Raw genomic sequence first — 57,671 nt, 5'->3', positions numbered from 1 at the left:
ATGAAAAAAGCGCTCAAACTGGAGATAAAGGAAAAATAGGAAAAATATTAAAAGTATTCCCTAAAACTGGAAAAATTATTGTTGAAGGTGTAAATATTCAAAAAAGACATGTTAAACCTAATGCAACGAACCCACAAGGTGAAGTTGTCGAAAGAGAAATGCCAATATTCGCTTCTAAAGTTATGATTTGGGATGAAAGTGCTAAAAAACCAACTAGAACTAGAAAAGAATTTAGAGATGGAAAAAAAGTGAGAATATCAGTAGTATCTGGTAATGAAATATAATATTTGAGAGAGGAGGATGAATAAATGTCTGAAAAATACATGCCAAGATTACAAAAATTATATAAAGAAGAAATTATCTCTTCTTTGATGAAAGAATTAAATTTAAAAAACATCATGCAAGTGCCAAAAATTGACAAAATTATCGTAAATATGGGGATTGGTGAAGCAGTAAACAACCCTAAATTAATTGATACAGCATTAAATGAATTAAAACTGATTACAGGACAACAGCCTGTTGCAAGAACTGCTAAAAAATCAGAAGCTGGATTTAAATTGAGAGAAGGACAAAAAATCGGTGTAAAAGTAACATTGAGAAAAGAAAAAATGTACGAATTTTTAGATAGATTAATTAGTGTTACTTTACCAAGAGTTAGAGATTTCGAAGGTGTTTCACCTAAAGGATTTGATGGAAGAGGAAATTATACATTGGGATTAAGAGAACAAATCGTATTCCCTGAAATCGAAATTGATAAAGTAGATAAAATCTTTGGATTAGGAATCACAATTGTATCTACAGCAGAAAATGATGAGCAAGGAAGAGCTTTGTTAAAAGCATTCGGAATGCCGTTTGCAAAATAGTATTATTTTGAAGGAGGTGTAATTTAATCAATGGCTAAAAAAGCAATGGTTGAAAGAAACTTAAAAAGAGAAAGAACAGTTGATAAATATGCAGCTAAAAGAGCTGAATTAAAAGCAAGAGCTAAAAAAGGTGATAGAGAAGCAGTTTTAGAGTTATCAAAATTACCTAGAAATGCTTCACCTACAAGAGTTAGAAACAGATGTCAAATTAATGGTAGACCAAGAGGATATATGAGAGAATTTGGAATATCAAGAGTTATGTTTAGACAATTAGCAGGAGAAGGAGTTATTCCTGGAGTTAAAAAATCAAGTTGGTAATCTTAAGTTAAGCAATTTGTTATAAAATTGCTAAAAATATTTAAAATTAAAATTTTTCAAAAGATTGAGAGGAGGAAAATTAATGTATTTAACAGATCCTATTGCTGATATGCTTACTAGAGTTAGAAATGGTCAAATGGCTAAACATTCAAAAGTAGCAGTTCCATTTTCTAAAATTAAAGAGAGTATGGCTAGTATATTAAAAAATGAAGGATATATAGCAGGATATGAAATAAAAGAAGAAGGAGCTATAAAAAATATAGTTGTATCTTTAAAATATGTAGATGGGGAAGCTGTAATCAAAGGTTTAAAAAGAATATCTAAACCAGGAAGAAGAGTATACACATCTGTTGAAAATTTACCTAAAGTATTAGGTGGGTTAGGAATTGCCATTGTCTCAACGCCAAAAGGTGTTATTATAGACAAAGAATGCAGAAAGCATAATGTTGGTGGAGAAGTACTTTGCTACGTGTGGTAATTTACGCATTTTATAAATATAGGAGGATAAACAATGTCAAGAATAGGTAATAAACCTATAACTATACCAGCTGGTGTAGAAATTAAACAAGATGGTAATAAATTCACTGTAAAAGGACCTAAAGGACAACTTGAAAGAGAACTTAGCAGTGAAATAAAAGTAAATATAGATGGTAATGAGATTACATTTGAAAGATCAAGTAATTTACCAAATATTAGAGCACTTCATGGAACTACAAGAGCAAACTTAAATAATATGATTGTAGGAGTAAGTGAAGGATTTTCTAAAGGATTGGAATTAGTAGGGGTTGGATACAGAGTACAAGCTAATGGAAAAGGATTAACTTTATCGTTGGGATATTCTCATCCAGTTGAAATCGAAGCTGTGGAAGGAATTACTTTCAAAGTGGAAGGAAATACTAAAATTTCAGTAGAAGGAATCGATAAACAACTTGTTGGACAAGTTGCTGCAAATATCAGAGCAAAAAGAGCACCTGAACCTTACAAAGGAAAAGGAGTTAAATACGCTGACGAAGTAATTAGAAGAAAAGAAGGTAAAAAAGGATAGAAAGATAGGAGGTAGATTTTAGTGATTAAAAAACTTGATAGAAATAAATTAAGACAAAAAAAACATAAAAGTATTAGAAAAAAAATCGCAGGAACTGCACAAAGACCTAGACTTTCTGTGTATAGAAGTTCAAAAAATATTTTTGTTCAAATAATTGACGATGTGACTGGAAATACTTTAGTTTCTGCATCAACAATTGAAAAAGATGCAAAACTTGAAAATGGTTCTAATATTGAAGCAGCAAAAAAAGTCGGAGAATCAATTGCTAAAAAAGCGTTGGATAAAGGAATAACAACTGTTGTATTTGATAGATCGGGATACATTTACACAGGAAGAGTTAAAGCATTAGCAGATGCTGCAAGAGAAGCAGGATTACAATTCTAAGAGAAAAGGAGGAAAATAACTTTGGCAAGAGAGAGAGAAAGTAGAGATTCAAGAGATAATAAAGACAATGAATTTAGAGAAAAATTGTTAAGAATAAGCAGAGTATCAAAAACTGTTAAAGGTGGAAGAAGAATATCGTTTTCAGTATTAGCAGCAGTTGGTGATGAAAAAGGTAGAGTAGGTATCGGACTTGGAAAAGCAAACGGTGTACCTGATGCAATTAAAAAAGCAATTGCAAGTGCTAAGAAAAATTTAGTAACTGTATCATTAAAAGGTGGAACTTTACCACACGAACAAATTGGTAAATTTAATGCGACATCTGTATTATTAAAACCAGCTTCTAAAGGGACTGGAGTTATCGCAGGTTCTGCAGCGAGAGAATTATTAGAATTAGCAGGAGTAACAGATATACTTACAAAAATTAGAGGTTCAAAAAACAAAGATAATGTTGCAAGAGCTACATTAGAAGGTTTAAAACAATTAAGATCAATTGAAGAAGTAGCTAGACTTAGAGGAAAATCAGTTGAAGAAATTTTAGGATAATATAGGTTAGGAGGTAAAATTAATGTCTAAAATAAAAGTAACACTTGTTAAAGGAATTAATGGAAGAAAACCTAATCATGTTGCGACTGTTAAATCACTTGGATTAAGAAAAATCAGTCAAAGCGCAGTTCATAACAAAACTGCTGATATAGAAGGAAAAATTAAATTAGTTTCTTATTTACTTAAAGTAGAGGAGGTTTAAAAATAAATGAATCTTAATGAATTAAGACCTGCCGAAGGTTCTAAAAGAGAAAGAAGAAGAATCGGAAGAGGACATGGTACTGGTTGGGGGAAAACAGCTGGTAAAGGACATAACGGACAAAAACAAAGATCAGGTTCATATGTATCACCAATATTTGAAGGTGGACAAATGCCAATAGTTAGAAGAATCCCTAAAAGAGGATTTTCTAATCACCCATTTAAAAAAGATTTTATCGTAATTACATTAAACGATGTTGTTAAAAAATTCAACGACGGAGATGTAGTTAGTTTAGAAACATTAGTTGAAAATGGAGTAGTTAAAAACCCAAGATTTATAACTAAATATTCAGATGAAACATTGAGAAATATTAAAGGAAAAAGAGCTGTAAAAGCTTATTTAAAAGAAAATATTGACTCTTATGTAAAAGAAAGAGAATATACAAGTTTATTAAAAGTTATTGGGAATACAGAAGTTGATAAAAAATTAACAGTAAAAGCTCACAGAATTTCAAAAACAGCTAAAGAATTAATTGAAAAAGCTGGTGGAAGTGTAGAGTTATTAGAAATTAGATCATATTCAGCTAAAGCAGGAAATAACAAAAAAGAAGAAGAAGTTAAGTAAGATTTTAATATCTTGCTTTTTCTTCATATATTAAAGGAGTGATGAAATTGACTCTAGCTGAAGCAGTAACTAGTAGATTAAAAGCTATATTTAACATTCCTGAACTAGAAAAAAGAGTTACATTTACGCTGCTTATGATACTTGTTGCAAGAGTTGGAATTCATATTGCAGTACCAGGAATAAATCAGGAAGCTTTTAAAAATTTTCAAAGTAACAATGCAATTGCTCAATTTTTAAATTTATTTTCTGGTGGAGCAGTAGAAAGAGCATCTATTTTCGCATTGGGAATAGTTCCGTACATTAACGCTTCGATTGTATTTCAATTGTTGGGAGTAATTTTTCCTAAAATTGATGAAATGCAAAAAGAAGGTGGAAAAGAAAGAGATAAGATAACGCAGTGGACTAGATACATAACTATTGTATTGACTTTAATTCAATCATTTGGTATAGCTATAATGTTGCAAAATCAAGGATTGGTTTTAGAGCCAGGAGCTAAATTTATAATTAGTGCGGTAGTTTTAATTACAGGAGGAACTTCATTTTTAATGTGGATTTCTGAGAGAATATCTATAAGAGGAATTGGAAATGGAACTTCTGTGTTGATTTTCTTGAATATTGTCGCAGGTTTGCCAAATGTTGTAAATCAGATGATGATTTCATTAAAATCAGGAATGGGAACAGTTTTACAGACATTGTCATTTGTAGCTTTTGTTGTATTTATTGCTCTTATGGTGTATATTCAGTTAGCTGAAAGAAGAATTCCTATTCAATATGCAGGAAAAGGAAGTCTTGGTTTTGGTGGAGGAACAAGTTCAGTTGGAAAAAGAACTTATTTGCCGTTAAAAATAAATATGTCTGGAGTAATGCCAATCATTTTTGCTTCAGTATTAATGGCAGCACCACCATTTTTAGTGGGAATGATGAAAAGTGGAAGAATAAAAAATATATTGACCGCTCAGTTTGAGCCAAAAGGACCATTATATTTATTATTGTTCGCAGTATTAATTACAGTTTTTTCATTTTTTTATACACTTACAATAGCTTTTGATCCAGAAAAAGTTGCCGAAGATTTGAAACAAAGTGGAGGAACAATTCCAAGTATAAGAGCTGGAGCTGAAACAGCAGATTATTTAGAAAAAGTTGCGACAAGAGTAACATTTGGAAGTGCCTTATTTTTATCGGTATTGGGAATTATGCCAAATATATGGTTTGGATATGTTCTAAATCTTCCTGTTATGCTTGGGGGAACAAGTTTATTAATCTTAGTCGGAACAGCGGTAGAATTACTACTTCAAATTGATTCTTATCTAGCGGTTAAAAAAATGAAGGGTTTTATATCAAAAAAACATAGATAAAAAATAAAGTGCTTTTGAATGTTTAACATTTTTAGCACTTTTTTTATTTTTTTTATTTATTTTTTTAAATAATTTTTTTTCAAAAAATAAGAAATAAATTCTAATATGATTGCAACTGAAAAAATTAAATAGACAAAAACTCCAATTTCTTGAATGTCAAAGTACATCGTTCCCGCCATAAACATATCATAACCAATTCCACCAGCTCCAGCAGCAGCTCCAACTAAAACAGCATTTGTAAAATTTATTTCAAAACGGATAAAAGTCCAAGATAAAATAGAAGTAATCGTACTTGGGAAAATTGCGCAAAATATAATTTGCCAAAAAGAAGCTCCAGTCGACTTTAATGCTTCAATTATTCCATCGTCAAGTTCTTCAAAACTTTCCGAATATGCTTTTACAAGATAAGCCACGCTATGAAAAGTCATTCCAATTACAGCGGCTTCCACTCCGATATTTGCCACAACCGAAAAAACCATAACCCACAAAATAGTTGGAATTGCACGAATAAATGACATAATTACTTTTATAATTTTTGAACTTTTTTCGCTTGCCAAATTTTTTGCAGAAAAAAATGCTAAAAAAAGTGCAATTATTGAACCAATTATTGTTGAAAGTACAGCCAATGCAATTGTAATTACTAGATTATTTAAAACTTCTAAAAAAGTATATCTTTCAGATAATTTTGGTGCAAAAAACATAAGTTTTAAGTCTTTAAGCAAACTTTTTGTCGCAATTTTTATATTTACTCCGCCAAAGTCCATCGTTGCAAATGTATAAATTGTCAAAAGAAATAAAATTGTAAAAGTTACATATAAATATATCTTTTGTTTTGTAATTTTTCTTATTTTTATATTTTTATAATTGTCATTCAAATTAAAATCACTTCCTTTTTTTCTTTCTTATCATAAACAAAGAAACTCTCTTTCTCTCTTTCTCTCTTTCTTTCTTCACTTTTCTTTTTCTCTTTTTTTATTTTATTTATTTATTTTTTTTTACATCATTTCACTTCGCAGTTTGTTAGAAAGCAATTCAATACTTATTACAATTATTGTAACAATTAAAATTACCAATCCTGCAGCGTCGTATCTAAAACTTCTGTAATATAAGTTAAATGTAAATCCGATTCCTGTTCCTGTCAAAATTCCGATTAATGTCGCTTCTCTTATACTGTTTTCGATAAAATATAGAAGCCATGAAAGAAATTGCGGAAAAACAGTTGGAAAAACTCCGCAAAAAATAATTTGCAGATAGGAAGCTCCAGTTGATTTTAACGCTTCTATGTTATCGGTTGCAACTTCGTCTATTGTTTCTGAAAAAGCTCTTGTCAAATAGCCGAAAGTTATAAAAAATAGGGATAAAAATCCAGTAAACTCACTTTGTTTAAAAGAAAAAAGCAGAATTAAAGACCAAGCGACAACTGGCATATTTCTAAAAAATGAAGCTATAATTTTGGATATAATTTTTGTTACAATATTGATTCCTGTGGTATTTGAGCCAATAATTGACAAAAATAGTGCAAATATTGCTGAAACCATTGTAGAACTTATGGAAAGCAAAATAGTTTTTATGGCAGAATCCAAGATTACTGGAAAATATTGAACAGAATTTTTGGTTGGAATAAACTTTTGAAATAGCCAAATTATTCCAGATGGAATCGAGAAAAAAGCAGTTCCATTTTTAAAACCAGCCAAAACAGCCGAAATTATGTAAAGTCCTACAAGCATTACAAAAAATGTGATTTTTGAGTAAAGCCGTTTTTTGAAAATATCTTTTTGATTTAACTCCATATAATCCTCCTATTCATTCTCTTCGTTTTTATAAACATCTTCAATCATTTTATCTGTCAAATTTTCAACTTTGCCATCAAAAACTTTTTTCCCCTTGTTAAGTGCAACAATTCGAGTTGAATATTTTTTTGCAATGTCGACTTGATGAAGATTTATTATACAAGTAATTTTCATTTCTGTGACAATTTTTTTCAAATAGTCCATTACATTTTCTGAAGATTTTGGATCAAGAGAAGCGATTGGCTCGTCGCATAAAAGCAGTTTTGGATTTTGCATAATTGCTCTGGCAATTCCAATTCTCTGTTTCTGTCCACCAGATAATTCACTACATTTTTGATAAGCATATTTAGTCATATTAACTTTTTCTAATAAATTAAAGGCTTCTTTTTTTTCTTCTTTTGAATAAAGTCCAAAAATCGAAGAAAAAGTGGATTTATAGCCAAGCTGACCATGAAGCACATTTTCAATAGCCGTAAGCCGTTCCACTAAATTATAATTTTGAAAAATCATTCCCATTTCTCTGCGGATATTTTTAATTTCTTTTTTTTCATATTTGTAATATCGTGATTTTCAAAATAAATAGATCCAGAAGTGACATCAATCATTTTGTTGATACTTCTAAGCAATGTCGATTTTCCTGAACCAGATGGTCCAATTATTGAAATAAACTCTCCTTTTTCTACATCTAAAGAGACATCACTCAAAGCGTCTATCCCATTTTTATATCTTTTTGAAATATTTTTTATACTAAGTAACATAAATTTCCTTTCCCAAAATATAATTAATAACTTTTTAAATATATTTTTAAAAGAGTTAAGTTAATATCAGTATATCATTTTTTCTAATAATAGTAAATATTTGTTATAAATTTTAATTTTTTATTAAAAAAAATCAAAGTAAATTTTTGATAAATAAAATATTAAAGTTAAAAAAATCAATAAAAATTTTTATTTAAATTTTTCTTTTTTTGTTACAAATCTAAAAAATTGTGATATAATTTTAAATTAAAAGAACAAAAAATTATTAAAAATTTGGAGGAAAATTGAAAAATATAAAAGAATATTTTTTATTAATTTTATTTTTAATTTTTAGTTTTAGTTGCAGCAAATTTGAAAAAAAAGATTTAAAAAATGGAAATAACGAAAAAATTAAAGATAAAAAAGAAATTTCAATTATTGGTGTCGGAGACATCATGCTGGGAAGTAATTATCCAAACGAAGATTTACTGCCAAATACGAATATTTTACAAAATGTTGAAAGTATTTTACAAAATGCCGATATAACAGCTGGAAATTTGGAAGGAACATTGTTTGACAAGGGAGGAGATCCAAAAAAATGTGAGAATCCATCAGTTTGTTATGTCTTTAGAATGCCTTCAAAATATGGCAAATATTTAAAAAACGCTGGTTTTGACTATTTGAGCTTGGCAAATAATCACAGCAACGATTTTGGCGAAGTTGGAATTTTGCAGACAATGGAAAATCTTAATTCATTGGGAATTAAATATTCAGGAATCAAAGAAAAAGCAGAATATTCAATATTAGAAAAAGATGGTATAAAATATGGATTTGTATCATTTGCACCAAATTCTAAAACTGTTGATATAAATGATTATGAATATGCTTCAAATCTTATAAAATCTGTAAAAGAGAAGTCTGATATTGTAGTTGTATTTTTTCACGGCGGAGCTGAAGGAAAGGAACATGAGCATATAACTCGAAATAATGAGATTTTTCACGGCGAAAATCGGGGAAATGTGTTTAAATTTGCTAGAAATGCTGTAGATTCAGGTGCTGATATCGTTTTTGGACAAGGTCCGCATATAACTCGTGCGATAGAACTTTATAAAAATAAATTTATTTCATATAGCGCTGGAAATTTTGCTACTTTTGGAAATATAAGTTTATCTGGAATAAGCGGAATTGCTCCAATTTTTAAAATAAATATTGATAAAAACGGAAATTTTATCAATGGAAAAATTATATCTATAAAACAGGAAAGCGGAGTTTCTAAAGTGATGTTGGACACAAGAAATTCAGCTGCTAAAAAAATTATTAATTTAAGTAAAACTGATTTTCCTGAAGGAAATAATCTTGAAATTTTGGAAGCTGGAGAGATTAACAAGAAATAAAATATTTTTAAATATTTTTTGAAAAATAGTTAAAATTTAAGAGTTTAAATTTTATCGCCATTTTTTTTTATTTTCTAATCTTTTATTTTCTAATTTTTTATTTTTTAATTTAGTAGAAAGAATAGAAATTTACTGATATAATGAAAATAAACATAAAGAATAAAAAAAAGTAAAAATAAAGAATGTGAAATCAAGAATCAAGAATAAAAAATAAAGAATAAAGAGTAAAGAAGAAAAACCAAAAATAAAAAAAAGAAAGAGGAAAAAATGGTACAAAAATTTAAAAGAATGGCAAAATTATCAGAAGTTCTCTTTAAATATGGATTTGAAGAGCTTTTTGACCGCAGCGGAATTGAAAAATTTATTCCGAATAGAATTAAACAAAAAAGTAAGAAAATTGAGAATATAAAGGCAACTTCATTTCCTGAAAGAATCAGAATGGCGATGGAAGAATTAGGACCGACTTATGTCAAATTAGGACAGATGTGCAGCAATAGAACGGATATTTTTTCAGAAGAATTAATTGTGGAGTTCCAAAAACTTCAGGATAAAGTCGAGCCAGAAAAAATAGATATTTATGAAAAAATAAAAAAAGAATTAAATATTGATCCGCTTCAGCGTTTTGAAGAAATTGAAGAAAATCCAATGGCTTCTGCTTCGATGGCACAAGTTTTTAAAGGAAAATTAAAAGATGGAAGCAAAATTGTTCTAAAAGTTAGAAGGGAAAATATAAAAGAAATTGTGGCAGCAGATTTGATTGTGATGAAAGATTTAGCGGCGTATCTTGAAAAAACAAATGAAGAAATAAAAAAGATAAATTTATCATACATAATAAATACTTTTGCAAATTCTATCACAAAAGAGCTCTCGTTCAGAAATGAATTAAACAATATGGAGCGCTTTGCAAATAATTTTAAAAATGATGAAAGAATTCATGTGCCAATAACTTTTAGAGAACTTTCAAATGATAACATTCTCTGTATGGAATTTATTGACGGATTTAAAATTACAGACAAGGAAAAAATTGAAAAATATGGATTTTTGCCTCAAGAAATAGCAAGAACAGGATTAGATTTGTATATTAAACAAGTTTTAAAATATGGATTTTTTCACGCTGACCCGCATCCTGGAAATATTTTGATGATGGAAGATGGAAAGATTGTATTTATTGACTTTGGAGCGATGGGAAGCCTTTATCCGCAAGATAAGGAACTTTTGGAAAGTTTTTTGCTATATTTTATACAAAAAAATATAAAAAAGGCGATAGAAAAAATTAGAGAACTTTCGGTTATTTACAATGTTCCCGATGAAAAAAGTCTTGAGCGGGAATTGACAGAGATTGTGTATATGGTCGATGGAAATTCATTAAATGAAATTAGCTTGGAAGATATTTTTGAAAAAATAAGAATTATTTTAGGAAAAAATCAAATAACACTTCCTGAAGACATTTATCTTTTGGCAAAAGGGATTGGACAAATTGAAGGAATAGGAAGATATCTGGATCCATCTCTTAATATAACAAAAGTTATGAAACCTTATGCCGATGAAATTTCTAAAAAAAGATTGAATCCAATTTATGTTTTTGAAAAAGGCAGCCAAAGATTTTCTCAAATATCTGAAAGTTGGCTCTCACTTCCTGAAGATTTAAAAAGTATATCTCAAAAACTTTTAAACGGCGAATTAAAGCATAAACACGAAGTCATCGGATTTAAAGAACTGCAAAAGACACTGGATAGGCTTGTGACAGCAATAATTATTGCGGCATTACTTATCGCTTCATCAATATTGGTATTGTCAAATGTTCCACCAAAAATAAATGGAATTCCAGCGCTTGGTTTTTTAGGTTATGTAATTTCAGCAATTTTGGGAATCAATGAGATAATAAAAAAAAGAAAATAAAAATTTTTATAAAAAAAAAAATAGGAAATAAAAGAAATTTCCTATTTTTATTTATATAATTTAATTTTGAATTTGTGAATTTAAATTATTTTTTTTGTCTGTTTGATTATTTTCGTTTGTTTGGTTATTAATATTTTCTGAATTTGGTAAACTATTATTTTTATTTTGCTCATTATTTTGTGGTTCCAATGTTACAATTTTATCAAGTGACAGCAAATCTTTTTTTAGTGCATCAAGTTTACTAATTTTAACATTCACATTTTCAATAAGACTTTCAATCGTTTTTGTCTGTTCCGCATATTTTGTCATCAATTGGTTATAGTCATTAGTTTTTAAACTTTCCATTTTTTGCATTAAAAGTTGTTTTTCTTCATCTGTTAAAACCGTGTTATTCAAGTTTTTAAAGCTATTGTTTTCTGATACAACTTCAGAAACCAATTTTATCGCTTTCCCAGGAATTAAATTATTTTTCAAATATTCAATTATAAGATCTATTTTTTTATCCGAATACAATGTTTTTATCAGCAAATCATTTTCATGAGAAGAAATTTGATAATCTCCATCTTTTTTACTTATCAATGCTTTTAAATTATTTTGAGAAATATATCCATTTAAATTTTGTGGATTTTTTAAATCGTTTATCACAACTTCTCCATTATTTATATTGATATTGCTAATAGAAAGTTTTAATTTTTCAATTTCTTTTAATAAATTTACAATTTTAAAAGATCTACTTAATGTATCGCTAATTGCTTTTCCTTTGTCCATAAAAATATATAAATTCATATTTTGAATGTTATTATTATTCATTTTATTGACATCATTTAAAGAAATTTCTTTTTCCAGTTTTTCAAGTTCATTTGAAACATTTTCTAGCATAAGATTTCTTTCATCTTCAATTTTTGAAACAGTCTTTTCTGCATCTTCCTTCTGTTCATTAATTGATTTTACAAGCGGATCAAGTTCACTGTTCAAATCCAAAATCTTTTGAGCTTTAGTTTTTAAATCTTGGGAAGTATTGTAATCATTTTTTAGAACATTTGTTTTTATTATATTTTCTCTTATTTTATTATAAATAAAATCGTCAATGTTATTTGCTAAAACTTGGGTATTAAGTGTTGTTTGGCTTACAAACTCGTCTGTTGACTTAGTTTCTTTGTTAGAATCTGTTGGCACTTCCAATTTTTCAATAAAATTGTCAATTTTTCCATCTTTTTCGCCATATATTTTTTCTAAATTCACTTCTTCCAATTTAAGATTTGCCAATTTTATGGAAGGAATTATTTTAAATAATCCACTTCGAGTTGGAATAACAGTAGCTCTACCTTTTCCTAAATCTTTTCCGTTTATTACAAAATTATCAAAAGTCATCTCTTTGTTTTTAAAAGAAAATTTCACATTTTGAAATTCCGAATTTTTGGTTTTAGTCATGTACGAAATAATATTATTTGAAAAAATTACTCCGCCAAGTAAAAAAAGTAAAACTAATAAAACTAAAACGAGCATAGATTTTAAAAATTTCATAAATTTCTCCTTATTAAACAAGCTGTCAAAAATAGAAAATCTTTCTATTTCAAACAGCTCCTATTTTTTTATTATTTTATTTAATATTAATTATTTAACATCTTTTATTTTATCAGCGATATTAGTTAATTTAAATTCATCAGCAACTGATTTCATAAAGTTTTGTTGTTCCATTTGTCTTTTTTGTGTTCTAATTTGTGTTTTTATATCTTCTTTAACTGTTTCAAAAGGAATTTGTCCTTTAGGATTTTTTTGTAGCACTTTTACAATATATAATTCATTTGCTCCAACAGGAATTACGCTATTTACAACTTGACCGTTTGAAACAGATTGTACAGCTTTGCTAATTGGTTCAAAGCTTTTTGCTAATTGTGACATTGGTATTTCTTGAGTTTCCCCAGTTCCAGTTCCTGAATTTCCGTTATATTTTTGAACAAAAGAAGTAAAGTTTGCTGGATTTGCCATAACTTCTTTCAAAGCAGCCTCAGCTTTTGCCTTGTCACTTGCTCTAAATACGATAAGCTGTAATTTTACAGTATCTTCAGCTCTTTGGAATTTTGCAGCATTCGCATCGTAAGCTGCTTTTGCATCAGAATCAGATACTTTTACTTTTTCATTCAAGTCATTTACTATCGCAAGAGAAGCTAATGACTGTTCTTTTAAAATATCTTCACTTTCTGTATATTTTTTATCTTGATCCAATTTTTGTTCTTTTGCTTTTAAAACTAATGCTCTATTTAAAGCTATATTCTGAATAATATTTTTTTTCATTTGAGCTATTTGATCTGGTGTCAAATCCTTTTGTGAAACTCCACTAGAAAATAAGGATTTTTCTAACTCAAGGTTTACTTCGTTTTCATAAACTTTTATTTTTTTATCATCTGATTCAAATAAAACTTTTCCTCCTTTTCCGCTATTTCCACATGACATAGCAAAAGCACAAAGTGCAGCTGCAACTATAACTAATTTCATTTTGTTTTTCATTAAACTATCCTCCATTTTGAATTACAATTAAGTAAATCTTTTTTCTTATTTTTATATGCTTTTATTCTATTATAGAATTATACTTTTGTCAAGATATTTCTAAACTTATCATTCTTTATACCGCAACTATTCTATGGAACAAACAAAAATACGAAAATAAAAAATTTCTTGAAAAAATTTGTTAAATATTGTAAGAACATTCGTAGCTTCAGTCGTGAGATGAATTGCATATCTTTTTCTTAAAAAAACTTGAAATAATCAGATAAATATGGTAAAATAAAAATGATTTTGGACCAAACCAATAGGACATTAATGCTCTCATTGGAGAACTTGTCCATTAAAGTCTTAAGAAAGTTAGTTAGTGCTTGAGTGATGGATATTCAAGAGAAGCTGAAAAATACTTAAAAGTCTTGCAACTTTAGTTGTGAGAGGTTCAGAATAAGTGTTATTATAACTTGTAATTTTATTCGGGAATAGTCTAATGGTAGGACGCCCGGCTCTGACCCGGTAGGTAGTGGTTCGAATCCATTTTCCCGAGCCAATATGAATAAAAGTTTGTTAATTTAATAAATTTTAAAATAAAATTTTAAATTTTCAAGAAAATTTACTAGATATTTTTAAAAGAGAAATGATTAATTTCTCTTTTTTTTATTGTTATATGTAATGCACTAAAAATACACTAAAACAGCAATTAAATAAATTCAAAAAAATAAAAAAATACCCTTTATTATTATTTTTAATTTTAAATTAACAGAAAAATATAGTTTTATCTTTTTAAATAGCGATTTTTAAAACTGCAAAAGCACCTAAAAAATTAAATTTATAATTGTTATCATAAAAAAATAATTTTTAATAATTATAAATTTTTATTTTATGGGGTTTAAGCTATGAAATTGGATTTAGAAGAAAAAGACTTTTTACAAGAAATAATAAATTTTAAAATTATAAATCGAAAGGACATTGAAGAAAGATATGGATTTAATCATCTAAAATATATGATTTTAAAATTCAACAAGATTTTTAGAATCTTTGATGAAGAAGGTATTCACGATAATAGTAATTATATTTATTATTTTGGAAATTATACAACGAAAATTTTCAAATTAGAAAGTCAAGACAAAAAATTAAAAATGACATATAGAAGAGAACTAATCGAGCTATTTTTACTTTTCAGTGAGAAAAAATTAAGTATTTACAGAATTCTAAAAAAAATGCATTTAAATGAAGATGAAAAAAACAAAATAAAAAGAGATGTTTATAAAGTATTATTCAAATATAAAATAAAATACTCAGAATATAAAGATTTTGAAGATATAAAAGAATTATTTCAAACTAAAGGATATAAAATAAATAAAGTTAGAGAACAATTTTTAGTAGAGATTTTGTCAAAAAGATTGGAGAGAGAGAAAAATGACATTTATTCAGAAAATTTTTATCTTGAAAATTTAGAATTGACATTGAACACAAAAAATATTACATATATAAAGAAAATATTATTTTCATATTTAGATGAAAAAACTGTTATAAATTCAATAAAAGAAAAATATCAAATATTGACTAAATTTTTGATGAATTTAAAGAATCAAAAATCTAAAATAAAAAAAGAAAATTTTGTTAAAAATCAAATACAAAAAGAATATTTCAAAATGGTTGAAAAAATTTTGAAAAAAGAAGAGATAGAATTTTATCCTAAAATAATAAAAGATATTTACAAAAAAGTGGAGAAAAACTTAAAAGAAGAAAAAGAAAAGGATGAAGTTGAAAGTATAAATAATAAAATCAACGAACATTTGACACAAGAAAATTCAATAGAAGATAAAATAGAACTTTATAAAATTGAAGAAAAAAGAAGAAAACACAATAATCAAGAGTTTATAGATAAAAGAATAAAAAAAATATATGTTTTCCCTAGTGAAATAAAAAGAACAAAAACTTTAATTTTAATGGATGTGGAAGAAAATAATATCTCTAGAATTTTTTCCGAAATACAAAAAATGGCAGGATTTTTAGAAATAGTAAAAGTTTCTAAATTAAGTGAATTTAAAAAAAGTATAAACAAAACTGAAAAAAGATATGAACAAATAGTAATAGTTTCAACTTCAAACAGAATAAATGACATGAAAAATTTTTCAAAGATACCAGTCTATTTATTGAGTGTAGGAAATTTAAAATCATCTATGACATCAGTAAAAAGAAAAGACTATTTAATTGGAAAAATTCTTATACTAGAAGATTTAATTAAAGAATATCAGGCTTTAATTTCTGAAAGAGAAGCAAGTATAAGACTTATAAAAAGAAATAAAAGAAGAAAAGAAAAAGAATTACAAAAGAAAAAGAAATTATTAGAAATTAAAAGCAAGATTGAAAGAATGAGAAAACAAAAAAAGTAAAAAAAACAAAAAAATTTCAAAAAAAGTGTTGACAACAAAATTTTTTTTTGATATAATATATTTCGTCGATAAGAAAAGATTCGACACCAAGGACAATGAAAAAAGAAGAAGAAAAAGTAGTGTGATAGATAAAAAGCAAGTCAAGATTTAGCAATAAATCTCGTCAATGAATAAAAGGTGAAAAAAAGATATAGAAATATATTATTGAATGAAGAGTTTGATCCTGGCTCAGGATGAACGCTGACAGAATGCTTAACACATGCAAGTCGATGGGGAAGCGGTGCTTGCACCGTGAAACCATGGCGGACGGGTGAGTAACGCGTAAAGAACTTGCCGAATGGACTGGGATAACAGCTGGAAACGGCTGATAAGACCGGATATTATGAACTTGCTGCATAGTGAGTTTATGAAAAGAGATGCCATTTGAGAGCTTTGCGTCCTATTAGCTAGTTGGTAAGGTAACGGCTTACCAAGGCGATGATAGGTAGCCGGCCTGAGAGGGTGGACGGCCACAAGGGGACTGAGATACGGCCCTTACTCCTACGGGAGGCAGCAGTGGGGAATATTGGACAATGGGGGCAACCCTGATCCAGCAATTCTGTGTGCACGAAGAAGGTTTTCGGATCGTAAAGTGCTTTCAGCAGGGAGGAAGAAAGTGACTGTACCTGCAGAAGAAGCGACGGCTAAATACGTGCCAGCAGCCGCGGTAATACGTATGTCGCAAGCGTTATCCGGAATTATTGGGCATAAAGGGCATCTAGGCGGCCAGATAAGTCCGAGGTGAAAACTGCCGGCTCAACCAGCAGCTTGCCTTGGAAACTACCTGGCTAGAGTATTGGAGAGGTGGACGGAACTACACGAGTAGAGGTGAAATTCGTAGATATGTGTAGGAATGCCGATGATGAAGATAGTTCACTGGACGATAACTGACGCTGAAGTGCGAAAGCTAGGGGAGCGAACAGGATTAGATACCCTGGTAGTCCTAGCTGTAAACGATGATTACTGGGTGTGGGCATGAAGAGTGTCCGTGCCGAAGTTAATGCGATAAGTAATCCGCCTGGGGAGTACGGCCGCAAGGCTGAAACTCAAAGGAATTGACGGGGACCCGCACAAGCGGTGGAGCATGTGGTTTAATTCGACGCAACGCGAGGAACCTTACCAGATCTTGACATCCTCGGAAGGTGATGGAAACATCACCGTGCCCTCGGGAACCGAGTGACAGGTGGTGCATGGCTGTCGACAGCTCGTGTCGTGAGATGTTGGGTTAAGTCCCGCAACGAGCGCAACCCCTATCGCTAGTTGCCATCATTAAGTTGGGGACTCTAGCGAGACTGCCTGCGAAGAGCAGGAGGAAGGTGGGGATGACGTCAAGTCATCATGCCCCTTATGATCTGGGCTACACATGTGCTACAATGGCTGGTACAGAGAGCCGCAATGCAGCAATGCTTAGCTAACCTCTAAAGCCAGTCCAAGTTCGGATTGAAGTCTGCAACTCGACTTCATGAAGTTGGAATCGCTAGTAATCGCGGATCAGCAATGCCGCGGTGAATACGTTCTCGGGTCTTGTACACACCGCCCGTCACACCACGAGAGTTGTTTGCACCTGAAGCTGCCGGTCTAACCTTTCGGAAGAAGGTATCTAAGGTGTGAATAGTGATTGGGGTGAAGTCGTAACAAGGTATCCGTACCGGAAGGTGCGGATGGATCACCTCCTTTCTAAGGAGAGTTTTTCTTACACTTCTTCTTCTTTGTAGTTTTTCCTTTTAAGGACAATGGGAAATGAATAGTAGGTAAAAGATTACAACAAAATAGATTATTCTGTTAATAAAAAAAAGCTAATTAAGGGCACACGGAGGATGCCTAGGTAATAACAGCCGATGAAGGACGTGATAAGCTGCGATAAGTCAGGTCGAGATGCACATAATCAATGACACCTGAATCTCCGAATGGGGCAACCCGCATACTTGAAGAGTATGCACGAAAGTGGTAAGCCTGCGAACTGAAACATCTAAGTAACAGGAGGAAAAGAAAGTAAAAACGATTCCCTAAGTAGCGGCGAGCGAACTGGGATAAGCCTAAACCGTACCGGTGCCAAGCTGGCAGCGTTGCCGGTACGGGGTTGTGGGATTTCATACGACTGATGCCATAATGTCTAAGTAGTCTAGCAGTAAGTAGAATCAGATGGAAAGCTGAACCATAGAAGGTGATAGTCCTGTATCATGTATATGCTATGCTATGACTTGAAACTCCCGAGTAGCGTCAAGCACGAGGAATTTGGCGTGAATCCGCGTGGACCATATCACGCAAGGCTAAATACTGTTATTGACCGATAGTGAAGAGTACCGTGAGGGAAAGGTGAAAAGAACCCTGTGCAAGGGAGTGAAATAGAATTTGAAACCGTGTGCTTACAAACGGTAGGAGCCCTTCGGGGTGACTGCGTGGATTTTGGTTAATCATCCTGCGAGTTATGATTAGTGGCAAGGTTAATTAATGAAGCCGAAGGGAAACCAAGTCTTAATAGGGCGTCTCAGTCGCTAGTCATAGACGCGAAACCTAGTGATCTAGGCCTGTCCAGGCTGAAGCTGAGGTAAGACTCAGTGGAGGGCCGAACTCACCGCCGTTGAAAAGTTGGGAGATGAGATAGGTCTAGGGGTGAAAAGCCAATCGAACTAGGAAATAGCCCGTTCTCTCCGAAATGCATTTAGGTGCAGCCTGAATTTTAGATATCTGGGGGTAGAGCACTGTATGATCTAGGGGGCATATTGCTTACCGAAATCAAGCAAACTACGAATACCATTTATTACTGATTCGGAGTGAGTCCGTGGATGATAAGGTCCGCGGACAAAAGGGAAACAGCCCAGACCACCAGCTAAGGTCCCTAATTATGTCTAAGTGGGAAAGGAGGTGGATATTCACAGACAACCAGGAGGTTGGCTTAGAAGCAGCCATTCCTTAAAAGAGTGCGTAATAGCTCACTGGTCGAGAGTATCTGCGCCGAAGATGTAACGGGGCTAAAGACATAAACCGAAGCTGTGGAAGCGGTTTTGCCGCTTGGTAGGAGAGCGTTCTGTAGGTCTATGAAGGCCGGCTGTAAGGCCGGCTGGAGACATCAGAAGCGAGAATGCAGGAATGAGTAGCGAGAAGGAGGGCGAGAATCCCTCCGGCCGGAAGTCCAAGGTTTCCGGGGGAAGGTTCGTCCGCCCCGGGGAAGTCGGGACCTAAGCGTAAGCAGAGATGTGATTGCGAATGGTAAATAGGTTAATATTCCTATACCACTATCAGTCGTTTGAGTGATGGAGTGACGCAGTAAGGTATGTGAGAAGGCTGTCGGATTAGCCTTTCTAAGGGCGTAGCTTGGACACGCAGGTAAATCCGCGTGTCTATAGGTGAGACCTGATGGGTAAGTGCTTTTGCATAAGTCACAGATCCTACACTGCCAAGAAAAACTTCTAACAAGACTCGTTAGTGCCCGTACCCTAAACCGACACAGGTGGACAGAGTGAGAAACTTAAGGCCGACAGGATAACTCTAGCTAAGGAACTCTGCAAAATAGCCCCGTAACTTCGGGAGAAGGGGTGCCTGATATACCTAAAGAGAGAAACACTCCCAGGGGAAACAGGCCGCAGTGAAGAGTCTCAAGCAACTGTTTACCAAAAACACAGGTCTATGCTAAGCTGAAAGGCGACGTATATGGGCTGACACCTGCCCAGTGCCGGAAGGTTAAGAGGAGGAGTGAGAGCTCCAATTTGAAGCCCCGGTGAACGGCGGCCGTAACTATAACGGTCCTAAGGTAGCGAAATTCCTTGTCGGGTAAGTTCCGACCTGCACGAATGGTGAAATGATTTGAGAGCTGTCTTGGCTGGAGACCTGGTGAAGTTGTAATGCCGGTGAAGATACCGGCTACCTGCAGTAGGACGGAAAGACCCCGTGGAGCTTTACTGTAGCTTGGCATTGGGTTTTGGCAATGTGTGTATAGGATAGTTGGGAGACTTCGAAGTTAAGGCGTCAGTCTTTTCTGAGTCGCTGTTGGAATACCAACCATATGTTGTCGAAATTCTAATCCGCTTGCGGAGACAGTGCTAGGTGGGCAGTTTGACTGGGGCGGTCGCCTCCAAAAGAGTAACGGAGGCGTTCAAAGGTTCCCTCAGGTTGGATGGAAATCAACCTTCGAGTGCAAACGCATAAGGGAGCTTGACTGCAAGACCGACGGGTCGAGCAGGTACGAAAGTAGGAGTTAGTGATCCGGCGGTCCCTCATGGAAGGGCCGTCGCTCAACGGATAAAAGCTACCCCGGGGATAACAGGCTGATACTTCCCAAGAGTCCATATCGACGGAAGTGTTTGGCACCTCGATGTCGGCTCGTCTCATCCTGGGGCTGGAGAAGGTCCCAAGGGTTGGGCTGTTCGCCCATTAAAGAGGCACGCGAGCTGGGTTCAGAACGTCGTGAGACAGTTCGGTCCCTATCCACTGCAGGCGCTTGAATACTGAAAAGTTCTGTCCTTAGTACGAGAGGACCGGGATGGACAAACCTCTGATGTATCAGTTGTCACGCCAGTGGCACGGCTGAGTAGTCACGTTTGGTCAGGATAATCGCTGAAAGCATCTAAGCGAGAAACCCCCTTTAAGATGAGTATTCACAGTATCCATAGAGACTATGTGGTCGATAGGCTGGAGATGTAAGTGCAGCAATGCATTCAGTTGACCAGTACTAATATTACTTAAGCTTTTTTAATCTTTTACTTGCCTACTATTTATTTCTCATTGTCTTTTGACATTTAATTACTTGTTTGGTGACCATTGCAGCAGGGATACACCCGGTTACATCTCGAACCCGGAAGTTAAGTCTGCTTACGCCTACGATACTTAGTCCGTACTAGGGAAAATAGGTAGTCGCCAAACTTTTTCTTTTGCGTCTCCGTAGCTCAGCTGGTTAGAGCATCTGACTGTTAATCAGAGGGTCGTTGGTTCGAGTCCAACCGGGGACGCCATTTTTTTTTATTTTATTTTTTGGAGTGTTTTTATGGGAGTCAAAAGTGAGTTATTTGATAAGATTGTAATTTTTTGGAATGAAAATTTTAAATTTAGATTGGGACTATTTTTATTAGTAACTATTTTTTTTGCTTTTAAATTTCTTGAAAATTTTGAAATGTCGATAGATGTGATGATTATTTTTGTTGTTTACATGTTTTCAATGACTTTTCATGAAATTGCACATGGATATGTTGCATATTGTTTTGGAGATAATACGGCAAAAAATATGGGAAGAATAACTTTGAATCCCCTAAAGCATATTGATTTATTTGGAATGGTTGTTCCTTTTATAATATTTTTATGTGGATTTAAATTTTTAATTGGATGGGCAAAACCTGTACCTGTAAATTTTTATAAGCTGATTCCTCGAAAAAAAGGCATTTTTTGTGTCTGTATAGCTGGAGTTGTGGTAAATTTTATTTTAGCGGCAGTTTCATTAATTGTACTTCGAATTATTGGAAATAGACTTGGAATTGATAGTAATGTTGTAAAAATATTTATTTATATTTATTTAATAAATTTGTTGTTAGGAATTTTTAATTTAATACCGATAACTCCTTTAGATGGCGGAAGAATTGTCTATTTTTTTTCTTCTGGAAAAATAAAAAAAATTTATGATTTTATTGAAAAATATGGAGTTGTGATAATAGTAATGATAGCATATTTTGTAAACGAATATTTTTCTGATAAAATTTTATTAATGTTTGATTTTTTTCTTAAATTGGCAGGAATAAATTTAGGTCTTTAAGAATTGTATTTTATGAAATAGTGCAAGAACACTCGCAACTTTAGCTGTGAGATGAATTGCACGAAAATTTAGTAAGCATATGGAAAAATTTTATTAGGTAAAATGTAGAATATATAATATAACATCTTTGATTGAAGACTGTAATGGAGTATTAAATATTCTAAAGAAAAGTAAAGTTGTGGACTTAAAAGTTGTCCTATACAATGGGGGCGAGTTGAACACGCCTAAAAGAATAAAGAATAAGGATAGTTGTTGTGCTATCAAACTTCTTAGAAAATTTTTAAATATTTTTAAAGATTTTAGAACTCTGCGACTTTAGTTGTGGGAGGTTCAGAAAAGTAGTTCAAGATAAAAAAGTAAAAATTTGAAAGGCTGTCTCATAAAAAAAGTACGAAACAGCCTTATAAAAGTTAAAATTTAAAATTATCTTTGAATTTTAATCAAAATTTCCCTCATTTTTCCAAATTCACCCCAATTTTTTTCATTCACAAATTTCTTCCAACTCTCAAAATCATTTTTTCTCATATGTTCTCTCAAAGTGGAAGCATTTATTTTTATGTCATCTCTAGAAATTACAATAAAATTTACAGATTTTTTTATTTTCTCACTAAACCAGCTCTTGCATTTAGATTCTTCTCCATAAACAATACAATCAACTTTTCCCAAAATTTTTTCCGCTTCACAAAATAAATAATCCCCCCATTTTGTAACATTTCCAGCACCCAAGTCAGCGAGTGGAGAAATTATCAATTTATTTTCCACGATTTCATTCCCATAAATTTTTTTTATCAATTTTTCTCTTAGTTCATAGGAAAAAGGATTTTCAATTGTTCCAGATTTATCACTAGAACCGATAAATACCAAAACTTTGTCACATATCTCAAGAGCTTTATTTATAATGTATTCATGTCCTTTATGAAATGTCTGGAATCTTCCCAGAACTAAGCCTGTTTTATATTTTTTCATTAAAGTTTCTCCGTTTTTTTTATAAATTAAATATAAAATTTCAAAATTTTTTATATATTTTTACAAGGAGTCAAGATTTCTTGCTGCTATAACTGCTTATTTAAAGATTTAAACTTTTTTAATATTCTTTTTCCCGCTCTAGCCTAAATTTTACTGACGCCTTCAAATATTTTAAATATTTTTCATCATCACACATAACTTTTCCTTCCACATCACTTAATTTGGCAACTGGTCTACCATTTACATACTGAAGTTTTATTACGATATTCAGCGGTTTTTCTTTCGTGTCATTAGTTATAAATGTCCCTATTCCAAAAGAAAGTTTAATCTTATCTCTAAATGTCTTGTAAATTTTTTCTGCTTCGTCAAAATTTAGCGAATCGCTGAATAAAAGCATCTTTGTTTTTGAATCTATTCCATATTTTTCGTAGTGATTCAATATTTTTTCAGCCCAGATATATGGATCACCTGAATCATGCCGCACTCCTGTGTAGTTATTTACCATGCTTCTGTCAAAATCCCTTAAAAATAAGTCTGTCGTTATTGTGTCGGTAAGTGCTGTCCCGTTATCTCCCTTGTATTCGTCATACCAGTCTTTTAATGCGTAATGATTTGTGTAAGATAGCGGTATTGAGTCGATTCCTTGGTACATTTGGACATACTCGTGTGCATAAGTTCCGATTGGCACTAAATTGTATTTCATTGCCAAAAATACATTGGAAGTTCCTACCATATTTTGAGTTTCGCTGGATAATTTTTTCACTACTTCTTCCTGCCATTCTCTTGAAAGCCGTCTTCTGCAGCCGAATTCAGCAAATTTAAAGTTATATTTTTTATTTTTAAAATCCAAAATCTTTTTTTCTAATTTTTCTTTTGCAGAAACAAGCAATTCATCATAATTAAACTTCATTCTAAAATACACTTCGTTAATAATTTCAAGCAAGTAAATCTCAAACTGCATTGCACTAAAAAGCGGTCCAGAGACAATAACTCTAAGTTCTTCATTTTCAAGAACCGTAGTCACATAATCCTTAATCGGATGCCAAAGCCTTAAAAACTCGACATAGTCTGGCTTTATGAATCTTATCGAACGCAAGTAGTTTAATTCTTCATTTTTAAACCGTAAACTGCACAAATGGTCAATTTGCTCGTTTATTTCCGCAACCATTTCTTTTGTAAAGAAAATATTTGGAGTACGGCATTTAAAGTGATATTCTCCAACTAAATCAGTATGTTTGTGAAAAATTACCTGGTTCATATTAAATTTGTAAAGATCTGTATCAAGCAGTGATGTTATAATTGGCTTTAGTTTCATTTTATTTTTCTCCTTTTTTATACGATGGCATAGGTAAAATTTTGTGTAAATTTATTTTGTGTAAATAGTCTATTTTTTCTTTTATTCTCAAATCTGAAATATTTCCTGTTCTAATATATTCATCCAAAACTTCGTAGCTAAATCCCAATTTTTCCTCATCAGATTTCCCGCTCATTCCATCTTCAGGCACTTTTTTCAAAAACATTTCAGGAAGTCCAAGTTCAGCTCCAAGTTTTCGCACTTCGGTTTTTGTAAAATCAGAAATTGGAGAAAAATCCCCCGCAGCATCTCCAAATTTTGTTGAATAACCCACAAAATCTTCCGACAAATTACAAGTATTAGCCACTCTCCCACCAACAATGGCAGAAATTCCATAAAGCACAGCCATCCGTATTCTGGCAGGCTGATTAGTCTTGTAGGCATCAAATTCATCAGGATTTACTCCCGTTTGCTGCGAAATTAATTCTTTTAAGTCATTCACAGGCTTCTCCACATTTATTTCATAATGTTTTATTTTCAAAAACTCAACTAATTTTTTGGAATAATCAATATCATGCTGCATACCTTTTGGCATAAGAACTCCTATTACATTTTCTCGTCCCAGAGCTGCCACACAAAGTGCTGCCGCAACCGAAGAATCCGTTCCACCAGAAATTCCTACAACTGCTTTACAGTTTTTTCCATTTTCTTCAAAATATTTTTTTATCCATTCGATAACTTTTTCTTTTTCATTTTTCATAAAATCACCTCTTTACCTTATTATACCTGGAAATTTTGTGAATGGCAAGTTTTATGAAAAAAATTACAAAGTAATATCCATATTAGACTTTTCTAATGATAAATACAGTATGTTATATTTTAAGAAATGTATAATTTAAGAAAATTCATAATTAAGAAGATTTAGAATAATAAGATTTAAAAAAAGAAGGAATAAAGAAGAAAAATGAATAAAGTAAATAAAGTGAATAAAGTGAATAAAAATATAATGGCATTGATAGAAAATTTGATTTCGATAAATAAAAATATATTCGCAGATTTGTTAATTGATAATTTTAACAGTAATAAATTTGAAGAAGTTTTTTTTAGCAATGTTAAGTCAAATAAAAGTTTTTTTGAGAAAAAAATTGAAATTATTGCAGAAATAAAAAAAGGAAATAAAAACATTTTAAAAAAATTGATAAATTTTAACAATGAATATGTTAAAAAGAATTATTTAAATTTGTCGGAAAAAAGTATTTGGAAGAATTTAGAAAAATCAAAATACGAAAAATTTTTGGTCGTGGAATAAATCCTGAACAAATGATACTTTATATTTTGACTACAGGTGAAATGAGTGAGCGTTTAGAATTTTTCAAAAAAGAATATTTAAATTTGTGTAAAAATTTAAACAAAAAAAATATTAAAATTTTTGAAAAAGCTCCATTTTTAAAAGAAATTTTTAAATCTAAAAATTTTCAAGAAGAATTTGAGAATTATTTAGATATAAAATTTAAAAATATAAAAAAAAGAAATTTAGAAAAAATATCAGAAAAATATGGTTTAGAGTTTAATAAAGAATTAAAATATTTTTCTGTTCCAATAGAATATGTAATTTTTTTTGACGAAAAAATAAGAGAATGTTTTGAGATGTTAGAAAAACTCAAAATAAGTTTTGAAATTCTGGATGCAAATTTTAGCAAAATGAGTGACCAGGAAAAAGAAGTGGAAGAATTAATGGCTGAATTGGAAAAAATTGAAGGAGAAAATCTTTTTTTTATTTTGGAGCATGATAAACTAGAAATAGAAAATAAAAAACTAAAACAAAATTTGAAAAATCAAGGAGATAATAAACTTGAAAAACTAATTTTAAAACAGCAAAAAGAAATCGAAAAGTTGAAAAATAAAATTGAAAATATGGAGCAAGACGAAAAAATGGAAGTGACTGAAAATATAAATATAAAAGAACTTCCAGAAGAACAAACTTTAAATTTTAAAGATAAAAATATAAAAGTCGTCGGCGGAAAATGGAGTTTACAAAGTATGGAAAAAGCTCAAAAGTACGCAGAAGAAACAAAGTTTGATATAGAATTTATAAATGCAAAAGAAGTTTTCAGGAACTCGGATAAATTAAAAAATTCAGATATAATAATTTTCGATACATCCTACAATTCTCACTCTGCTTATTATAAGTTAAAAAGCTATGGGTTAAAAATATACCGTATTTCAACTTCGAATTTAGAAAAAATAAAAAAATTAAATTATATCTAAAATTATAAAAAAATTTAAACATAAAAAAACCTAGAAAAGAAGTTATCAAAAATAAGAAATCAAAAAAAAACAAAAAAATTTCAAAAAAAGTGTTGACAACAAATTTTTTTTTTGATATAATATATTTCGTTGATAAGAAAAGAGTCGACATAAAGGACAATGAAAAAAGAAGAAGAAAAAGTAGTGTGATAGATAAAAAGCAAGTCAAGATTTAGCAATAAATCTCGTCAATGAATAAAAGGTGAAAAAAGATATAGAAATATATTATTGAATGAAGAGTTTGATCCTGGCTCAGGATGAACGCTGACAGAATGCTTAACACATGCAAGTCGATGGGGAAACGGTGCTTGCACCGTGATAACCATGGCGGACGGGTGAGTAACGCGTAAAGAACTTGCCGAATGGACTGGGATAACAGCTGGAAACGGCTGATAAGACCGGATATTATGAACTTGCTGCATAGTGAGTTTATGAAAAGAGATGCCATTTGAGAGCTTTGCGTCCTATTAGCTAGTTGGTAAGGTAACGGCTTACCAAGGCGATGATAGGTAGCCGGCCTGAGAGGGTGGACGGCCACAAGGGGACTGAGATACGGCCCTTACTCCTACGGGAGGCAGCAGTGGGGAATATTGGACAATGGGGGCAACCCTGATCCAGCAATTCTGTGTGCACGAAGAAGGTTTTCGGATCGTAAAGTGCTTTCAGCAGGGAGGAAGAAAGTGACTGTACCTGCAGAAGAAGCGACGGCTAAATACGTGCCAGCAGCCGCGGTAATACGTATGTCGCGAGCGTTATCCGGAATTATTGGGCATAAAGGGCATCTAGGCGGCCAGATAAGTCCGAGGTGAAAACTGCCGGCTCAACCAGCAGCTTGCCTTGGAAACTACCTGGCTAGAGTATTGGAGAGGTGGACGGAACTACACGAGTAGAGGTGAAATTCGTAGATATGTGTAGGAATGCCGATGATGAAGATAGTTCACTGGACGATAACTGACGCTGAAGTGCGAAAGCTAGGGGAGCGAACAGGATTAGATACCCTGGTAGTCCTAGCTGTAAACGATGATTACTGGGTGTGGGCATGAAGAGTGTCCGTGCCGAAGTTAATGCGATAAGTAATCCGCCTGGGGAGTACGGCCGCAAGGCTGAAACTCAAAGGAATTGACGGGGACCCGCACAAGCGGTGGAGCATGTGGTTTAATTCGACGCAACGCGAGGAACCTTACCAGATCTTGACATCCTCGGAAGGTGATGGAAACATCACCGTGCCCTCGGGAACCGAGTGACAGGTGGTGCATGGCTGTCGACAGCTCGTGTCGTGAGATGTTGGGTTAAGTCCCGCAACGAGCGCAACCCCTATCGCTAGTTGCCATCATTAAGTTGGGGACTCTAGCGAGACTGCCTGCGAAGAGCAGGAGGAAGGTGGGGATGACGTCAAGTCATCATGCCCCTTATGATCTGGGCTACACACGTGCTACAATGGCTGGTACAGAGAGCCGCAATGCAGCAATGCTTAGCTAACCTCTAAAGCCAGTCCAAGTTCGGATTGAAGTCTGCAACTCGACTTCATGAAGTTGGAATCGCTAGTAATCGCGGATCAGCAATGCCGCGGTGAATACGTTCTCGGGTCTTGTACACACCGCCCGTCACACCACGAGAGTTGTTTGCACCTGAAGCTGCCGGTCTAACCTTTCGGAAGAAGGTATCTAAGGTGTGAATAGTGATTGGGGTGAAGTCGTAACAAGGTATCCGTACCGGAAGGTGCGGATGGATCACCTCCTTTCTAAGGAGAGTTTTTCTTACACTTCTTCTTCTTTGTAGTTTTTCCTTTTAAGGACAATGGGAAATGAATAGTAGGTAAAAGATTACAACAAAATAGATTATTCTGTTAATAAAAAAAAGCTAATTAAGGGCACACGGAGGATGCCTAGGTAATAACAGCCGATGAAGGACGTGATAAGCTGCGATAAGTCAGGTCGAGATGCACATAATCAATGACACCTGAATCTCCGAATGGGGCAACCCGCATACTTGAAGAGTATGCACGAAAGTGGTAAGCCTGCGAACTGAAACATCTAAGTAACAGGAGGAAAAGAAAGTAAAAACGATTCCCTAAGTAGCGGCGAGCGAACTGGGATAAGCCTAAACCGTACCGGTGCCAAGCTGGCAGCGTTGCCGGTACGGGGTTGTGGGATTTCATACGACTGATGCCATAATGTCTAAGTAGTCTAGCAGTAAGTAGAATCAGATGGAAAGCTGAACCATAGAAGGTGATAGTCCTGTATCATGTATATGCTATGCTATGACTTGAAACTCCCGAGTAGCGTCAAGCACGAGGAATTTGGCGTGAATCCGCGTGGACCATATCACGCAAGGCTAAATACTGTTATTGACCGATAGTGAAGAGTACCGTGAGGGAAAGGTGAAAAGAACCCTGTGCAAGGGAGTGAAATAGAATTTGAAACCGTGTGCTTACAAACGGTAGGAGCCCTTCGGGGTGACTGCGTGGATTTTGGTTAATCATCCTGCGAGTTATGATTAGTGGCAAGGTTAATTAATGAAGCCGAAGGGAAACCAAGTCTTAATAGGGCGTCTCAGTCGCTAGTCATAGACGCGAAACCTAGTGATCTAGGCCTGTCCAGGCTGAAGCTGAGGTAAGACTCAGTGGAGGGCCGAACTCACCGCCGTTGAAAAGTTGGGAGATGAGATAGGTCTAGGGGTGAAAAGCCAATCGAACTAGGAAATAGCCCGTTCTCTCCGAAATGCATTTAGGTGCAGCCTGAATTTTAGATATCTGGGGGTAGAGCACTGTATGATCTAGGGGGCATATTGCTTACCGAAATCAAGCAAACTACGAATACCATTTATTACTGATTCGGAGTGAGTCCGTGGATGATAAGGTCCGCGGACAAAAGGGAAACAGCCCAGACCACCAGCTAAGGTCCCTAATTATGTCTAAGTGGGAAAGGAGGTGGATATTCACAGACAACCAGGAGGTTGGCTTAGAAGCAGCCATTCCTTAAAAGAGTGCGTAATAGCTCACTGGTCGAGAGTATCTGCGCCGAAGATGTAACGGGGCTAAAGACATAAACCGAAGCTGTGGAAGCGGTTTTGCCGCTTGGTAGGAGAGCGTTCTGTAGGTCTATGAAGGCCGGCTGTAAGGCCGGCTGGAGACATCAGAAGCGAGAATGCAGGAATGAGTAGCGAGAAGGAGGGCGAGAATCCCTCCGGCCGGAAGTCCAAGGTTTCCGGGGGAAGGTTCGTCCGCCCCGGGGAAGTCGGGACCTAAGCGTAAGCGGAGATGTGATTGCGAATGGTAAATAGGTTAATATTCCTATACCACTATCAGTCGTTTGAGTGATGGAGTGACGCAGTAAGGTATGTGAGAAGGCTGTCGGATTAGCCTTTCTAAGGGCGTAGCTTGGACACGCAGGTAAATCCGCGTGTCTATAGGTGAGACCTGATGGGTAAGTGCTTTTGCATAAGTCACAGATCCTACACTGCCAAGAAAAACTTCTAACAAGACTCGTTAGTGCCCGTACCCTAAACCGACACAGGTGGACAGAGTGAGAAACTTAAGGCCGACAGGATAACTCTAGCTAAGGAACTCTGCAAAATAGCCCCGTAACTTCGGGAGAAGGGGTGCCTGATATACCTAAAGAGAGAAACACTCCCAGGGGAAACAGGCCGCAGTGAAGAGTCTCAAGCAACTGTTTACCAAAAACACAGGTCTATGCTAAGCTGAAAGGCGACGTATATGGGCTGACACCTGCCCAGTGCCGGAAGGTTAAGAGGAGGAGTGAGAGCTCCAATTTGAAGCCCCGGTGAACGGCGGCCGTAACTATAACGGTCCTAAGGTAGCGAAATTCCTTGTCGGGTAAGTTCCGACCTGCACGAATGGTGAAATGATTTGAGAGCTGTCTTGGCTGGAGACCTGGTGAAGTTGTAATGCCGGTGAAGATACCGGCTACCTGCAGTAGGACGGAAAGACCCCGTGGAGCTTTACTGTAGCTTGGCATTGGGTTTTGGCAATGTGTGTATAGGATAGTTGGGAGACTTCGAAGTTAAGACGTCAGTCTTTTCTGAGTCGCTGTTGGAATACCAACCATATGTTGTCGAAATTCTAATCCGCTTGCGGAGACAGTGCTAGGTGGGCAGTTTGACTGGGGCGGTCGCCTCCAAAAGAGTAACGGAGGCGTTCAAAGGTTCCCTCAGGTTGGATGGAAATCAACCTTCGAGTGCAAACGCATAAGGGAGCTTGACTGCAAGACCGACGGGTCGAGCAGGTACGAAAGTAGGAGTTAGTGATCCGGCGGTCCCTCATGGAAGGGCCGTCGCTCAACGGATAAAAGCTACCCCGGGGATAACAGGCTGATACTTCCCAAGAGTCCATATCGACGGAAGTGTTTGGCACCTCGATGTCGGCTCGTCTCATCCTGGGGCTGGAGAAGGTCCCAAGGGTTGGGCTGTTCGCCCATTAAAGAGGCACGCGAGCTGGGTTCAGAACGTCGTGAGACAGTTCGGTCCCTATCCACTGCAGGCGCTTGAATACTGAAAAGTTCTGTCCTTAGTACGAGAGGACCGGGATGGACAAACCTCTGATGTATCAGTTGTCACGCCAGTGGCACGGCTGAGTAGTCACGTTTGGTCAGGATAATCGCTGAAAGCATCTAAGCGAGAAACCCCCTTTAAGATGAGTATTCACAGTATCCACAGAGACTATGTGGTCGATAGGCTGGAGATGTAAGTGCAGCAATGCATTCAGTTGACCAGTACTAATATTACTTAAGCTTTTTTAATCTTTTACTTGCCTACTATTTATTTCTCATTGTCTTTTGACATTTAATTACTTGTTTGGTGACCATTGCAGCAGGGATACACCCGGTTACATCTCGAACCCGGAAGTTAAGTCTGCTTACGCCTACGATACTTAGTCCGTACTAGGGAAAATAGGTAGTCGCCAAACTTTTTCTTTTGCGTCTCCGTAGCTCAGCTGGTTAGAGCATCTGACTGTTAATCAGAGGGTCGTTGGTTCGAGTCCAACCGGGGACGCCATTTTTTTGTATTAAAAAATTCCAATCCTATATTTCTTAGAATTGGTATTTTTTATTTTAAAGACTATTTTTATTCAGCAATTTCAGTTACATTTTTGACTTTGTAATGACCAGCATTATTTATTAAATTAGCGATTAAAATGTCATCTACTTCTTCATTTAAAGTTATTTTTGCATTTTTTTTGTCTAAATTTACTGTCGCTTCTTCAACTTCTGGAATTGAATATAGTGTGTCTTCAACTTTTTTTTTGCAATGTTCACAGTGCATTCCTTCGATTTCAATTAATTTTTTTATCATAAAAAACATCTCCATTCATTTTAAACTTTCACTTTTATTATATAAAATTTTTTTTTAAAATTCAAGTTTTATGAAATATTTTTTAATATTTAAAAAGTAATTTTTTATTTAAAATTGTTAAAAAAAATGGTATAATGCTCTTAAGTTGACTTTTTAGAAAAGGAGAGATGGAGAGGTTATGTATGATTTTACAGCGTGTATTGTAACATATAATACTCCAAAAAATGATTTGAAGAAAATAATTGAATGTTTTCAAAAAATCAAATTGAATTTTAAATTATGGATTTCGGATAATTCTGAAAAAGATGATTTAAGAAGTTTTTTTAAGGAAATAGATGACAATAGAATAGAATATATTTTTAATAATTTGAATAAGGGATTTGGGGCTGGTCATAATGTAGTTATTAATAAATTAATTAGCAATTCTGAAATATCTGAATTTCATTTGATAATTAATGCAGATATTTTTTTTGAAGAAAATGTCATTGAAAAAATTTTTGAGTATATGAAAAAGCAGGGCGAAATTGGGCAAATTGGTCCTAAAATTAAAGATTTGGGAGGAAATTTTAGTTATACTTGCAGATTGTTTCCAAAACCTTCGAATCTTGTATTTAGAAGATTTTTACCGTTTAAAAATATTATTTATAAAATGGATTACGATTATGAAATGAGATGGGCTAATTTTGACAGAATAATGGAAGTTCCAATACTTTCAGGATGCTTTATTTTTTCAAGAGTTTCGGCATTAAAGGAAATTGGCGGATTTGATGAAAGGTATTTTATGTATATGGAAGATTACGATTTGTGCCGAAGAATTGGGCAGAAATATAAAGTTATTTATTATCCAGAAGTTGAGATATTTCATGAGCATGGAAAAGCTTCGTATAAATCAAGAAAATTAATGATGTTTCATATAAAATCTGCCATTAAGTATTTTAATAAATGGGGATGGTTTTTTGATAAAGAGCGAAAAATTAAAAATGATGAAACTAGAAGAAAATATCAAAATTTAGGAGGGAAATAAATGAAAACATATTTAGTAACAGGAGCAGCGGGATTTATTGGTGCAAACTTCTTGAAATATATTTTGAAAAAGTATGAAGGGAAAGAAGATATAAAGGTTGTAGTTGTTGATGCATTGACTTATGCGGGGAATTTGGGGACGATTAAAGAGGAATTGAAGGATGAAAGAGTAAAATTTGAGAAGGTCGATATTAGGGATAGGAAAGAGATTGAGAGAGTTTTTTCTGAAAATGATGTTGATTTTGTGGTGAATTTTGCGGCGGAATCGCATGTTGATAGATCGATTGAAAATCCACAAATTTTCTTGGAAACAAATATTTTAGGAACTCAGAATTTGTTGGAAAATGCAAAAAAAGCTTGGACTGTTTCAAAAGATGAAAATGGATATCCAATTTACAAAGATGGTGTGAAATATTTACAAGTGTCTACTGATGAGGTTTATGGAAGTTTGTCTAAGGATTATGAAACAGCGATTGATTTGGTAATTGAAGATGAAGAAGTGAAAAAAGTTGTAAAAAATAGAACTAATTTGAAAACTTATGGAGATAAATTTTTTACAGAAAAGACACCGCTTGATCCTAGAAGTCCTTATTCTGCTTCAAAAACAGGAGCTGACCACATTGTAATTGCATATGGAGAAACTTACAAAATGCCGATAAATATTACAAGATGTTCGAATAATTATGGTCCGTACCATTTTCCAGAAAAATTGATTCCTTTGATGATAAAAAACGTGCTTGAAGGGAAGAAATTGCCTGTTTATGGGAAAGGTGACAATGTAAGAGATTGGCTTTATGTTGAGGATCACTGTAAAGGAATTGATTTGGTTGTGAGAAACGGAAGATTGGGAGAAGTTTACAATATTGGTGGATTTAATGAAGAGCAAAATATTAATATTGTAAAATTGGTAATTGATATTTTGAAGGATGAAATTACTGCGAATGACGAATACAAAAAGGTGTTGAAAACTGACTTGGCGAATGTAAATTATGATTTGATAACTTATGTTCAAGATAGATTGGGTCACGATATGAGATATGCGATTGATCCTTCAAAAATTGCGAGGGAACTTGGATGGTATCCTGAAACTGATTTTGAAACAGGAATTAGAAAAACAGTAAAATGGTATTTAGAAAATCAAGAATGGGTAAATGAAGTGGCTTCTGGAGATTATCAAAAATACTATGATGAAATGTATGGAAATAAATAGGGATATTGAATAACAAAGTTTTGAATTTTTATAAATTATGATTTTTGGATTTTAGATTGAGAAGAAGGATTTTGCTATAAAAAGGATTAAAGATTAAAAAAATGAAAAAGAAAGGAGAATATGGCATTTGTTATAATGTCATACAAGAAAATTATGAATAATTTTGAAGTAATTAAAACACCAATAAAAGATTTAGTAGTAATTCAGCCAAAAGTTTTTGGAGATGAAAGAGGATTTTTCTTGGAAACATATAATAAAAAGTCGTTTGAGGAATTGGGACTTACGATGGAATTTGTTCAAGATAATCATTCAAAATCGAAAAAAGGCGTATTGAGAGGGTTGCATTTTCAAACTCAAAATACTCAAGGGAAACTTGTTAGGGTTGCAAAAGGTAGTGTTTACGATGTTGCTGTTGATTTGAGAAAGGATAGCGAAACTTTTGGTAAGTGGTATGGAGTTTTGTTGACAGAAGCTAATAAGACTATGTTTTTTGTGCCAGAAGGGTTTGCGCATGGATTTTTGACATTGGAAGATGATACAGAATTTATGTATAAATGTACAGATTTGTATTCGCCAGAATATGATAGCGGAATTATGTGGAATGACGAAACTATTGGGATTGACTGGAAATTTGAGGAGTTTGGGATTGCTCCTAGTGAATTGACAATTTCTGATAAGGATACTAAACATCAGAATTTTGATAAAAATAAGAAATATTTTGAAAAATATTAATGTTGCAAGAGTGTCTAGAATTTTGTCTGAACTAATAGAAAATCTAGTAAATTAAGTACTTCGCTATTTTATTTACACAAAAATTTTTACACTCTTAATATTCGTATAGAAGTTCTCATTTTATTATTAAAGTGGGAACTTTTTTTATGCAAAAATATTTTCATATTTTTATAGTGAATTGTGTTATAATAAATTAAAATTATTTTACTTAAATTTTCAATATTTGTTTTAGTATTATTTGTTTAGATAAATTTAGAAAAATTGAGTGAATTTTGGATAAAAAAGAAGGAGGTTTGTATTGTGAAGAAATTAGAGGAGAGTAGAATTCTTGCTATGGCTCCGAATGCTTCGGCGATTTCAAATGCAAAAAAATTGTGCGATAAAGGGGCATTTTTGAAATTATGGCGTTCGGTTGACGATACTTTGTATATGGGCGAGTGTAAGGGAAGTGGGAAATCGAATTATACGGTTTCGGTGGATTTTATTGATGAAGAAAATCCTGTTACACGATGTACTTGTCCAAGTAGACAATTTCCTTGTAAGCATGGATTAGCTTTGTTATTTGAGATATTGAGAGGGAAAAAATTTGAGGAGTGTGAAATACCAGAAGATATTTTGGCAAAGAGAGAAAAAAAGGAAAAATTAAAGGCTAAAAGGGCGAATGAGGAAAAGGAAGTTAAGAAAAAAACTTCTTCAAAAGCATCTAAATCAGCTAGAACAAAGAAAATTAAAAAGCAACTTGAAGGGCTAGATTTGATAAAGAAAATAAGTTCGCAATTATTGAAAGTTGGACTTTCTGCAATGGGGAGTGTTTCGATTACAGAGTATCGAGATATTGTAAAACAATTGGGAGATTATTATTTGCCGGGACCACAAGTTTTGTTTCAAAGATTACTTTTGGAAATTCAGGCATATAAAGAGGATCAAGATAAGGGACATTATCAGACGGCTTTAGAATGTTTGAAAAAGTTGAGGGCGATTGAGAAAAAAGGTAGAGAGTTTTTGAATGAGCAACTTGAAAAGAATGATCCAGAATTGACGGATAATACGTTGTATGAGGATTTAGGAGGCGTGTGGAAGTTAACTCAGTTGAATGATTTGGGGTTAAAAAAGGAAAATGCGAGATTGGTGCAGCTTTCATTTGAAGTGAATTATGATGAGGCTAGTAAGATTTTTACAGATTGTGGATACTGGATTGATTTAGAGAGTGGGGAAGTGTCATATACTGCCAATTATAGACCTCGTTCGGCGATGAAATATATTAAGCAGGAAAATTCTAATTTTTCATTATTGACGGTGCCTACATTAACTTTTTATCCAGGTGGAGTTAATAAGAGAATAAGATGGGATGCCGCTAGTTTTGATAAAATTGAAAGTTCTTGTTACAAAGAGATAAAAAAACATGCTCAAAGTATAGATCAAGCTATAAAAATTGCTAAAAATGAATTAAAAAATATTTTGACAAATAATGAAGTGGCTTTATTACTAGAATTTGAAAAAATTATGTTTGTTGAAGAAGAAGGTAAGAAAAAATATATTTTAATTGATAAAAATCAAAAGATGATAGAGTTTAGAGATAAAAAAAGCAAGGAATTTTCAGAAAATTTCTATGAACTTTTGCCAAATGAATGTTTGGAAAATCAAGTGATGTTTGTAAAATTATTTTATGAAGGTAGAAATATTTATGCCCAAGCACAAAGTATCATAACTGATGATAAAATTATTCGTTTTGGATTTTAGAATGAAGTTTAGGAAGGAGAAAAAATGAATTTAGAACCGTTATATGAATTGAAGAATAGGCTTGAAAATGTTTCGATTGTTGGGATAAATTTGGTGAAAGATGATTTTCGTTTACAAAGAGCTGTTGATCAAATGAAGGGGTATGCTTCGGCTGCCAAAGTATTTAAACAAATTTATGAAATGGGGCAAAAATTGATTGAAGGCGATGAGGAAGATAAATGTGATTTATTATTAGATTTGTTGGCTTTGCTTGATGCGGTGCTTTGTACCCAAGCGACAACTTATTCAGGTGATAATTTGCAAAAAATGGAAACGACTGCTGGAAAAGAAAATTTTTATCAAGAACTTCATTACAGTGAGTTGAGCGAATTAATTGCTGCATTTAAAGGAACTGGCGGTGGTCGTTTTAGAGTTATTGATTCGACATTACGATGGAATAATCCTGAAATAGTGAATGACTTTAGAGTGAAGAAATTTATGATAAACGGACTTAATGATAGTTATTCTGGAATTATAGATTTAATGATTAAAATGTTAAAGAAACAGGGGAAAGAGATAGTTCCGCTATTGAAAGAAGGATTTAATCCTCAAGGTAAAAAGGAAATGATTGCCCGATTGGAAATTATCGAGGATATTTGTAAAGGTGATGAAAATGAATTTTATAAATATTGTGTTGAAAATGGTGGAAAAGAAGTGAAAGAAGTTGCAATTGGAGCTTTGGCATATGATCAGGATAACGTTGATTATCTTTTAGATTTAATGAAAAAAGAACGTGGGAAATTGAAGAATAAAGTTTTTGAAAGTCTTGCGTATATGGATGATGAGAGAGTCAAAAAAGAGTGGGATAAATTTTTTAGAAAAAAACCGTTTGAAAATATGGAATATATGGCGAGAACAGAGCAGCAATGGGTATCAGATTATATTAATAATTATATTAAAGAATATACAGAAGATTTAAAAAATAAAACATTAAAAACAAAAGAAGAAAGAAGAAAAGTTCAAGAAGAGGTTGCAGAATTGTGTTCAGTTAGTTCAAATAAAAGAACAGAAAAAACTTTATCATTATACAAAGAACTGTATCCTTATAATAAAGCTGCTGTAAAAAGAATTTTAAGCCATTACATAGTAACCGAAATAAATAAAGAAATTACGAATTTAATAAAGAAACTGTCTAAGATATATGAAGGAGAGTTCTTAGAACAAGAATTTTTAATTTCACTTATTAAAGATAAACCTGAAACTACATATAAGAATTTTTCTAAATTTGCAGGAGTAGGAAAAGATGAAAAAGGAATAAAAAAATTATTCCATACATTCTTTGCTAATAATAAACTTTCTAAAAATAAGGAAGAAGCTAAAGTTCAAGAGGATTTTAGTACATTATTTAATGTAATTTTCCATATTCACTATGATGAAGAAAATAAAGAATATATTTTATATTGGCAAAATATAAATGATTATAGTGTTATGAAAATAAAGTTAAATGGTTTTGATAAAAAATGGTATAATATAATCTTTAATATTGAAGATGATTTCTATGGAAATTGGAATTATTACAGTTCATATCATAGAGATTTAAAGAGCTTATATAATCCAGATATAAAGGGAATGAAAGAAAAATACGGAGCATTTTACTATAATATTATTCTTTCTCGTATTCCTTACAATGATGATATAGCATTCTTAAATAAATTGGGATGGACAGATTATAAGGATTTTCTTAAAGGAAAGATAGATATAGAAAAAAATGCACCTAAATTACATAATAGAGTAAGATCAATAGGATACATTTTAAATGAAGTTCCTATATCTGAAAGTGAATTAATAAAGCAAATTGAAGAATTATTTGAAATGGATAAAAAAACAAAAAGAATGTCTATAAATTTATGTGAAAAATGGCTAGAAAAGTTAAATAATGGAATGAAAGTGAAGGAGTTGTAAAAAATGGCTAAAAAAGAAGAATTACAAAGATTAACAGCAGAACAGATGTTTCAAGATGAAATTGATGCGTTAATTAAGGCGGAAAAAAATCCAATACCTACTGGATGGAAAATGTCACCTAAATCAGTGTTGACATATATTTGTGGAGGGAAAGCTGGAAGAAAAGTGATAACGCCTAAATATATTGGAAATAAAAGATTGGTTGAGATTGCAATTTCGACTTTGGTTACGGATAGGGCATTGTTGCTGATTGGGGAGCCAGGGACTGCGAAATCTTGGTTGTCAGAGCATTTGACGGCGGCGATAAATGGAGATTCGACACGAGTTATTCAAGGAACAGCGGGAACGACTGAAGAGCAAATTAGATACTCTTGGAATTATGCGATGTTGATTGCAGAAGGGCCTACAAAAGATGCGTTGATACCAAGTCCAATTTATAAAGCGATGGAAGATGGGGCGATTGCTAGAGTAGAAGAAATTTCTCGTTGTGCGTCAGAAGTGCAAGATGCGTTGATTTCTTTGTTGTCAGAAAAAAGAATGAGTGTACCTGAATTGAATGTAGAAATTCCAGCTAAAAAAGGGTTCTCTATTATTGCAACTGCGAATACTCGTGATAAAGGAGTTAATGAAATGTCGGCAGCGTTAAAGAGACGTTTTAATATTGTGGTGTTACCAAGTCCGAATACACTTGAAGCAGAGATAGATATTGTTAGAAGTAGAGTTACGCAACTTGCAGGAAATTTGGATTTAAATGCGAAATTGCCTGAAGAGGAAGTTATTGAAAAAGTTTGTACGGTATTTAGAGAATTGCGTCAAGGTGTTACGTTAGATGGAAGACAAAAGATAAAGCCGACTGCAAATGTGTTATCGACTGCAGAAGCTATTTCACTTTTAGCGAATAGTATGGCGTTGGCTGGAAGTTTTGGGGATGGAGAGATATCAGATTATGACTTGGCGGCAGGATTGCAGGGAGCTGTAGTAAAAGAAGATAGTAAAGATGGGCAAATTTGGGAAGAATATTTGGAAAATATTATGAAAAAACGAGGTTCAGAATGGCTGGATCTTTATAAAGAATGTAAGGCACTTAACAAAGCTACTAAATAAAGGCGGTGGAATAAATGAAAAAACAAAATGAAGGGAAACCGAATATATTCGGAGTTAGGCATTTTTCACCAGCTGGAGCACATTATTTGAAAAATTATTTAGATGAAATACAGCCAAAAATCGTTTTGATAGAAGGGCCTTCTGATTTTAATGACCTTATTAGCGAAATTAATGGAAAAAATATTGTTCCGCCAATTGCCGTAATGGCTTACACTTTAGAAGCGCCTATCCAGACAATAGTATATCCATTTGCAGAGTTTTCTCCAGAATATCAAGCTATTTTATGGGCAAAGGAAAATGGAGTAGAGTGTAGATTTTGTGATTTGCCATCTTCAATTTTTTAGGTGTAGAAAGTGTAAAGAAAAATTTAGATGAGAATCCAGAGGAAAATTTGAATGCCTACATTTATAGAAAAATTAATGAATATTCGGAAGATTCAGATGATGAAGTCTTTTGGGAAAGAGTAGTGGAACAGGCTTCTGATTATAAGGCATATAGTAGTGGAGCGAAAGATTATGGGAAACATTTGAGGGAGTTGACTTTATCAAATACGGTGTCTGATGCGAAAAATATTATTAGAGAGTCGTACATGTGTAAAGTTGTTTCCGATGTGTGTAAAGAAGGCTACAAAATAGATGAAATTGCTATGGTTGTTGGGGCTTTTCATGTTGAAGGAATAGAAAGTGGCAAATTGATTTTGACTGAAAAGGAAATCAAAAAATTACCAAAATTAGAATCTAAAAAAACGTTAATGCCTTATTCTTACTATAAATTGTCGACTTATTCAAATTATGGAGCTGGAAATAAGGCGCCAGGGTATTATGAATTTTTGTGGAATGGTTTAGAGAAAGAAGACCCACTTTTTGCGACATATATGTATTTAAGTAAAATTGCAGAATATCAAAGGGAAAATGGAAATATGGTATCGTCAGCTCAAATTATAGAGGCAGTCCATCTAGCAACTTCATTGGCAAATTTGCACGATGGGAAAATACCGACGTTGAAGGATATAAAAGATGCAGCGATTACTTGTATGGCACACGGAAGCTACTCAGAACTAGTTTTAGCAATGGCGAATGTTGAAGTTGGGAAAAAAATAGGAAGTATTCCAAAGGAAGCTATTCAAACGTCAATACAGTCAGATTTTTACAATTTATTGAAGGAATTGAAACTTGAAAAATATCGTTCATTAACAGCGACAGAAATAAAATTAGATTTGAGGGAAAAATTAAGGGTTCAATCAGAAAAATTAGCATTTATGGACTTGGAGCGTTCATTCTTTTTTCATAAATTGAGAGTTTTGAATATTTCGTTTGCAAAACTTATTGGGAATCGCCAAGAAAATACAACTTGGGCAGAAGAATGGATGTTACAATGGAAACCAGAAACAGAAATTGAAATTGTGGAAACAATCTTAAAAGGAGATACAATTGAATTTGCAACAGCTTTTGAATTAATGCAAAGAATAGAAGGTGCAAAAACACTGTCAGAAATGGCAGAAATAGTGAAAGATGCCTTTTATTGTGGAATGCCAAAAGCACTAGAAAAAGCGTTTCAAGCATTACAAAATTTTATAACAGGTGACGTCCCTATTGATGAAATAGCCAAGACAATGTCGACTTTATCACTGATGCTTCGTTATGGCGATATCAGAAAATTAGATACAAAAGTTCTGATTCCTATTCTTGAGCAACTCTTTTTAAGAGTTTGCTTAATATTGCCGAGCGAGTCTTTTTGCGACAATAATGCAGCAGTAGAACTAGCTAAAAGTATAATAATAATGCATACTGTAGTTGAAAATCATGATTTTTTAGATAGAGAAAGATGGTATTCACTTCTTTTAGAAATTTCAAAGAGAGACGATTTAAATACAAAAATCTCAGGACTTGCAATGGCTATATTACTGGAAGCTGGAAAAATTGATAATGAAGTACTTGGAAAAGAAGTCGAAAAAAGATTATCAAAAGGGGTTCCCGCAGATTTAGGGGCAACTTGGTTTGAAGGTCTATCGATGAAAAATCATTATACCTTAATTGCAAGACTTGGACTTTGGGAAAAACTCCAAAACTATATTTCAAACTTAGATGAGGAAGAATTTAAAAGAGCATTATTATTTTTAAGAAGAGCTTTTGCTGACTTTACTTCAAATGAAAAGCATGATATTGCCGAAAATATCGCAGAAATATGGGGCTTGAATAAAAATGATGTAAGTGCTGTAATAAATGATGATCTGGGAGAAAATGAGAAAGAAATAATTGCAGGATTAGAAGAATTTGATTTTGATGATATTTGATCGAAAATAATTTTTTGAAAGAAAAATTGAAAATAAGGTAATTGACAAAAATAATTTTTTATGGTATTCTTACAGTAAGATGAATCGGTCGTTTAGACCATCGGTCTTGTTGTAGTTTTCTATAACAAGACTTTTTTATTTAATAGGAGAGAAAATGGGGAAAGAAATTTTATTTACAGAACAACAAATAGAGCAATTAAAAGAAAAAGGTTTAATAATTGAGAGCATTAATAATGCGAAAGAAATTTTGAAACATTTTTCTTCTTTTGATGTAATAGAAGTTTATGAAAAATTGTTTATGAAAGATGGAAGATTCAAGGAAAATATTACAATTGAGAAGATATTTCAATTTTATCATTATGATAGAAGTATTCAAAATATACTTTTCAAATATACAGTATATATTGAAAGAGTTTTTAAAAATAAAATGGCATCTGTAATTTCTGAGAATTTAGGAGTAAGAAAAGAGGAATATCTGAATATTAAAAATTATATATTGAGAAATGATAGTGAAGAAATTATTAGGAATGTAATTGAGGAAATAAATGAATTAAGTGGTGATGAAAATCCATATATTTTATTTAAAAAAGTTACCTTTAGTAAAATGACATCGTTATATGATTTTTTATCTGAAGAAATAAAAGAAAAAATAATACCTTTTAATTTTTTACAAACTGAAAAAATGGAGGCAAAGGAGTTATTTAGAAACAGTCTTATTCTAATTAGAAAATTTCGTAATGAAATAGCACATTCAATGAATTTTGTAAATTATAAATCAAAAAGATATGTGGTTTTTAGGTACTTAAAAAAAGTGTTGAATGAACATGGATATTTAAAATTAACAAATAAAAATGATTATTCAAAATATGGTAGAGGAAGTAATGATATTTTTTCTATGATTTTAGTAATAATATTACTGTTGGATAATGAGTTTTTAAGAATTGAAATATTAAAAGAATTAGCTTTTTTTATAAAAAATGAAGATAGAGAACGATTTAATGATTTTGCTAAAATTACAAATCTTCCAGAGAATTTTTTAGAGAGAATCAACAGAGTAATAGACAAAAAACAAAAAAATAATTAAATCATTAATATATAAATTTAGTTTTTAAAATATTAAGGAGGTGTAAAAATGGACTATAAAGAAGATATAAAACGTTGGCGATTAATTCTTGGAAAAGATACGGAAGAAGAATTTTCGTCTATGGATTCAGAAGCTATTCCAAGTTTTACAGAGGAAGATTGGTTGATGGATAAGGCATTGGATGCGATTTATAATCCGACAGGACAATTTATGGGTGGAGACTCTGCTGGGCGAGGTCCGTCTAATCCACAAATTAGTAGATGGCTTGGAGATGTTAGAACTTTGTTTGATAAAGAATTGGTGAAAATTATTCAGACGGATGCGATGGAAAGATGTGGATTGAAACAATTGCTTTTTGAGCCTGAAATATTGGATCAAGTAGAGCCTAACATAAATCTTGCTTCAACAATTATGCTTTTGAAAGAGCAAATCCCACAAAAAAGTAAAGAAAGTGTTAGAAATTTTATAAAAAAAATTGTAGAGGAAATTAATAAATTGTTGGAAAGTGATATTAGAAGAGCAGTTAGAGCAGCACTTAACAAGAAACAACACTCGCCAATTCCATCTGCGTCATCTTTAGATTTTAAAACAACGATACGAAGAGGGATAAAAAATTACAACAGAGAATTAAAAAAAATTGTTCCAGAGCATTATTATTTTTTTGAGAGAGCAAGCGTTAATCCAACGAGTAAATTTACAGTCATTTTGGATATTGACCAAAGTGGATCTATGGGAGAATCTGTAATTTATTCTTCAGTAATGGCGTGTATTTTAGCGAGTATAGCTTCACTGAAAACACGTGTGGTAGCTTTTGATACTGAAATTGTGGATTTGACAGAAAAATCAGATGATCCAGTTGATTTATTATACGGATTTCAGCTAGGTGGTGGAACAAATATCAATAAATCAATTAAATATTGTACAAAATATATTGAAAATCCGAAAAAAACAATATTTTTTCTAATTTCTGATTTAATTGAAGGTGGGAATCGTGGTGAAATGTTAAGAAGATTACAAGAAATGAAAGATTCGGGAGTAATAGTAGTTTGCCTTTTAGCAATATCTGGAGATGGAAAACCTTATTATGATTCACAAATGTCTGGAAAAATTGCTTCACTTGGAATTCCATGTTTTGCTTGTAATCCTGAAAAATTGCCACTTTTACTTGAGAGAGTGTTGAAAAATATGGATTTGAGTTCATTTGAGAAAGAGTTTAGCAAGAAAAAATAGAATTTCAAAGAAGATTAATAAAATTATTTTTATATATTCCGTTTAACAAGGGATAATAAAAACACTTTAAAATAGCATATTACAATACATTTTACAACAAAATACATATAAAAGATTGTGAAAATAGGATTTTAATTTTTTAATCCTATTTTTATTTATAATATTTTTATAAAATACACTATTATGATATTTTTTTATAGACAATTTTAATCAAATATATTCTAATAATATAAAAAAGGATGTGATTATTTTGATAAATTTAGTTGATTTTACTAACGATAAATATAAGTTATTAAAATTTTTATATGACAATCAAATAGAAATAAAAAATAATAAATATATAGCATTATCACAACAAGAAATAGCAGATAGTTTACATTTTTCTAAAAATAAAACTAATAAAATAATGCAAGAACTTAAAAAAGATAATTTTATTAATACTTTTAATAATACTAAAGGTAAATATATTGTTAGTGATAAAGGGAATAAGGTTGTTGAAATAGTCGTAAGAAAATATTTATAAAGTATAATAAAAAATGAATTGTAATTATGAGTGTAAAAATTACAATAGAATATTACAAAAAAATATGGAATAAAATCTTTGAAAACTTTTTATAATCGCATAAATAAAGGGGTTATTGAAAAAGTTGAAGATGAAAGTGGAAATATTTTTATAATTAAAAAAATAAAAAAAATGATTGTAATGTAAATTACAATTTACAATTATAATTACAAAATGAAGTGAAAAATTTATAATTTCAATTAGAGAATAAAGAAAAATTTATAAATCATTTAGAAGAACAAATAAAGCAACAATATAATCAAGTTCAAGCATTAAATTATCAATTATTAGAATTAAGTAAAAATAATACATTATAAATTATCGAAAAATTTGTCTGAAGCGTATAATGCTGTAGTTGTTGAAAATTTGAATATGAAAGGGATGAGCCAGGCATTAAATTTTGGGAAAAGTGTAGGAGATAATGGATGGGGAATGTTTTTGAGGATGCTTGAGTACAAGTTGATGTTTTTAGGAAAACAATTTTTAAAAATAGATAAGTGGTTTCCGTCTTCGAAAACTTGCAGTAAATGTGGAAATGTTAAAGAGGAACTGAAATTATCAGAAAGAAGTTATAAATGTGAGTGCTGTGGAATTGAGATTGATAGAGATTACAATGCGGCAATGAATATAAGAGATATTGGAAAATTAATGTTGGAATATTAAGAAAATAAAAGAAGACAGGGTAGGAACTACCCGAAGAGTTTGGTAAATATATTTGGCTAACAAAAGCAGATACTTCCCAAGAAGCTCCGCTTCTAAAAGCGGGAGTAGTTCACTAACGAAGTTTTGAATTTTTATAAATTATAATTTTTTGATTTTAGATTTAGAAGAAGGATTTTGCTATAAAAAGGGTTAAAGATTAAAAAAATAAAAAATAGTAGTTTTTATAAAACAATGAAACAAAATAAAAAAGAAAGGAGAATATGGCATTTGTTATAATGTCATACAAGAAAATTATGAATAATTTTGAAGTAATTAAAACACCAATAAAAGATTTGGTAGTAATTCAGCCAAAAGTTTTTGGAGATGAAAGAGGATTTTTCTTGGAAACATATAATAAAAAGTCGTTTGAGGAATTTGGGATTGCTCCTAGTGAATTGACAATTTCTGATAAGGATACTAAACATCAGAATTTTGATAGAAATAAGAAATATTTTGAAAAATATTAAAAAATGAGTTCAAATTACTATAAAAAATAGAAAAATTTTGATTTCTAGATAAAAAAGTGCTATAATGTGAAAAATTTTGATTGGAGATGATAAAATGAAAAATATCATAAAAAAATCGTTATTAGTTTTGGGAGTATTGAGTTTTTCAGCAGTTTCTTTTTCAGCGAGAAAAGTTTATGTAAAAAAAGAACCTAGAAAAATCATTTCAACTATGAAAAGTAAAGCGGCGATAAGACAAGCTAAAAAAGCTAAAAAATCAAAAAAAGTTTATGTAAAAAGAGAACCTAGAGCAAAAAGAAGATAATAAAAATAAAAAAAGAACTATCTCAAAAAATTTTTTGGGATAGTTTTTTCTTTTTTAAAAAATTTTAAAGTGGCTTTTTTGCTGGAATTCCAGTTTTTCTTGGATATTTTTCGTCAGTTTTTTTATTTTTCTTAATTTCCAGAATAATTCTTTTGTCGCCACTTTCGGGAAGGTTGAATTTGTGAATGTTTTCGATTTTTGAGTTCAGTTTTGAAAGTGCATTTTTACTTTCGTCAATTTCATTTAAATTTAGTTTTTGTGGCAAAAATCTTCCGTTTACTTTGATAAAAGGTATCATATATTCTAAAATAATTCTTAAATTTGCAACTCCTCTGCAAAGTGCACAGTCAAAAGTTTCCCTTTTTCCTTTTATCAATTCTTCAGCTCGTTCAAAACTTGTCTGAACATTTTTTAAATTTAACTTTTCAACAACTTCGTCGATAAAATTAATTTTTTTTCTCACAGAATCAACCAATAAAAAATTTTTTTCAGGATAAAAAATTGCAAGGACAAGTCCTGGAAATCCTGCACCTGTACCGACATCAATAAAGGATTTTTCCTCACCTTTTATAACTTTTGTAAGCAAAAGCGAGTCAATAAAATGTTTTTCCAGCATTCCATTTTTTTCACGAATCGCAGTTAAATTCATCACTTTATTTTTTTCATAAAGTAGTTCCAAAAAATCCAACATTTTTTCTAACTTTTCTTTTTCAAGTGAAATTTCTGCTTTTAAAAGTAAATTTTCAAAATAGTCTTTTATATTTTCCATAAATTTATTTTTCTCTTTTCTTTTTTTAAAATTATTCATTATTATATTTATTTGTTTATTTTCTTTTTTTATTCAAATTTTTATTTCAAAATTCCATCCAAATACATTATAAGTACCGAAATATCAGCTGGAGTTACACCTGCAACTCTTGTCGCTTGTCCCACATTGTATGGTCTTTTTTCCTTCAATCTTTGTTTAGCTTCTCGTGTTATCCCTTTCATTGCATCGTAGTCAAAATCTTTTGGAATTAATTTTGTATCAAGTTTTTTTTCACGCTCCATGACACTTAGCGCTCTTGCGATATATCCTTCATATTTTACTTGTACTTCAATTTGATATTCAGTTTCAGCGTCAAAATCGAGTTTGGGACCATTTTCAATATCTTGTACAATGTATTTTATATCTTCATAAGTAACTTTTGGTCGACGCAAAATTTCTTTTAAAGTTGTTCCACTTTTTAGCGATTCTCCGTATTTTTCAAGAACTTCTACCAACTTTTTGTTGCTAGTTCCAAGTTTTGTTTCTTCCAATTTTGTAATAGTATTTTTAACATTTTCTATTTTTTTCAAAACTTTGTCGTAATATTTTTTCGGAAGCAGTCCAACTTTGTAACCTTTTTCAGAAAGTCTGATATCTGCGTTATCTTCTCTTAAAATAAGTCTATATTCCGATCTTGCGGTAAACATTCTGTAAGGCTCAAATAATTCTTTATTGATTAAGTCATCAATCATTGTACCAATATAAGAACTTTCTCTGTCTAAAATTAGAGGTTCTTTTCCTTGTACTTTAAGAGCGGCATTTATTCCTGCAATAATTCCCTGAGCTGCAGCTTCTTCGTAACCACTTGTACCGTTTAATTGACCTGCCAAAAATAGACCTTTTATTCTTTTTGTTTCAAGCGAATAGTCAAGTTCGCTTGGATTTACAATGTCGTATTCAACAGCGTAACCATACCGCATAATATGAGCATTTTCAAGACCTTCAATTGAGTTTACAATTTTTTGCTGCAATTCAGCTGGATAGCTTGTGGAAAGTCCACTTATGTAAACTTCTGTTGTGTGAAATCCTTCTGGCTCTAAGAATAAATGATGGCTGTCCTTGTCGCTAAATTTTACGACTTTGTCTTCGATTGATGGACAATAACGAGGTCCTGTGCTGCTGATACTTCCGTTATACATTGGCGCTCTATGAAGGTTTTCTGTTATAATTTTATGTGTTGCCAAATTTGTTCTAGTCAGAAAGCATGATAACTGTGGTCGACTCTGAGCTTCTTCAATAGAAGTTCTCATTGAAAATTTTAGTGGAACTTCAGTTTCTCCAGGCTGTTTTTCTAGCTTTTCTAAGTCAAGGGTTCGAATATCAAGTCTAGGTGGTGTTCCTGTCTTAAATCTTCCCATTTTAAATCCTAAATTTTTTAGCGACGAAGTCAGGTCATCAGCTGAAAGTTCTCCCATTCTTCCACCTTTAACTCTTTTTTCTCCAATGTATAAAAGTCCACGAAGAAAAGTTCCTGTTGCAAGTACAACAGCTTTTGCACAAAATTCCATTCCAGTTTTTGTCTTAATTCCTCTGATTTCGCCATTTTCTGTCACAAGCTCTGTCACGATATCCTGAATTGTATCAAGATTCTCCTGTTTTTCGACAGTTTTTTTCATTTCTAATGCATAAATTTTTCTGTCAGCTTGGGAACGAAGAGATCTCACAGCTGGACCTTTTTTTGTGTTTAAAATTCTCATTTGAATAAAGCTCTTGTCCATATTTCGTCCCATTTCTCCACCAAGTGCATCAACTTCTTTTGCCAAATGGCTTTTTGCAGGTCCGCCAATGGAAGGGTTACACGACATAACGCCGATATTATCTAAAGTTATTGTAAAAATTGCAGTATTTAGACCCATTCTGGCAGAAGCTAAAGCAGCTTCCACACCAGCGTGTCCAGCACCAACTACAATTACATCATAATTTTTCATCTTTTAAAATTCCTTTCAGTTTATATTATATATAAAAATTTTTTTTATTTATTTAAAAAAGTTTCTGTCAAATTACAATTTAAAAAAATTTTTTAAAACAAAATCTTTTAAAATATTATAACACAAAAAAAACTCTCAATCAATTTTAAGATAAAAGCGTTTTTTATCTTTAATTATAAATTTAAATAAAATCTATATTTTAAAATAAAGTCTTAAAAGTCCCAAAATTAAAAGATGAACTGGATAAAATAAATAATTCAAGATTTTATTCTGCCGTCCCCTTTTTCCATTATAAAAAAGTGTAAAACCAAATCCAAGAAGTGAAAAAAATTCTTTGAAAATTGAAATATAACCAAAAATTAGAGCCATAAAAGGCTTGTCATAAAAAATATAAAAAAAATATCCAATCAAAATTCCGTGTTTTTCATAATCAAGTCCAAGAACCATCGCAACGAGACACATCACAGCTACAATTATAAACGAGATAAAATACCAAATATATTTATTTTTTATTTTTTTTTTCAAAACATCTATAATCCAAATCGTTACAAGCGACAGAGAAAGTGTAAACATTACATTGTTGGAATTTGGCTCAAAAAATACAGCCGATTGAAATAAATCGTACGGGATTTCTGAAATTATTCCAAAAATTAATAAATACGAAAGATATTTCCATCTATTTCGTGTTTTAAAAAATCCTTCGACAAGAAAAAATGAAAAAAGAGGAAATGCAATTCGTCCAAGAATTTCAAAAAGGTTGCTAATTTGCTGCAAAATTCCTTTTTCTTGCAAAATTGGATAAAGAAGCGCTTTGTTTATATGATCAATAAGCATTGATGTAAATGCGATATATTTTAGCTGTGCTCCTGACAGAACTCTTATTTTTTCAAAAAAATTATTTTTGTAAATTTTATTCATAAAAATTCTCCTTTCAAATCAAATTTTCTAAATTTTTTAGTTATTTTCAATTTCAATTTTCTATTTTTAGGTAAAAGACAAAAATTTTTGATATATATTTTTTATTTATTTTATTGATTAAGAATATTATATATCAGTCTAATTTTTTTTTCAATTTTAAATTTAGAGTTTAAATCTAAAATTGAAAAAATAAAATAGTTGTCTAAATTTAATTATTTTGATATAATAAAAATAAAAATTGTTAATTTCAAAAAAAATTTGACAATCAAAGTAAAATATGATATATTTAGTCATATAAATTTAAAATAAAAGACTGGATATAGAATATAAATTCAATTAAAATGGAGGTTAGAAAATGGCAAAAGTAGGTATTTTTTACGGATCAACAACTGGAGTTACTGAAGATATAGCAAATAGAATTGCTGAAAAAATTGATGGAGCAGAAGTTTTTAACATTGATGGAAATGTCGATGAGCTTGAAAACTATGATGTGTTACTTTTAGGAACATCAACTTGGGGATTTGGAGATTTGCAAGATGACTGGCAAGCAGTATTAGACGACTTGGCTAACTTAAATTTAGCTGGAAAAAAAGTGGCATATTTCGGAAGTGGAGATCAGGGGACTTTCTCTGACACATTTATGGACGGAATGGCTATTATAAATGAAGAAATTTCAAAAACAGGAGCAACTGTAATTGGAAATACTTCAACAGAAGGATACGAGTTCAACGAATCAAGAGCAGTAGAAGGCGACGAATTTTTAGGACTTGCATTGGATGAAGTAAATCAATCTGATTTGACAGACGAAAGAATTGATGCTTGGGTTGAACAAATTAAAAAAGAATTTTAGTAAGATTTTGTGAAAAAAGTTCACAAGTATAATTATGATTTTAGCTATATTCATATATAACTAAGATAAAATCAATTTTCACAAATTGATTTTCTCTCCAAAAAGTAGAAAAGGTGTCTCCACAACACCTTTTTTATTTTAAAAATAAAAAAAAAATATTTTTTTAGAAAAAATATAAAATTGAAACATATAGAAATTTGTGGTATAATTAAAAATAATTTTAGATTAAGGAGAAAACGAAAATGAAAAATGCTACTGTGATAATATTTTATGTGATTTTAATGGTAATTATATTTTTACCAACATATCTTGCAAATAAAAAAAGAAAACAGCAACAAAAAGAAATGATTGACAATTTTAAAGTTGGAGACAAAGTTGTTACAACTGGAGGGATTTTAGGGACAATTACAAATGTTTTGAGTGAAACTTTGGAAATTAAAGTTGATAAAAATGCAAAAATTACAGTTTTGAAAACATCTATTTCAAGCGTAGAAAAAAAATAATTTTTTAGAAAGGATAGGTTTTGAAAAATGAAAAAAATATTGATATTTTTATTATTTTTAGTAGGTTCTGTTATATTTGCAGAAAATTTAGAGAGTATAAATTATGGAAATGGGACATTTAGAGGAACATTTAAAGAAAACAAAAAAATGATGCCAGGGACAACTGTAACTAAAGTTGGAAATGACAATGTTTTAATTTTAAGTTTTTGGAATACAAAAGCGTCGAAAGTTCCGCAAGTTACTACTGTAAATGACCAGTATATAAGTAAAATTCAAGTGTATGAAAATGATTCTTCAACTTCAGTGATGTTTTATTTAAAACCATCGGCAAAATATCAAATAGTTACAAGAAACAAAGAAGTTGAAGTAACATTTAGTGGCTCAGACGCAAATTATGTGCCGTCACAAACTAATACAACTATAAGTTCAAGACCGCAGACAGGTTATTCAAGACCAAGTAACACAGGGTATCAACAACAACAGCAGACAGGTCCAAGATATTCCACTTCAGGAAATAAAAAATATACTATTGTTGTAGATCCAGGACATGGTGGACATGATTCAGGTGCAAGAGGAAATGGATATAATGAAAAAGATATAGCATTACAAGTAGCAACAAGATTGGCTAACAATTTAAGACGGGATTATAATGTTATAATGACAAGAGATTCAGATTTCTTTGTACCATTAGATACAAGAGCTAAAATTGGAAATGATGCAAATGCAGATTTCTTTATAAGTATTCACTTAAATTCAGGTTCAAGCTCATCGGCAAATGGAACAGAAGTATTTTACTTTAGTAAAAAAGATGAAGGAAGTTATGCTGAAAGAGTTGCACAGATTGAAAATAGAGTGGATTCAAGCTATGGAGATACGCCATTTTCAGATTTAGTCGTAAAAGATATATTTTATAGAACAAATCAGAAAAAAAGTCAAGCTATTGCAACAACTGTGTTAGATAATCTTATAAACACTATTGGACTTAGAAGAAGAGGAGTTTTTGGAGCAAATTTTGCAGTGCTTCGGGGAAGTAATTCGCCTTCAATTTTGGTGGAATTAGGATTTATGAATAACTACGGTGACTTATCGCAATATTTAACACCTGAAGGTCAAGAAAGAGCAGCACAAGCTATCGCTGATGGAATTAGACAATATTTTAGATAATTAGGCTTACGAATATTTGGAGAAAATTATGGCAGAAGAAATTAAGAAAAAAAAAGGTTTTTTTAGAAAAAATGGCTGGGTAATGTTGCTTGTTTTAGCGACTGCTGGAGTTGTAGCCATGAGCTTTTATGACAAAGATAATGCAGATACGATTGAAGTAACTGTGGATAAAGGTTCGGAAGAAGAGAGAATCCAAAATAATGCAGAAAATTATCAGACAATTGATATTTTTGTGTACGATAGAAATACTAGAACTGTAAATGAAAAAGAAGTGACAATTCCTAAACAGCTGAATTTAGTTGAAGGAGATTTTATTAATGAAATTATAAAAAATTCAAATTATATTAACGAAAATATGAAATTTAGAAGTGCTTATAATTTGAGAATAAATAATGTCAATACAACAGTTGTCAAATTAAATGGAGAATTTTTAAATTTGAAAAAAAATCCTGAATTATTTAATGGTTTTTCTCAAGCTGTATCGAATACAATCTTGAAAAATTTTTCAAATATTCAAAGCGTTGTAATTCAGATAGATGGGGAAACAAATGTCGGGGAATAAATAATTGTCCTAAAATAATTAATGATTTTTTTGTTTCATTAATTAAATTTTTAGGACGATTTTTTTTGACAAAAAGATAACAAGAAGTCGTAGGCTTTCTACAAGTGAGAGATGAATTGCTTTTTTTGTAAAAAAATTGAAAAAGGGGTATATCCATGATACAATTTTTGTATAAAATATTGAAGAGAAGTCATTAAAAATAATATTCAAAATTAAAAAGAGGTGTAATTTTATGAAATATAATTTAGCATTCAAATACAGAATTTATCCAAATAAGGAGCAAGAATTATTGATAAACAAGACTTTTGGATGTGTTTGTTTTGTTTACAATACGATTTTGTATGCTGCAAATAAATTTTATCAAGAAACTGGAAAAAATAAAATAATTACACCTGCTAGTTTGAAAAGTGAAAATCAATGCGGCATTGAATATAAGAGATGCTGGAAAAGAAATGTTGAAATATTAGGAAATAAAAAAACAGGGCAGGGGCTGTCCGAAGAGCTTGGTAAATATATTTGGCTAGCAAAAGCAGGTACTTCCCAAGAAGCTCCCGCTTCTAAAAGCGGGAGTAGTTCACTCAAAATAAAAGGTGATGGAGATGAGAGAGAAAAAATCTAAAAAAAATAAAAAAGAAGTAGAGAGATTTAAAGAAAATAAAAACGAAAATAAAAATAAAAGTGAGAAAAAAGACAGAAAAGATAGGAAAAATAGAAAAGACAATAAATTTTTTGAAAAAAAAGTTTTGAAAAAAAATGAAAGTGAAAATGAAAAAATAAAAAAATTTGAGGAAAGAGAAGAAAAAGAACTAGAATATTTAAAAAAAGTATTGGCAGAATATGAATTTAATTTTCAAGAAATTTTGCAGCTTTTAGAGTGGAGTCCTAAAAAAAGGAAAATTTACAAGATGCTGTTAAATCATTGGGAAGAAAAGGGAGAAATCTTTTTAAAAAGAAATGGAAAGTACACTTTGCCTGAAAAAGAAGGATTTTTGCGAGGAGAAATTTCGATTGGAAATGGAAACTTTGGATTTTTGGATATTTTAGGAGAGCACAGCGTGTTTATTCCTGGAGCATATTTGAATACGGCGATGGACGGCGACACGGTTTTAGTGCGAATTTTGAAAGAAAGCAGTAGTTCTAAAAAAAGAGAGGGTGAAGTTGTAAATGTAATTAAGAGAAACAGAGAGATTATAGTTGGGATTTTTGAGCACAATTTGAGCTTTGGCTTTGTTCGTCCAAAAAATTCTCCAAGTGATATTTACATTCCAAAAAAATTTATAAAAGGTGCAAAAACTGGGGATTTAGTAGCTGTAAAAATTGATTTTTGGGGAGACGATACACGAAAGCCAGAAGGAGAAATTGTGAGTGTTTTGGGAAATCCGCAAGATACAGAAGTTTTGATTTCGTCGTTGCTTTTAAATGAGGGAATTGAAGAAAAGTTTCCTAATGAAGTTTTAAAAGAGCTAGATAAAATTGACGAAGATTTCACAAATGAACTTTCAAATAGAAAAGATTTGCGAAATCTTGACATCATTACGATTGATGGAGCGGATGCAAAAGATTTGGATGACGCCGTGTATGTTGAAAAAATGGAAGATAGGTATAAACTTATTGTAAGTATCGCTGATGTTTCTCATTATGTTGTCGAAAATACTGCACTTGACAGTGAAGCACTAAAACGAGGAAATTCTATTTATCTTGTTGACAGAGTGATTCCAATGCTTCCAAGAAAACTGTCAAACAATCTTTGTTCACTTAATCCAAACGAAGATAAACTAACTTTTTCGGTTGAAATGGAGATTGATTTTAAAGGAAAAGTTGTAAAAAATAATTTTTATAAATCAGTTATAAAATCTAAATATAGAATGACTTACGATGATGTGAATAAAATTTTTGATTATCAAAGAGATAAAAAGAGTGAAAACAACGGAAAAAATGAAAAAACTGAAAATTTATCTGAAGAAAAAAAAGAAAGATTTTTAGAAAATAAAAAAGTTTTTGAAAAATATGAAAAGATTTCGGAAATGCTAAAAAATATGTTGGAACTTTCTAAAATAATTCGTGCGAATAAAAAGAGAAGAGGGAGCATTGATTTTGAACTTCCAGAAATAAAAGTTGTACTAGATGAAAACAAACTTGTGAAAGACATTAAACTTCGTTCTCGTGGGGAAGCTGAGAAGTTAATTGAAGACTTTATGGTAATTGCAAATGAAACTGTGGCAGAAAAACTATTTTGGGAAGAAACTCCAGCGATTTACAGAGTTCATGAAGATCCAGACAAAGCGAAAGTTCAGGCTTTAAATGAAACACTTATAAAATTTGGATATTCAATGAAGAATATGGATGAAATCCATCCTGGAAAGTTTCAAGATATTATAAATAAAACAACTGGGATTCCAGAAGGATATTTAATCCATAAATTAATTTTACGAGCTATGCAAAGGGCAAGATATGCAAATAAAAATCTTGGGCATTTTGGTCTAGCTTCTAAATATTATTTGCACTTTACTTCGCCGATTAGACGATATTCAGATTTGGTTGTCCATAGAATGCTTGGGCGTTCGATTGAAAGATTTATAAACGAAGGAGAGAAAACTAAATATTTAGCTGATTTCGAAGCGGTGGCAAGTAATATTTCTAAAACTGAGCGAATTGCTGATAAATTGGAAGAAGATAGTGTAAAAATTAAATTAATTGAATACATGCAAGATAAAATTGGTGAAACTTTTGTAGCAAGACTTAGCGGAATGAATAAAAATAAAATATTTATGGAGCTTGAAAATCATATTGAAGTTGTCTATAATATCACAAGTTCACGAGATAATTTTATTTACGATGAAGAAAATTTTAAAATTATAAATAAAAAGACAAATGAAAGTTTTACGATGGGAAATACGCTAAAAGTGAGCGTTGTGAGTGCAAGTTATGAAAAGATGGAAATTGAAGTTATTCCGTTTGAAGATGAAAAAGAATAAAAGTAAAGAAAAATAAAGAAAAAGAAAAGCAAAAAAGCAAAAAAAAAAAGAAAAAAGAAGAAAAGAAGAAAATAAAAAATAAAAAAATAAATTTAGAAAATAAAAAATAAAAATTATAATAAAAAATATTTTGTCTTTAAAATTTAAGTAAAAATTTAGCTAAAAAATTTATTAAAATTATTAAATAAAAAAAAAGGATTATGCATTGTCCTAAATTAATGTAAATTTATGAGATGGAGAACTTTTATGAAAAAAAAATTATTAGTTTTGATAAGTTTTTGCTTTTTTTTGGTCATAAGTTGTGGAAATAAAGAAGAGCAAAAAATTAGAAAAGATTTTGATACAACAATGGGAATTATGAGAACAGGCGACTACAATAAAGTGAAAAAATTGAGTTCGAATCTCAACGAAGAAGAATTTTCAATTATCGAAGAAGGATTTAAAAGAATAAAATATAAAATAAAAAAAGTTGAAATAAATGGCGATAAAGCTCAAATGGATTTGGAAGTAAATTATCCAAGTATTTTGAGTGTTATGCCAGAATATTATAGTCAAATAGAAAATCAATCAAAATCTATTGAAAATAAAAATATTACAGACGAACAAGCGAGACAGGAAATAATAAAATTTACAAAAAGTTTTTTTGCACAGAAGTTTAAAGAAAATAAAGTAAGTTTTGCACATGAAAATTTAAAAATAAATTATGTAAAAGTTGAAAATAAATGGCTACTTAATGCCAATGAAAATAAAGATATAATAAAATTATTTTCGCTTGGAATGGCGCAAGAATAAAAAGGGAGGAAATATGATTTTATCAAAAAATAAAAAAGCGTTTCACGACTATTTCATTGAAGAAAAATTGGAAGCTGGAATTGAACTTGTGGGAACTGAAGTAAAATCTGTTAAAGCTGGTAAAATAAGTATAAAAGAGAGTTTTGTCAGAATCATAAGAAATGAAATTTTTATTATGAATATGCATATAACACCTTACGAATTTGGAAATATTAATAATGTGCCAGAATCGAGAGTGAGAAAATTGCTTTTGAGCCGAAGAGAAATCAATAAATGGGAAGCCAAAATCAAAGAGCAAGGATACACAATTGTGCCACTTTCAGTTTATACAAAGCAAAGACTTGTAAAAGTGGAAATTGCACTTGCAAAAGGGAAAAAACTTCACGATAAAAGAGAAACTTTAAAAAGAAAAGATATAGACAGAAATCTAAAAAAAATTCAAAAAGATTTTTTGAGATAAGATTTTTTGAAACAATGGAATGAATTTAAAATAAAAAAACAAAAATATCAGGGAGGATAAATGGATATTTTAAAAAATGTGGCAAGTGAGCTAAAATTTGGCGAGTCACAAGTGGAAAATACAATAAAACTTTTTGATGAAGGGGCAACTGTGCCGTTTATTGCTCGTTATAGAAAAGAAGTTACAGGTAATTTGGACGAGGAGCAAATTAGGGATGTAATTGAGAAAGTTACTTATTATAGAAATTTGGAAAAGAGAAAAGAAGAAGTTTTAAGACTTATAGAAGAGCAGGGAAAATTGACTGATGAACTGAAAAATAGCATAACTTGTGCAACAAAACTTCAGGAAGTGGAAGATCTTTATTTACCTTACAAAAAGAAGAAAAAAACGAAGGCGGATATTGCGAAAGAGCAAGGGCTAGAACCTTTGACAGAATTTGCGTTGATGCCGACAACTACTTTTGAGATGTTAGAGAAAGAAGCGGAAAAATATTTGAGTGAAGAAGTTTTGTCGATTGAAGATGCGATTAATGGAGTGCATTTGATTATTGCGCAAAATATTTCAGAAGATGTGAAAATAAGGGAATTCTTGAGAGATAAAATTTCAGAATTTGG

The 57,671-nt window shown here is 31.7% G+C and carries 49 protein-coding genes, 3 tRNA genes, 6 rRNA genes and 3 pseudogenes (2 of these 61 only partly in view); 48 read left to right on the top strand and 13 right to left on the bottom strand.

Annotated elements, in window-relative coordinates; translation table 11 throughout:
• From rplX to secY, 10 genes are all read left to right on the top strand, one after another.
• On the top strand, positions 1-284 hold the 3' portion of the coding sequence (rplX, locus tag J5A73_RS09305; RefSeq protein WP_211615200.1) for a 50S ribosomal protein L24. It extends 100 nt beyond the left edge of the window; 284 of the gene's 384 nt are visible here — the last part of the coding sequence; its start codon lies off the left edge, out of view; its stop codon occupies positions 282-284.
• A gap of 39 nt (positions 285-323) precedes the next feature.
• Positions 324-863: a 50S ribosomal protein L5 gene (gene rplE / locus J5A73_RS09300; RefSeq protein WP_211617434.1), complete on the top strand. Its 540-nt coding sequence runs from the start codon at positions 324-326 to the stop codon at positions 861-863.
• Positions 864-893: 30 nt separating this feature from the next.
• Complete coding sequence (gene rpsN, locus J5A73_RS09295) at positions 894-1,181, top strand: 30S ribosomal protein S14 (RefSeq protein WP_211615198.1); 288 nt, start codon at positions 894-896, stop codon at positions 1,179-1,181.
• An 82-nt stretch (positions 1,182-1,263) separates the two neighbouring features.
• Positions 1,264-1,659, top strand: a complete 396-nt coding sequence (rpsH, locus tag J5A73_RS09290) for a 30S ribosomal protein S8 (protein ID WP_211615196.1) — start codon at positions 1,264-1,266, stop codon at positions 1,657-1,659.
• A 33-nt stretch (positions 1,660-1,692) separates the two neighbouring features.
• Positions 1,693-2,226 (top strand): 50S ribosomal protein L6, encoded by a 534-nt coding sequence (gene rplF, locus J5A73_RS09285; RefSeq protein ID WP_211615194.1) that lies wholly within the window; start codon positions 1,693-1,695, stop codon positions 2,224-2,226.
• A 21-nt stretch (positions 2,227-2,247) separates the two neighbouring features.
• Positions 2,248-2,610: a 50S ribosomal protein L18 gene (gene rplR / locus J5A73_RS09280; protein WP_211615192.1), complete on the top strand. Its 363-nt coding sequence runs from the start codon at positions 2,248-2,250 to the stop codon at positions 2,608-2,610.
• Between the two features lie 21 nt (positions 2,611-2,631).
• Positions 2,632-3,153, top strand: coding sequence for a 30S ribosomal protein S5 (rpsE, locus tag J5A73_RS09275; protein ID WP_211615190.1), 522 nt, complete (start codon positions 2,632-2,634; stop codon positions 3,151-3,153).
• A 22-nt stretch (positions 3,154-3,175) separates the two neighbouring features.
• Complete coding sequence (gene rpmD / locus J5A73_RS09270) at positions 3,176-3,355, top strand: 50S ribosomal protein L30 (protein WP_068155850.1); 180 nt, start codon at positions 3,176-3,178, stop codon at positions 3,353-3,355.
• 6 nt (positions 3,356-3,361) lie between these two features.
• Positions 3,362-3,976, top strand: a complete 615-nt coding sequence (gene rplO, locus J5A73_RS09265) for a 50S ribosomal protein L15 (protein ID WP_211615188.1) — start codon at positions 3,362-3,364, stop codon at positions 3,974-3,976.
• A gap of 47 nt (positions 3,977-4,023) precedes the next feature.
• The gene (gene secY / locus J5A73_RS09260; RefSeq protein WP_211617432.1) at positions 4,024-5,331 is read left to right on the top strand and encodes a preprotein translocase subunit SecY; all 1,308 of its coding nucleotides are present in this window, start codon (positions 4,024-4,026) and stop codon (positions 5,329-5,331) included.
• A 56-nt stretch (positions 5,332-5,387) separates the two neighbouring features.
• Here the strand turns inward: secY and J5A73_RS09255 are convergent, their stop codons facing one another.
• The 4 genes from J5A73_RS09255 to J5A73_RS10715 form a co-directional block, all read right to left on the bottom strand.
• Positions 5,388-6,206, bottom strand: a complete 819-nt coding sequence (locus J5A73_RS09255) for an ABC transporter permease (protein WP_211615186.1) — start codon at positions 6,204-6,206, stop codon at positions 5,388-5,390.
• A 120-nt stretch (positions 6,207-6,326) separates the two neighbouring features.
• Positions 6,327-7,121, bottom strand: a complete 795-nt coding sequence (locus J5A73_RS09250; protein WP_211615184.1) for an ABC transporter permease subunit — start codon at positions 7,119-7,121, stop codon at positions 6,327-6,329.
• A 9-nt stretch (positions 7,122-7,130) separates the two neighbouring features.
• Positions 7,131-7,637: a phosphonate ABC transporter ATP-binding protein gene (locus J5A73_RS09245; RefSeq protein WP_256438639.1), complete on the bottom strand. Its 507-nt coding sequence runs from the start codon at positions 7,635-7,637 to the stop codon at positions 7,131-7,133.
• The gene (locus J5A73_RS10715) at positions 7,628-7,879 is read right to left on the bottom strand and encodes an ATP-binding cassette domain-containing protein (protein WP_256438638.1); all 252 of its coding nucleotides are present in this window, start codon (positions 7,877-7,879) and stop codon (positions 7,628-7,630) included. The genes J5A73_RS09245 and J5A73_RS10715 overlap by 10 nt, the downstream gene beginning before the upstream one ends.
• Before the next feature lie 284 nt (positions 7,880-8,163).
• Between J5A73_RS10715 and J5A73_RS09240 the strand changes: the two genes are divergently transcribed.
• Together J5A73_RS09240 and J5A73_RS09235 are read left to right on the top strand one after the other, a co-directional pair.
• The gene (locus J5A73_RS09240; protein WP_371813403.1) at positions 8,164-9,252 is read left to right on the top strand and encodes a CapA family protein; all 1,089 of its coding nucleotides are present in this window, start codon (positions 8,164-8,166) and stop codon (positions 9,250-9,252) included.
• Positions 9,253-9,540: 288 nt separating this feature from the next.
• Entirely contained in the window at positions 9,541-11,151 is a 1,611-nt protein-coding gene (locus J5A73_RS09235) for an AarF/ABC1/UbiB kinase family protein (protein ID WP_249069260.1), read from the top strand.
• 60 nt (positions 11,152-11,211) lie between these two features.
• On the opposite strand, the gene J5A73_RS09230 is transcribed toward J5A73_RS09235, so the two are convergent.
• Both J5A73_RS09230 and J5A73_RS09225 read right to left on the bottom strand, forming a co-directional pair.
• A complete protein-coding gene (locus J5A73_RS09230) occupies positions 11,212-12,675 on the bottom strand; it encodes a hypothetical protein (protein WP_211615180.1) in 1,464 nt (487 codons plus the stop codon).
• Between the two features lie 90 nt (positions 12,676-12,765).
• On the bottom strand, positions 12,766-13,659 hold the full coding sequence (locus J5A73_RS09225; protein WP_211615178.1) for a peptidyl-prolyl cis-trans isomerase: 894 nt from the start codon (positions 13,657-13,659) through the stop codon (positions 12,766-12,768).
• Between the two features lie 467 nt (positions 13,660-14,126).
• Here J5A73_RS09225 and J5A73_RS09220 point away from each other — a divergent pair.
• The 8 genes and pseudogenes from J5A73_RS09220 to J5A73_RS10780 all read left to right on the top strand — a co-directional run.
• A tRNA-Gln gene (locus tag J5A73_RS09220) sits at positions 14,127-14,200 on the top strand.
• 346 nt (positions 14,201-14,546) lie between these two features.
• Positions 14,547-16,049 (top strand): hypothetical protein, encoded by a 1,503-nt coding sequence (locus tag J5A73_RS09215; protein ID WP_211615177.1) that lies wholly within the window; start codon positions 14,547-14,549, stop codon positions 16,047-16,049.
• 205 nt (positions 16,050-16,254) lie between these two features.
• Positions 16,255-17,765, top strand: a 16S ribosomal RNA gene (locus J5A73_RS09210).
• 112 nt (positions 17,766-17,877) lie between these two features.
• Positions 17,878-20,781: ribosomal RNA gene (locus J5A73_RS09205) — 23S ribosomal RNA — on the top strand.
• Positions 20,782-20,835: 54 nt separating this feature from the next.
• Positions 20,836-20,948: ribosomal RNA gene (rrf, locus tag J5A73_RS09200) — 5S ribosomal RNA — on the top strand.
• Together the 16S, 23S and 5S rRNA genes with 1 tRNA gene alongside form the textbook arrangement of a ribosomal RNA operon.
• A gap of 12 nt (positions 20,949-20,960) precedes the next feature.
• Positions 20,961-21,037, top strand: a tRNA-Asn gene (locus J5A73_RS09195).
• A 32-nt stretch (positions 21,038-21,069) separates the two neighbouring features.
• Positions 21,070-21,828, top strand: coding sequence for a site-2 protease family protein (locus tag J5A73_RS09190; protein ID WP_211615175.1), 759 nt, complete (start codon positions 21,070-21,072; stop codon positions 21,826-21,828).
• Between the two features lie 136 nt (positions 21,829-21,964).
• Positions 21,965-22,066, top strand: a pseudogene (locus tag J5A73_RS10780) (transposase); the annotation flags it as partial.
• A 185-nt stretch (positions 22,067-22,251) separates the two neighbouring features.
• Here the strand turns inward: J5A73_RS10780 and J5A73_RS09180 are convergent.
• The 3 genes from J5A73_RS09180 to nadE all read right to left on the bottom strand — a co-directional run bounded on the left by J5A73_RS09180 (position 22,252) and on the right by nadE (position 24,848).
• On the bottom strand, positions 22,252-22,794 hold the full coding sequence (locus tag J5A73_RS09180; protein ID WP_211615171.1) for an adenylyltransferase/cytidyltransferase family protein: 543 nt from the start codon (positions 22,792-22,794) through the stop codon (positions 22,252-22,254).
• A 118-nt stretch (positions 22,795-22,912) separates the two neighbouring features.
• Entirely contained in the window at positions 22,913-24,109 is a 1,197-nt protein-coding gene (pncB, locus tag J5A73_RS09175; RefSeq protein WP_211615169.1) for a nicotinate phosphoribosyltransferase, read from the bottom strand.
• 1 nt (position 24,110) lies between these two features.
• The gene (gene nadE, locus J5A73_RS09170) at positions 24,111-24,848 is read right to left on the bottom strand and encodes an NAD(+) synthase (RefSeq protein WP_211615166.1); all 738 of its coding nucleotides are present in this window, start codon (positions 24,846-24,848) and stop codon (positions 24,111-24,113) included.
• 204 nt (positions 24,849-25,052) lie between these two features.
• On the opposite strand from nadE, the gene J5A73_RS10590 reads away from it, so the two are divergent.
• From J5A73_RS10590 to J5A73_RS09145, 6 genes are all read left to right on the top strand, one after another.
• Positions 25,053-25,397, top strand: a complete 345-nt coding sequence (locus J5A73_RS10590) for a hypothetical protein (RefSeq protein WP_249069259.1) — start codon at positions 25,053-25,055, stop codon at positions 25,395-25,397.
• Entirely contained in the window at positions 25,346-26,356 is a 1,011-nt protein-coding gene (locus J5A73_RS09165; protein ID WP_249069258.1) for a hypothetical protein, read from the top strand. The genes J5A73_RS10590 and J5A73_RS09165 overlap by 52 nt, the downstream gene beginning before the upstream one ends.
• A gap of 268 nt (positions 26,357-26,624) precedes the next feature.
• A 16S ribosomal RNA gene (locus J5A73_RS09160) occupies positions 26,625-28,136 on the top strand.
• Positions 28,137-28,248: 112 nt separating this feature from the next.
• Positions 28,249-31,152 (top strand): 23S ribosomal RNA (locus J5A73_RS09155).
• Between the two features lie 54 nt (positions 31,153-31,206).
• Positions 31,207-31,319 (top strand): 5S ribosomal RNA (gene rrf, locus J5A73_RS09150).
• Positions 31,320-31,331: 12 nt separating this feature from the next.
• Positions 31,332-31,408, top strand: a tRNA-Asn gene (locus tag J5A73_RS09145).
• A 69-nt stretch (positions 31,409-31,477) separates the two neighbouring features.
• Here the strand turns inward: J5A73_RS09145 and J5A73_RS09140 are convergent.
• Positions 31,478-31,705, bottom strand: coding sequence for a heavy-metal-associated domain-containing protein (locus J5A73_RS09140; protein WP_211615163.1), 228 nt, complete (start codon positions 31,703-31,705; stop codon positions 31,478-31,480).
• A gap of 178 nt (positions 31,706-31,883) precedes the next feature.
• Here J5A73_RS09140 and J5A73_RS09135 point away from each other — a divergent pair, with 178 nt between their 5' ends.
• From J5A73_RS09135 to J5A73_RS09075, 13 genes and pseudogenes are all read left to right on the top strand, one after another.
• Complete coding sequence (locus J5A73_RS09135) at positions 31,884-32,729, top strand: glycosyltransferase family 2 protein (protein ID WP_211615161.1); 846 nt, start codon at positions 31,884-31,886, stop codon at positions 32,727-32,729.
• Positions 32,730-33,938, top strand: coding sequence for a dTDP-glucose 4,6-dehydratase (locus tag J5A73_RS09130; protein ID WP_211615159.1), 1,209 nt, complete (start codon positions 32,730-32,732; stop codon positions 33,936-33,938).
• Between the two features lie 153 nt (positions 33,939-34,091).
• Positions 34,092-34,670 (top strand): dTDP-4-dehydrorhamnose 3,5-epimerase, encoded by a 579-nt coding sequence (gene rfbC, locus J5A73_RS09125; RefSeq protein WP_211617428.1) that lies wholly within the window; start codon positions 34,092-34,094, stop codon positions 34,668-34,670.
• Positions 34,671-35,003: 333 nt separating this feature from the next.
• Complete coding sequence (locus J5A73_RS09120) at positions 35,004-36,410, top strand: SWIM zinc finger domain-containing protein (protein ID WP_211617426.1); 1,407 nt, start codon at positions 35,004-35,006, stop codon at positions 36,408-36,410.
• Between the two features lie 24 nt (positions 36,411-36,434).
• Positions 36,435-38,351, top strand: coding sequence for a hypothetical protein (locus tag J5A73_RS09115; protein ID WP_211615158.1), 1,917 nt, complete (start codon positions 36,435-36,437; stop codon positions 38,349-38,351).
• 3 nt (positions 38,352-38,354) lie between these two features.
• Positions 38,355-39,455 (top strand): AAA family ATPase, encoded by a 1,101-nt coding sequence (locus J5A73_RS09110; RefSeq protein ID WP_015769594.1) that lies wholly within the window; start codon positions 38,355-38,357, stop codon positions 39,453-39,455.
• Positions 39,456-39,469: 14 nt separating this feature from the next.
• Positions 39,470-41,748, top strand: a pseudogene (locus J5A73_RS09105) (DUF5682 family protein).
• A 154-nt stretch (positions 41,749-41,902) separates the two neighbouring features.
• The gene (locus J5A73_RS09100; RefSeq protein ID WP_211615156.1) at positions 41,903-42,832 is read left to right on the top strand and encodes an Abi family protein; all 930 of its coding nucleotides are present in this window, start codon (positions 41,903-41,905) and stop codon (positions 42,830-42,832) included.
• Between the two features lie 48 nt (positions 42,833-42,880).
• A complete protein-coding gene (locus J5A73_RS09095; protein WP_211615154.1) occupies positions 42,881-44,062 on the top strand; it encodes a VWA domain-containing protein in 1,182 nt (393 codons plus the stop codon).
• A gap of 250 nt (positions 44,063-44,312) precedes the next feature.
• Positions 44,313-44,585, top strand: a complete 273-nt coding sequence (locus tag J5A73_RS09090) for a hypothetical protein (RefSeq protein WP_211615150.1) — start codon at positions 44,313-44,315, stop codon at positions 44,583-44,585.
• A gap of 342 nt (positions 44,586-44,927) precedes the next feature.
• Positions 44,928-45,287, top strand: a complete 360-nt coding sequence (locus tag J5A73_RS09085; RefSeq protein ID WP_371813434.1) for an RNA-guided endonuclease InsQ/TnpB family protein — start codon at positions 44,928-44,930, stop codon at positions 45,285-45,287.
• 293 nt (positions 45,288-45,580) lie between these two features.
• Positions 45,581-45,709: pseudogene (locus J5A73_RS10585) on the top strand (dTDP-4-dehydrorhamnose 3,5-epimerase family protein); the annotation flags it as partial.
• 178 nt (positions 45,710-45,887) lie between these two features.
• A complete protein-coding gene (locus J5A73_RS09075; RefSeq protein WP_211615147.1) occupies positions 45,888-46,097 on the top strand; it encodes a hypothetical protein in 210 nt (69 codons plus the stop codon).
• Positions 46,098-46,161: 64 nt separating this feature from the next.
• Here the strand turns inward: J5A73_RS09075 and rsmG are convergent, their stop codons facing one another.
• The 3 genes from rsmG to J5A73_RS09060 all read right to left on the bottom strand — a co-directional run bounded on the left by rsmG (position 46,162) and on the right by J5A73_RS09060 (position 49,751).
• A complete protein-coding gene (gene rsmG / locus J5A73_RS09070; protein ID WP_249069499.1) occupies positions 46,162-46,857 on the bottom strand; it encodes a 16S rRNA (guanine(527)-N(7))-methyltransferase RsmG in 696 nt (231 codons plus the stop codon).
• Positions 46,858-46,946: 89 nt separating this feature from the next.
• Entirely contained in the window at positions 46,947-48,833 is a 1,887-nt protein-coding gene (mnmG, locus tag J5A73_RS09065) for a tRNA uridine-5-carboxymethylaminomethyl(34) synthesis enzyme MnmG (RefSeq protein WP_211615143.1), read from the bottom strand.
• 192 nt (positions 48,834-49,025) lie between these two features.
• Complete coding sequence (locus J5A73_RS09060) at positions 49,026-49,751, bottom strand: TraX family protein (RefSeq protein WP_211615141.1); 726 nt, start codon at positions 49,749-49,751, stop codon at positions 49,026-49,028.
• 355 nt (positions 49,752-50,106) lie between these two features.
• Here J5A73_RS09060 and J5A73_RS09055 point away from each other — a divergent pair, with 355 nt between their 5' ends.
• The 9 genes from J5A73_RS09055 to J5A73_RS09015 form a co-directional block, all read left to right on the top strand.
• The gene (locus tag J5A73_RS09055) at positions 50,107-50,601 is read left to right on the top strand and encodes a flavodoxin (RefSeq protein WP_211615138.1); all 495 of its coding nucleotides are present in this window, start codon (positions 50,107-50,109) and stop codon (positions 50,599-50,601) included.
• 242 nt (positions 50,602-50,843) lie between these two features.
• A complete protein-coding gene (gene yajC, locus J5A73_RS09050) occupies positions 50,844-51,104 on the top strand; it encodes a preprotein translocase subunit YajC (protein WP_094079630.1) in 261 nt (86 codons plus the stop codon).
• 27 nt (positions 51,105-51,131) lie between these two features.
• Complete coding sequence (locus J5A73_RS09045; protein WP_211615135.1) at positions 51,132-52,268, top strand: N-acetylmuramoyl-L-alanine amidase; 1,137 nt, start codon at positions 51,132-51,134, stop codon at positions 52,266-52,268.
• A 28-nt stretch (positions 52,269-52,296) separates the two neighbouring features.
• The gene (locus J5A73_RS09040; RefSeq protein WP_211615132.1) at positions 52,297-52,830 is read left to right on the top strand and encodes a GerMN domain-containing protein; all 534 of its coding nucleotides are present in this window, start codon (positions 52,297-52,299) and stop codon (positions 52,828-52,830) included.
• A 232-nt stretch (positions 52,831-53,062) separates the two neighbouring features.
• Positions 53,063-53,449, top strand: coding sequence for a helix-turn-helix domain-containing protein (locus J5A73_RS10580; protein ID WP_249069252.1), 387 nt, complete (start codon positions 53,063-53,065; stop codon positions 53,447-53,449).
• Entirely contained in the window at positions 53,430-55,805 is a 2,376-nt protein-coding gene (locus J5A73_RS09030; protein WP_249069250.1) for a ribonuclease R family protein, read from the top strand. The genes J5A73_RS10580 and J5A73_RS09030 overlap by 20 nt, the downstream gene beginning before the upstream one ends.
• 246 nt (positions 55,806-56,051) lie before the next feature.
• Positions 56,052-56,597, top strand: coding sequence for a hypothetical protein (locus J5A73_RS09025; protein WP_211615129.1), 546 nt, complete (start codon positions 56,052-56,054; stop codon positions 56,595-56,597).
• Positions 56,598-56,610: 13 nt separating this feature from the next.
• Positions 56,611-57,057 carry an SsrA-binding protein SmpB gene (smpB, locus tag J5A73_RS09020; RefSeq protein WP_211615127.1) on the top strand — a complete coding sequence of 149 codons (447 nt, stop codon included), beginning with the start codon at positions 56,611-56,613 and terminating at the stop codon, positions 57,055-57,057.
• Between the two features lie 60 nt (positions 57,058-57,117).
• A protein-coding gene (locus J5A73_RS09015) for a Tex family protein (protein ID WP_211615123.1) crosses the window boundary here: on the top strand, positions 57,118-57,671 show its 5' end (the start). The gene runs 1,612 nt beyond the window's last position; the window shows 554 of its 2,166 coding nt (coding positions 1-554); its start codon is at positions 57,118-57,120; its stop codon lies off the right edge, out of view.

It is taken from the genome of Leptotrichia sp. oral taxon 218, from assembly GCF_018128225.1.
Lineage (GTDB): Bacteria > Fusobacteriota > Fusobacteriia > Fusobacteriales > Leptotrichiaceae > Leptotrichia.
This window is presented reverse-complemented; position numbering and strand designations above follow the sequence as displayed.

Excerpts from the sequence above, each read along its gene's own strand:
- rplE (WP_211617434.1), top strand. The coding sequence starts at position 324 with ATGCCAAGATTACAAAAATTATATAAAGAAGAAATTATCTCTTCTTTG.
- rpsN (WP_211615198.1), top strand. The coding sequence starts at position 894 with ATGGCTAAAAAAGCAATGGTTGAAAGAAACTTAAAAAGAGAAAGAACA.
- rpsH (WP_211615196.1), top strand. The coding sequence starts at position 1,264 with ATGTATTTAACAGATCCTATTGCTGATATGCTTACTAGAGTTAGAAAT.
- rplF (WP_211615194.1), top strand. The coding sequence starts at position 1,693 with ATGTCAAGAATAGGTAATAAACCTATAACTATACCAGCTGGTGTAGAA.
- rpmD (WP_068155850.1), top strand. The coding sequence starts at position 3,176 with ATGTCTAAAATAAAAGTAACACTTGTTAAAGGAATTAATGGAAGAAAA.
- rplO (WP_211615188.1), top strand. The coding sequence starts at position 3,362 with ATGAATCTTAATGAATTAAGACCTGCCGAAGGTTCTAAAAGAGAAAGA.
- J5A73_RS09250 (WP_211615184.1), bottom strand. The coding sequence starts at position 7,121 with ATGGAGTTAAATCAAAAAGATATTTTCAAAAAACGGCTTTACTCAAAA.
- J5A73_RS09245 (WP_256438639.1), bottom strand. The coding sequence starts at position 7,637 with ATGGGAATGATTTTTCAAAATTATAATTTAGTGGAACGGCTTACGGCT.
- J5A73_RS10715 (WP_256438638.1), bottom strand. The coding sequence starts at position 7,879 with ATGTTACTTAGTATAAAAAATATTTCAAAAAGATATAAAAATGGGATA.
- J5A73_RS09235 (WP_249069260.1), top strand. The coding sequence starts at position 9,541 with ATGGCAAAATTATCAGAAGTTCTCTTTAAATATGGATTTGAAGAGCTT.
- J5A73_RS09230 (WP_211615180.1), bottom strand. The coding sequence starts at position 12,675 with ATGAAATTTTTAAAATCTATGCTCGTTTTAGTTTTATTAGTTTTACTT.
- J5A73_RS09225 (WP_211615178.1), bottom strand. The coding sequence starts at position 13,659 with ATGAAAAACAAAATGAAATTAGTTATAGTTGCAGCTGCACTTTGTGCT.
- J5A73_RS09215 (WP_211615177.1), top strand. The coding sequence starts at position 14,547 with ATGAAATTGGATTTAGAAGAAAAAGACTTTTTACAAGAAATAATAAAT.
- J5A73_RS09190 (WP_211615175.1), top strand. The coding sequence starts at position 21,070 with ATGGGAGTCAAAAGTGAGTTATTTGATAAGATTGTAATTTTTTGGAAT.
- J5A73_RS09180 (WP_211615171.1), bottom strand. The coding sequence starts at position 22,794 with ATGAAAAAATATAAAACAGGCTTAGTTCTGGGAAGATTCCAGACATTT.
- pncB (WP_211615169.1), bottom strand. The coding sequence starts at position 24,109 with ATGAAACTAAAGCCAATTATAACATCACTGCTTGATACAGATCTTTAC.
- nadE (WP_211615166.1), bottom strand. The coding sequence starts at position 24,848 with ATGAAAAATGAAAAAGAAAAAGTTATCGAATGGATAAAAAAATATTTT.
- J5A73_RS10590 (WP_249069259.1), top strand. The coding sequence starts at position 25,053 with ATGAATAAAGTAAATAAAGTGAATAAAGTGAATAAAAATATAATGGCA.
- J5A73_RS09140 (WP_211615163.1), bottom strand. The coding sequence starts at position 31,705 with ATGATAAAAAAATTAATTGAAATCGAAGGAATGCACTGTGAACATTGC.
- J5A73_RS09135 (WP_211615161.1), top strand. The coding sequence starts at position 31,884 with ATGTATGATTTTACAGCGTGTATTGTAACATATAATACTCCAAAAAAT.
- J5A73_RS09130 (WP_211615159.1), top strand. The coding sequence starts at position 32,730 with ATGAAAACATATTTAGTAACAGGAGCAGCGGGATTTATTGGTGCAAAC.
- rfbC (WP_211617428.1), top strand. The coding sequence starts at position 34,092 with ATGAATAATTTTGAAGTAATTAAAACACCAATAAAAGATTTAGTAGTA.
- J5A73_RS09120 (WP_211617426.1), top strand. The coding sequence starts at position 35,004 with ATGGCTCCGAATGCTTCGGCGATTTCAAATGCAAAAAAATTGTGCGAT.
- J5A73_RS09115 (WP_211615158.1), top strand. The coding sequence starts at position 36,435 with ATGAATTTAGAACCGTTATATGAATTGAAGAATAGGCTTGAAAATGTT.
- J5A73_RS09110 (WP_015769594.1), top strand. The coding sequence starts at position 38,355 with ATGGCTAAAAAAGAAGAATTACAAAGATTAACAGCAGAACAGATGTTT.
- J5A73_RS09100 (WP_211615156.1), top strand. The coding sequence starts at position 41,903 with ATGGGGAAAGAAATTTTATTTACAGAACAACAAATAGAGCAATTAAAA.
- J5A73_RS09095 (WP_211615154.1), top strand. The coding sequence starts at position 42,881 with ATGGACTATAAAGAAGATATAAAACGTTGGCGATTAATTCTTGGAAAA.
- J5A73_RS09075 (WP_211615147.1), top strand. The coding sequence starts at position 45,888 with ATGAAAAATATCATAAAAAAATCGTTATTAGTTTTGGGAGTATTGAGT.
- mnmG (WP_211615143.1), bottom strand. The coding sequence starts at position 48,833 with ATGAAAAATTATGATGTAATTGTAGTTGGTGCTGGACACGCTGGTGTG.
- J5A73_RS09060 (WP_211615141.1), bottom strand. The coding sequence starts at position 49,751 with ATGAATAAAATTTACAAAAATAATTTTTTTGAAAAAATAAGAGTTCTG.
- J5A73_RS09055 (WP_211615138.1), top strand. The coding sequence starts at position 50,107 with ATGGCAAAAGTAGGTATTTTTTACGGATCAACAACTGGAGTTACTGAA.
- yajC (WP_094079630.1), top strand. The coding sequence starts at position 50,844 with ATGAAAAATGCTACTGTGATAATATTTTATGTGATTTTAATGGTAATT.
- J5A73_RS09045 (WP_211615135.1), top strand. The coding sequence starts at position 51,132 with ATGAAAAAAATATTGATATTTTTATTATTTTTAGTAGGTTCTGTTATA.
- J5A73_RS09040 (WP_211615132.1), top strand. The coding sequence starts at position 52,297 with ATGGCAGAAGAAATTAAGAAAAAAAAAGGTTTTTTTAGAAAAAATGGC.
- J5A73_RS10580 (WP_249069252.1), top strand. The coding sequence starts at position 53,063 with ATGAAATATAATTTAGCATTCAAATACAGAATTTATCCAAATAAGGAG.
- J5A73_RS09030 (WP_249069250.1), top strand. The coding sequence starts at position 53,430 with ATGAGAGAGAAAAAATCTAAAAAAAATAAAAAAGAAGTAGAGAGATTT.
- J5A73_RS09025 (WP_211615129.1), top strand. The coding sequence starts at position 56,052 with ATGAAAAAAAAATTATTAGTTTTGATAAGTTTTTGCTTTTTTTTGGTC.
- smpB (WP_211615127.1), top strand. The coding sequence starts at position 56,611 with ATGATTTTATCAAAAAATAAAAAAGCGTTTCACGACTATTTCATTGAA.